51 protein-coding genes are annotated in these 57,671 nt (G+C 48.4%); 33 read left to right on the top strand and 18 right to left on the bottom strand.

What is annotated here, in order from left to right:
- Positions 1 to 431 precede the first annotated feature (431 nt).
- The 8 genes from agaR (at position 432) to nagA (ending at position 7,484) form a co-directional block, all read left to right on the top strand.
- Complete coding sequence (gene agaR, locus Q0R17_RS19370) at positions 432 to 1,220, top strand: transcriptional repressor AgaR (protein WP_293938081.1); 789 nt, start codon at positions 432 to 434, stop codon at positions 1,218 to 1,220.
- A 24-nt stretch (positions 1,221 to 1,244) separates the two neighbouring features.
- Positions 1,245 to 2,534, top strand: coding sequence for a D-tagatose-bisphosphate aldolase, class II, non-catalytic subunit (locus Q0R17_RS19365; protein ID WP_293938079.1), 1,290 nt, complete (start codon positions 1,245 to 1,247; stop codon positions 2,532 to 2,534).
- Complete coding sequence (locus tag Q0R17_RS19360) at positions 2,531 to 3,691, top strand: SIS domain-containing protein (RefSeq protein ID WP_293938077.1); 1,161 nt, start codon at positions 2,531 to 2,533, stop codon at positions 3,689 to 3,691. Before Q0R17_RS19365 ends, Q0R17_RS19360 begins: the two co-directional genes overlap by 4 nt.
- A gap of 17 nt (positions 3,692 to 3,708) precedes the next feature.
- Positions 3,709 to 4,188, top strand: a complete 480-nt coding sequence (gene agaV / locus Q0R17_RS19355; protein ID WP_293938075.1) for a PTS N-acetylgalactosamine transporter subunit IIB — start codon at positions 3,709 to 3,711, stop codon at positions 4,186 to 4,188.
- A 19-nt stretch (positions 4,189 to 4,207) separates the two neighbouring features.
- Positions 4,208 to 4,975, top strand: coding sequence for a PTS N-acetylgalactosamine transporter subunit IIC (agaW, locus tag Q0R17_RS19350; protein ID WP_293938073.1), 768 nt, complete (start codon positions 4,208 to 4,210; stop codon positions 4,973 to 4,975).
- Positions 4,962 to 5,858 (top strand): PTS system mannose/fructose/sorbose family transporter subunit IID, encoded by an 897-nt coding sequence (locus Q0R17_RS19345; RefSeq protein WP_293938071.1) that lies wholly within the window; start codon positions 4,962 to 4,964, stop codon positions 5,856 to 5,858. The genes agaW and Q0R17_RS19345 overlap by 14 nt, the downstream gene beginning before the upstream one ends.
- 62 nt (positions 5,859 to 5,920) lie before the next feature.
- Complete coding sequence (agaF, locus tag Q0R17_RS19340; RefSeq protein WP_293938069.1) at positions 5,921 to 6,352, top strand: PTS galactosamine/N-acetylgalactosamine transporter subunit IIA; 432 nt, start codon at positions 5,921 to 5,923, stop codon at positions 6,350 to 6,352.
- The gene (gene nagA / locus Q0R17_RS19335) at positions 6,342 to 7,484 is read left to right on the top strand and encodes an N-acetylglucosamine-6-phosphate deacetylase (protein ID WP_293938067.1); all 1,143 of its coding nucleotides are present in this window, start codon (positions 6,342 to 6,344) and stop codon (positions 7,482 to 7,484) included. Before agaF ends, nagA begins: the two co-directional genes overlap by 11 nt.
- 70 nt (positions 7,485 to 7,554) lie before the next feature.
- Here the strand turns inward: nagA and Q0R17_RS19330 are convergent, their stop codons facing one another.
- The 4 genes from Q0R17_RS19330 to dapA all read right to left on the bottom strand — a co-directional run bounded on the left by Q0R17_RS19330 (position 7,555) and on the right by dapA (position 11,002).
- Positions 7,555 to 8,535, bottom strand: coding sequence for a serine/threonine protein kinase (locus Q0R17_RS19330; protein WP_293938065.1), 981 nt, complete (start codon positions 8,533 to 8,535; stop codon positions 7,555 to 7,557).
- A gap of 44 nt (positions 8,536 to 8,579) precedes the next feature.
- A complete protein-coding gene (locus Q0R17_RS19325) occupies positions 8,580 to 8,798 on the bottom strand; it encodes a Lar family restriction alleviation protein (protein WP_293938063.1) in 219 nt (72 codons plus the stop codon).
- Between the two features lie 163 nt (positions 8,799 to 8,961).
- Positions 8,962 to 10,113, bottom strand: coding sequence for an outer membrane protein assembly factor BamC (gene bamC / locus Q0R17_RS19320; RefSeq protein WP_293938061.1), 1,152 nt, complete (start codon positions 10,111 to 10,113; stop codon positions 8,962 to 8,964).
- A 10-nt stretch (positions 10,114 to 10,123) separates the two neighbouring features.
- Positions 10,124 to 11,002, bottom strand: a complete 879-nt coding sequence (gene dapA / locus Q0R17_RS19315; RefSeq protein ID WP_293938059.1) for a 4-hydroxy-tetrahydrodipicolinate synthase — start codon at positions 11,000 to 11,002, stop codon at positions 10,124 to 10,126.
- 658 nt (positions 11,003 to 11,660) lie between these two features.
- Between dapA and Q0R17_RS19310 the strand changes: the two genes are divergently transcribed.
- The gene (locus tag Q0R17_RS19310) at positions 11,661 to 14,282 is read left to right on the top strand and encodes a diguanylate cyclase domain-containing protein (protein ID WP_293938057.1); all 2,622 of its coding nucleotides are present in this window, start codon (positions 11,661 to 11,663) and stop codon (positions 14,280 to 14,282) included.
- A 140-nt stretch (positions 14,283 to 14,422) separates the two neighbouring features.
- Here Q0R17_RS19310 and Q0R17_RS19305 read toward each other — a convergent pair whose 3' ends face one another.
- A complete protein-coding gene (locus Q0R17_RS19305) occupies positions 14,423 to 15,046 on the bottom strand; it encodes a LysE/ArgO family amino acid transporter (RefSeq protein ID WP_293938055.1) in 624 nt (207 codons plus the stop codon).
- Positions 15,047 to 15,312: 266 nt separating this feature from the next.
- Here Q0R17_RS19305 and Q0R17_RS19300 point away from each other — a divergent pair, with 266 nt between their 5' ends.
- From Q0R17_RS19300 to Q0R17_RS19290, 3 genes are read left to right on the top strand one after another with little or no spacing between them, the layout of a single operon-like run.
- Positions 15,313 to 15,990: an energy transducer TonB gene (locus Q0R17_RS19300; protein ID WP_293938053.1), complete on the top strand. Its 678-nt coding sequence runs from the start codon at positions 15,313 to 15,315 to the stop codon at positions 15,988 to 15,990.
- A 30-nt stretch (positions 15,991 to 16,020) separates the two neighbouring features.
- Complete coding sequence (locus Q0R17_RS19295; RefSeq protein WP_293938051.1) at positions 16,021 to 16,698, top strand: MotA/TolQ/ExbB proton channel family protein; 678 nt, start codon at positions 16,021 to 16,023, stop codon at positions 16,696 to 16,698.
- A gap of 2 nt (positions 16,699 to 16,700) precedes the next feature.
- Positions 16,701 to 17,111: a biopolymer transporter ExbD gene (locus Q0R17_RS19290; RefSeq protein WP_293938049.1), complete on the top strand. Its 411-nt coding sequence runs from the start codon at positions 16,701 to 16,703 to the stop codon at positions 17,109 to 17,111.
- Between the two features lie 61 nt (positions 17,112 to 17,172).
- Here the strand turns inward: Q0R17_RS19290 and Q0R17_RS19285 are convergent, their stop codons facing one another.
- Together Q0R17_RS19285 and Q0R17_RS19280 are read right to left on the bottom strand one after the other, a co-directional pair.
- Positions 17,173 to 18,135 (bottom strand): imelysin family protein, encoded by a 963-nt coding sequence (locus Q0R17_RS19285; RefSeq protein ID WP_293938047.1) that lies wholly within the window; start codon positions 18,133 to 18,135, stop codon positions 17,173 to 17,175.
- Between the two features lie 18 nt (positions 18,136 to 18,153).
- Positions 18,154 to 18,483 carry a cupredoxin domain-containing protein gene (locus tag Q0R17_RS19280; protein ID WP_293938045.1) on the bottom strand — a complete coding sequence of 110 codons (330 nt, stop codon included), beginning with the start codon at positions 18,481 to 18,483 and terminating at the stop codon, positions 18,154 to 18,156.
- Positions 18,484 to 18,653: 170 nt separating this feature from the next.
- On the opposite strand from Q0R17_RS19280, the gene Q0R17_RS19275 reads away from it, so the two are divergent.
- The 4 genes from Q0R17_RS19275 (at position 18,654) to Q0R17_RS19260 (ending at position 21,937) form a co-directional block, all read left to right on the top strand.
- Positions 18,654 to 18,866, top strand: a complete 213-nt coding sequence (locus tag Q0R17_RS19275) for an FmdB family zinc ribbon protein (protein ID WP_130108310.1) — start codon at positions 18,654 to 18,656, stop codon at positions 18,864 to 18,866.
- A gap of 13 nt (positions 18,867 to 18,879) precedes the next feature.
- Complete coding sequence (locus Q0R17_RS19270; protein WP_293938042.1) at positions 18,880 to 19,530, top strand: DUF502 domain-containing protein; 651 nt, start codon at positions 18,880 to 18,882, stop codon at positions 19,528 to 19,530.
- Between the two features lie 20 nt (positions 19,531 to 19,550).
- A complete protein-coding gene (aspS, locus tag Q0R17_RS19265) occupies positions 19,551 to 21,356 on the top strand; it encodes an aspartate--tRNA ligase (RefSeq protein ID WP_293938040.1) in 1,806 nt (601 codons plus the stop codon).
- A 98-nt stretch (positions 21,357 to 21,454) separates the two neighbouring features.
- The gene (locus Q0R17_RS19260; protein WP_293938038.1) at positions 21,455 to 21,937 is read left to right on the top strand and encodes a hypothetical protein; all 483 of its coding nucleotides are present in this window, start codon (positions 21,455 to 21,457) and stop codon (positions 21,935 to 21,937) included.
- A gap of 107 nt (positions 21,938 to 22,044) precedes the next feature.
- Here the strand turns inward: Q0R17_RS19260 and glnE are convergent, their stop codons facing one another.
- Positions 22,045 to 24,768, bottom strand: coding sequence for a bifunctional [glutamate--ammonia ligase]-adenylyl-L-tyrosine phosphorylase/[glutamate--ammonia-ligase] adenylyltransferase (gene glnE / locus Q0R17_RS19255; RefSeq protein ID WP_293938036.1), 2,724 nt, complete (start codon positions 24,766 to 24,768; stop codon positions 22,045 to 22,047).
- A 95-nt stretch (positions 24,769 to 24,863) separates the two neighbouring features.
- Here glnE and Q0R17_RS19250 point away from each other — a divergent pair, with 95 nt between their 5' ends.
- The 12 genes from Q0R17_RS19250 (at position 24,864) to Q0R17_RS19195 (ending at position 41,197) form a co-directional block, all read left to right on the top strand.
- Entirely contained in the window at positions 24,864 to 28,718 is a 3,855-nt protein-coding gene (locus tag Q0R17_RS19250; protein WP_293938034.1) for a YhdP family protein, read from the top strand.
- Between the two features lie 6 nt (positions 28,719 to 28,724).
- Positions 28,725 to 29,531, top strand: a complete 807-nt coding sequence (locus tag Q0R17_RS19245; RefSeq protein ID WP_374759889.1) for a carbon-nitrogen hydrolase family protein — start codon at positions 28,725 to 28,727, stop codon at positions 29,529 to 29,531.
- A 195-nt stretch (positions 29,532 to 29,726) separates the two neighbouring features.
- Positions 29,727 to 31,166 carry a metalloprotease TldD gene (tldD, locus tag Q0R17_RS19240; RefSeq protein ID WP_293938032.1) on the top strand — a complete coding sequence of 480 codons (1,440 nt, stop codon included), beginning with the start codon at positions 29,727 to 29,729 and terminating at the stop codon, positions 31,164 to 31,166.
- A 52-nt stretch (positions 31,167 to 31,218) separates the two neighbouring features.
- The gene (locus Q0R17_RS19235) at positions 31,219 to 32,286 is read left to right on the top strand and encodes an enoyl-CoA hydratase/isomerase family protein (RefSeq protein WP_293938030.1); all 1,068 of its coding nucleotides are present in this window, start codon (positions 31,219 to 31,221) and stop codon (positions 32,284 to 32,286) included.
- A 68-nt stretch (positions 32,287 to 32,354) separates the two neighbouring features.
- Positions 32,355 to 33,035, top strand: a complete 681-nt coding sequence (locus Q0R17_RS19230) for a Bax inhibitor-1/YccA family protein (protein ID WP_293938028.1) — start codon at positions 32,355 to 32,357, stop codon at positions 33,033 to 33,035.
- 151 nt (positions 33,036 to 33,186) lie between these two features.
- A complete protein-coding gene (locus Q0R17_RS19225) occupies positions 33,187 to 35,454 on the top strand; it encodes a PAS domain-containing sensor histidine kinase (protein WP_293938026.1) in 2,268 nt (755 codons plus the stop codon).
- Positions 35,455 to 35,557: 103 nt separating this feature from the next.
- On the top strand, positions 35,558 to 36,166 hold the full coding sequence (locus Q0R17_RS19220) for a response regulator transcription factor (RefSeq protein ID WP_293938024.1): 609 nt from the start codon (positions 35,558 to 35,560) through the stop codon (positions 36,164 to 36,166).
- Positions 36,167 to 36,467: 301 nt separating this feature from the next.
- On the top strand, positions 36,468 to 37,715 hold the full coding sequence (locus tag Q0R17_RS19215; RefSeq protein WP_293938022.1) for an ABC transporter substrate-binding protein: 1,248 nt from the start codon (positions 36,468 to 36,470) through the stop codon (positions 37,713 to 37,715).
- 67 nt (positions 37,716 to 37,782) lie between these two features.
- Entirely contained in the window at positions 37,783 to 38,682 is a 900-nt protein-coding gene (locus Q0R17_RS19210) for a carbohydrate ABC transporter permease (RefSeq protein WP_293938020.1), read from the top strand.
- A complete protein-coding gene (locus Q0R17_RS19205) occupies positions 38,675 to 39,526 on the top strand; it encodes a carbohydrate ABC transporter permease (RefSeq protein ID WP_293938018.1) in 852 nt (283 codons plus the stop codon). The genes Q0R17_RS19210 and Q0R17_RS19205 overlap by 8 nt, the downstream gene beginning before the upstream one ends.
- A 76-nt stretch (positions 39,527 to 39,602) precedes the next feature.
- The gene (locus Q0R17_RS19200) at positions 39,603 to 40,694 is read left to right on the top strand and encodes an ABC transporter ATP-binding protein (protein ID WP_293938017.1); all 1,092 of its coding nucleotides are present in this window, start codon (positions 39,603 to 39,605) and stop codon (positions 40,692 to 40,694) included.
- A gap of 170 nt (positions 40,695 to 40,864) precedes the next feature.
- Positions 40,865 to 41,197, top strand: a complete 333-nt coding sequence (locus tag Q0R17_RS19195; protein WP_293938016.1) for a multidrug efflux SMR transporter — start codon at positions 40,865 to 40,867, stop codon at positions 41,195 to 41,197.
- A 1-nt stretch (position 41,198) separates the two neighbouring features.
- Here Q0R17_RS19195 and recR read toward each other — a convergent pair whose 3' ends face one another.
- The 3 genes from recR to dnaX form a co-directional block, all read right to left on the bottom strand.
- The gene (recR, locus tag Q0R17_RS19190) at positions 41,199 to 41,795 is read right to left on the bottom strand and encodes a recombination mediator RecR (protein WP_293938015.1); all 597 of its coding nucleotides are present in this window, start codon (positions 41,793 to 41,795) and stop codon (positions 41,199 to 41,201) included.
- Positions 41,796 to 41,996: 201 nt separating this feature from the next.
- Positions 41,997 to 42,326 (bottom strand): YbaB/EbfC family nucleoid-associated protein, encoded by a 330-nt coding sequence (locus Q0R17_RS19185; protein ID WP_293938014.1) that lies wholly within the window; start codon positions 42,324 to 42,326, stop codon positions 41,997 to 41,999.
- A 102-nt stretch (positions 42,327 to 42,428) separates the two neighbouring features.
- Positions 42,429 to 44,183 carry a DNA polymerase III subunit gamma/tau gene (dnaX, locus tag Q0R17_RS19180; RefSeq protein ID WP_293938012.1) on the bottom strand — a complete coding sequence of 585 codons (1,755 nt, stop codon included), beginning with the start codon at positions 44,181 to 44,183 and terminating at the stop codon, positions 42,429 to 42,431.
- Positions 44,184 to 44,197: 14 nt separating this feature from the next.
- Between dnaX and Q0R17_RS19175 the strand changes: the two genes are divergently transcribed.
- The 5 genes from Q0R17_RS19175 (at position 44,198) to Q0R17_RS19155 (ending at position 50,955) form a co-directional block, all read left to right on the top strand.
- Positions 44,198 to 44,398, top strand: a complete 201-nt coding sequence (locus tag Q0R17_RS19175; protein ID WP_293938010.1) for an oxidoreductase-like domain-containing protein — start codon at positions 44,198 to 44,200, stop codon at positions 44,396 to 44,398.
- 50 nt (positions 44,399 to 44,448) lie between these two features.
- Positions 44,449 to 45,828: a D-alanyl-D-alanine carboxypeptidase/D-alanyl-D-alanine-endopeptidase gene (gene dacB, locus Q0R17_RS19170; protein ID WP_293938008.1), complete on the top strand. Its 1,380-nt coding sequence runs from the start codon at positions 44,449 to 44,451 to the stop codon at positions 45,826 to 45,828.
- A 505-nt stretch (positions 45,829 to 46,333) separates the two neighbouring features.
- Entirely contained in the window at positions 46,334 to 48,322 is a 1,989-nt protein-coding gene (locus Q0R17_RS19165; RefSeq protein WP_293938006.1) for an ATP-dependent DNA helicase, read from the top strand.
- Between the two features lie 254 nt (positions 48,323 to 48,576).
- A complete protein-coding gene (mltG, locus tag Q0R17_RS19160; protein ID WP_293938004.1) occupies positions 48,577 to 49,596 on the top strand; it encodes an endolytic transglycosylase MltG in 1,020 nt (339 codons plus the stop codon).
- Positions 49,597 to 49,719: 123 nt separating this feature from the next.
- On the top strand, positions 49,720 to 50,955 hold the full coding sequence (locus tag Q0R17_RS19155) for a hypothetical protein (protein WP_293938002.1): 1,236 nt from the start codon (positions 49,720 to 49,722) through the stop codon (positions 50,953 to 50,955).
- A gap of 156 nt (positions 50,956 to 51,111) precedes the next feature.
- On the opposite strand, the gene Q0R17_RS19150 is transcribed toward Q0R17_RS19155, so the two are convergent.
- The 7 genes from Q0R17_RS19150 to Q0R17_RS19120 form a co-directional block, all read right to left on the bottom strand.
- Positions 51,112 to 52,353, bottom strand: coding sequence for a porin (locus tag Q0R17_RS19150; protein WP_293938000.1), 1,242 nt, complete (start codon positions 52,351 to 52,353; stop codon positions 51,112 to 51,114).
- A gap of 298 nt (positions 52,354 to 52,651) precedes the next feature.
- A complete protein-coding gene (gene trpC, locus Q0R17_RS19145) occupies positions 52,652 to 53,467 on the bottom strand; it encodes an indole-3-glycerol phosphate synthase TrpC (RefSeq protein WP_293937998.1) in 816 nt (271 codons plus the stop codon).
- A 98-nt stretch (positions 53,468 to 53,565) separates the two neighbouring features.
- Positions 53,566 to 54,588, bottom strand: coding sequence for an anthranilate phosphoribosyltransferase (gene trpD, locus Q0R17_RS19140; protein ID WP_293937996.1), 1,023 nt, complete (start codon positions 54,586 to 54,588; stop codon positions 53,566 to 53,568).
- 30 nt (positions 54,589 to 54,618) lie between these two features.
- Positions 54,619 to 55,014: a lysozyme inhibitor LprI family protein gene (locus Q0R17_RS19135; RefSeq protein ID WP_293937994.1), complete on the bottom strand. Its 396-nt coding sequence runs from the start codon at positions 55,012 to 55,014 to the stop codon at positions 54,619 to 54,621.
- A 203-nt stretch (positions 55,015 to 55,217) separates the two neighbouring features.
- Positions 55,218 to 55,787 (bottom strand): aminodeoxychorismate/anthranilate synthase component II, encoded by a 570-nt coding sequence (locus Q0R17_RS19130; protein ID WP_293937992.1) that lies wholly within the window; start codon positions 55,785 to 55,787, stop codon positions 55,218 to 55,220.
- Positions 55,788 to 56,083: 296 nt separating this feature from the next.
- Complete coding sequence (locus tag Q0R17_RS19125) at positions 56,084 to 57,055, bottom strand: sel1 repeat family protein (protein ID WP_293937990.1); 972 nt, start codon at positions 57,053 to 57,055, stop codon at positions 56,084 to 56,086.
- Between the two features lie 109 nt (positions 57,056 to 57,164).
- A partial coding sequence (locus Q0R17_RS19120) for a DUF6396 domain-containing protein (RefSeq protein ID WP_293937988.1) occupies positions 57,165 to 57,671 on the bottom strand: 507 nt, incomplete at its 5' end.

Below are 57,671 nucleotides of genomic sequence, written 5' to 3'. Positions count from 1 at the left end.
CATCTTAATAAGAAAAAAGCGCGGCGCAAGTCGCGCTTTTTTTTGTAAAAAATACACGTATTTTATGGATTGAAACGAAAGTTTTTAATGTGTAGTGCTTTCGTTTTGGTTTCATTGTAATTGGCTTTTATATTTGCAGCTTAGCTGACAATTTATGTAGTTTTACTTCTTTTTGATATAAGTGCTGCTGATAATTCTTGGTTTTTTCATAAATACTCTGTTTTTAGCCTATTTTTTTGCTGTATTTTTTACGTATTAATCCTACATTTGTCGTGATTTATTCACTATCTACCTTATGCTAACTAGAAAATATCCACCTTTTAAGTCGAAAATTAATTCGTTGACACGCTTTGTAGTGAAGGAATAGATTGTATTTACTTTCTGCCTGACTTTACTTTTAGCGGCTCAGCAAATGAGCAACAGAGATTGCAATGTCGGATAAAAAATTACCCATAAAACGTATGCAAACGCGGCATGAAAAAATTGTGGATTTATTGCGTCAGCATGCCAGTTGCAATGTTAGCGTGCTGGCCAATGAATTGGGCGTGTCTGCCGTTACTATTCGGCATGATTTAGATGAATTAGAAAAAAGTGGTTGTATTAGCCGCTCATATGGTAGGGCAACGCTTTCTCAAAATTTTTCTTTTGAGCTTGAATTCAGAGAAAAAGAAAATATTCGCTCAGAATCAAAACAATTAATTGCCCAGAGAGCGGCAGAGCTGGTAGACGATGGCGATTCCATTATCGTGGATTCAGGTTCTACCGTAGCTTTATTGGCCCGCCATATTGCCAGCAATAAAAAAATTACTTTAATGACCAATGCTTTGAATCTGGCCAGCGAATTAGTTGCGGATACGCGCTTTACCGTCATGATGACAGGTGGCACGTTGCGGGCAGATTCTTATTCTTTATGTGGGCCAGAGGCTGAACAGGCCGTTAGATTACATCACTTTAATAAATTATTTATTGGTGCAGATGGTATTGATTTGCTCGCTGGCGTAAGCACCACCAACGCTCAGGATGCGCAATTAAACCGTGCCATGTTGGCGGCTTGTGATCAAATTATTTTATTGGCTGATTCCAGTAAATTTGGCAAACGTAGTTTTTGCGTCATTTGCAAAATGCCACGAGTGGATATTTTGGTTACAGACAGTGGGATTAGCGATGAATACCGGCAGGCACTGATAAAGATGGGTGTAACCGTGATTGTGGCGGAATAAAGTTTTTTAAAGGAGTAAGCCTTTATGTCTTATTTAACAAAATTAATTAGCCAGCATAAACAAGGGCAGTCAAATGGGATTTATTCTATTTGCTCGGCCCACCCGCTGGTTTTAGAAGCGGCACTGCGCCAAGGTTTGCAAGACGATAGTTATGTCTTAATTGAAGCCACCTCAAATCAGGTGAATCAATTTGGTGGCTATACCGGAATGAAACCGACTAATTTTAAAGATTATATATTTGCAATTGCCGATAAAGTGGGCTTTGCAAAAGCACGCATTATTTTAGGCGGTGATCATTTAGGCCCTAATGCATGGCAGAAAGAGCCTGCCGCGCAGGCCATGGCAAAAGCCGCCGAAATGGTCAGTGCCTATGTGCTGGCAGGCTTTCGCAAAATCCATTTAGATTGCTCAATGTCTTGCGCTGGCGATCCGGTGCCACTAAGCGATGCCACGGTGGCAAAACGTGCCGCAGTGTTATGTCAGGTCGCCGAAGGTGCATGGCAAACCGCGGGTGGGGAAGCGCCTGTTTATGTGATTGGCACCGAAGTGCCCGTTCCGGGCGGCGCGCAAGAATCATTAGAGGGAGTGGAGGTGACTTCGCCCGCTGCGGCCGCACAAACACTAAAGGTGCATCAGCAGGTGTTTACCGATGCAGGCTGTGCAGCGGCTTGGTCTAGGGTGATTGCCATGGTGGTGCAGCCAGGGGTGGAATTTGATAATCATAAAGTGGTGCGTTATCAGCATGATAAGGCCGCTGCGTTGAGCCATTTTATCACTACCCAGCCTATGGTCTATGAAGCGCACTCTACAGATTATCAAAGTGAGGCGTCTTTACAGCAGCTGGTGCAAGATCACTTTGCCATTCTAAAAGTAGGCCCAGGTTTAACGTTTGCACTGCGCGAAGCCATGTTTGCATTAGATGCGATCGAGCGCGAGGCCATTGGCGAGTTTGCGGCGTCGCACCTAAAAGACACGCTAAGCCAAGTCATGAAAGAAGAGCCAGATTACTGGCTGGCTTATTACGAGCAAGCGGGGCATCAGCAATATCTAGATCGCAATTACAGCTTATCAGACCGGATTCGCTATTACTGGCCGCACCCAGAAGTAAGCGCTGCGGTGGCTAAGCTGTTTGATAATCTGCGCCGCCAGCCGCCTTTGCCTACCCTCATCAGCCAGTATTTGCCCGAGCAGGCTAAAAAAATCAGTGCAGGATTACTATCGGCAAGCCCCGAGGCTTGGGTGGTGGACAAAATTATGGAAGTCACCGGCCTCTATGCCCGTGCCTGCGGTATGGCACAGGAGGTGAAAGCATGAAGTACCTTGCTTATGAGCAAAGTAGCCTTGCAGATCTTGGCGCTTTACATACCGCCCGTGAAATTAGCCAGCAAGCTAGGCTCTGGCGTGAGCTAACAAATGGGTTGATCCAAAGCAAGCTGGAGTGGAAAAGCTGGATGCTGGATGTGCTTTCTACCCCCAGCCTGCGGATTATCTTATGCGGGGCAGGCACTTCTGCCTTTGCTGGCCGTGCTCTGGAGCCGTGGTTACGCGCGAGTTTTGGTTTATCTGTTGAGGCGGTGTCGACCACCGATATTGTAAGTAAACCGCTGGCGTTTTTAGACCCCGCACGGCCCACGCTGATGGTGTCTTTTGCCCGATCCGGTAATAGCCCAGAAAGCGTAGCCGCCGTAAAGCTTGCCGATCAGTTGCTGCCGTATTGCCGCCATCTGGTGCTGACGTGTAATCCAGAAGGCGAGCTGGCGCGCTATAGCGTGGCTAATCCTCATGCTTATTGTGTGCTGATGCCAGAGGGCTCAAATGATCAGAGCTTTGCCATGACCTCCAGCTTTAGCTGCATGTTTGTGGCTGCGGCCATGATGCTTTCGCCAGGGATATTGCTAAGCCGAGCGAAAGAGCAAATTGAAAGCGTGGCGGCTTTTTGCGAAGCGCAGCTGGAAGGCTGGGCCGTGCAAGCGAAAGCGCTAGCGGGTCAAGGCTTTAAGCGGGTGATTTATCTGGGTAGCGCCGAGATGGCAGGGTTGGCAGAAGAATCCGCGCTCAAAATGTTGGAGCTCACCGCTGGCCGTATTGCTACCCGCTTTGATTCCACGCTTGGTGTGCGTCACGGCCCTAAATTTATGATCGATGCCCAAAGCTGCGTGGTGATCTTTATGGCCCCAGCCAAATCGGAAACCCGCCGCTACGACGATGATTTGCAAACAGAGCTCATCACCAATGGCATTGCGCAGCAGGTGCTGGCTTTAGGGGCAAAAAGCAGCGCAAATCTGCCGCTACTGGAAGTCGATATTGCTGGGCTAGATGATATTTATTACGCCTTGCCTTACTTACTATTTGCTCAACTCTTTGCCTTTGAAAGTGCGCTGGCGCTGGGTTTGGCCCCAGATAATCCTTGCCCAACAGGTGAAGTCAATCGCGTGGTGCAGGGGGTAAAAATCTACCCTCATGCGGTCTAAAAAATCAGGAGAAAAACATGGCTGGGCCAAATATTTTACTGACCCGTATTGATAACCGTCTTGTACACGGTCAGGTGGGGGTGACTTGGGTTGGTAGCCTTGGAGCCAATTTGCTACTGGTGGCAAATGACGCTGCGGCGGCCGATCCTATCCAGCAAAATTTAATGGATATGGTGGTGGCAGAGGGGGTGCAAACCCGTTATTTCACGCTGCAAAAAACCATCGATGTGATTCATAAAGCGGCGAGCCACCAAAAGATTTTGCTGGTGTGTAAAACCCCGCAAGACGTACTGACCCTGATTAAAGGCGGGGTGCCAGTTAGCGCGGTAAATGTGGGCAATATGCATTTTGCTGAAGGAAAACGGCAGATTCACAAAACAGTGTCGGTGGATGCTGCTGATGTGGAAGCATTTCGCGAGCTCGCTGCGCGGCATGTGATTTGTGAGATTCGCCGCGTACCGGATGAATCAGGCGAACTTATTTCTAAGCTGCTGTAACCATCAGGGGATTGAAATCATGTTATTCGAAGCCTTATTGATTGCGCTGTTGGCAGGGGTGGCGGGGGTCGATTTATTCGATGGCCTGACGCATATGCACCGGCCGGTGGTGATTGGCCCCTTAGTGGGGCTGATTTTGGGTGATGTGCAAACGGGGTTGCTGGTCGGGGGGACTTTAGAGTTGGTTTGGATGGGTATGGTGCCGCTTGCGGGGGCGCAGCCGCCTAATGTGGTGATCGGCGGCATTATTGGCACGGCTTTTGCCATTTTAACCAAGGCAGAGCCAACGGTGGCCATTGGCGTAGCAGTGCCGTTTTCGATTGCGGTGCAAGGCTGCATTACCGTGCTGTTTACCGCCTTTTCACCAATGATGCACAAGTGCGACAAGATGGTAAAAGAGGCTAATTGGCGGGGCATTGAATGGGTGAATTACCTAGGCATGCTCACCCTGTTTGTCTTTTATTTTGTGATGGCTTTTTTACCGATTTACTTTGGCGCAGAAGCGGCCGGTGCCGTGGTGCAAAAAGCACCTAAATGGGTGCTTGATGGCCTAAGTGTGGCTGGCGGCATGATGCCTGCGATTGGTTTTGCTCTGCTGATGAAAATCATGCTGAAAGTCAATTACATCGCCTATTTCATCATGGGTTTTGTGGCGGTGACTTACCTAAAAATGCCAATTTTGGCCGTGGCATTAGGCGCTTTGGCCATCGCAATGGCAGATTACTTTAATACTAATCGCGCACAGCCTCAGGCTGCTCGCAGTGTGGAGGTAGATGATGGGATTTAATGATACCGAAGCCGCCAGCGCGGCCAAAGCCGAGCTACGCATGCAGCAAGCCTTGGCCAGTAGCCAAGTAGAGCGCGATGATTATATCGACACTACCCCAGCCGAGCCCTTAAGTAAGCGAGATATCAATCGCATGGCGTGGCGCTCACTTGCCCTGCAAGCCTCTTTTAATTATGAGCGGATGCAGGCGGGAGGCTGGTTGTTCACTATTTTGCCCGCTTTACGCAAAATTCATAAAAACCCTGACGATTTGCGCAACTCGGCGCAAATGCATATGGAGTTTTTAAATGTGCATCCCTTTGATGTGACTTTTTTATCTGGCCTTGTGCTGGCTATGGAGCAAAATAAGGAAAAAATCTCCACCATTCGCGCGGTTAAGGTGGCGCTGATGGGCCCCTTGGGTGGGATTGGCGATGCGATGTTCTGGCTGACTTGGTTGCCCATCTGTGCGGGGATTGGCGCGGCGCTGGCATTAGAGGGCAGCTTGTTTGGCCCTGTGGTGTTTTTATTGCTATTTAATGCTCTGCACTTTGGTTTGCGATTTGGGCTGGCGCATTACGGCTACCGCGCTGGCTTGGGGGCGATCAGCGCCTTAAAAAACAGTACCAAAAAAATATCCCATGCCGCATCCATTGTGGGTATGACGGTGATTGGCGCGCTGGTGGCTTCATATGTACGGCTTGCTACCCCTTTAGAGATCCATGCGGGTAAGGCCAAGATTTTGCTGCAGACCGATGTGCTGGATAAGCTGATGCCTAATCTGCTGCCACTGCTGTTTACTTTATTGATGTATGGCTTGATGAAAAAAGGCTATTCACCCGTGAAGCTGATTGGCGTGACGGTATTGTTTGGTTTGGCCGGTAAATTGCTTGGCTTTTTGTAATCGATGTTTGATCTAGGCGTTGGCCCTGTATGGGTGAACGCCTGCTTTAAAAGGAAGAGAAAATGATTGCCTTAATTTTAACGGGCCATGGCCGTATCGCCAGCGGTATGAAAGAAGCCATTGTTCAGGTATTTGGCGAGCAGGCTGCCTTATGTGCGGTTGATTTTCCTGAAGGCAACAGCACGGCGGTGCTGGATGCAACGTTAAGGCAAGCCATCTCCAGTGTGGATCAGGGGGAGGGCGTGGTATTTGTGGCTGATCTGCTGGGCGGCTCGCCGTTTCGTATCGCGGCAACCATTGCGCAGGAACGCAGTGATATTGAGGTGGTGACCGGGCTTAATTTACAAATGTTTGCTGAAATGCTGTTTGAGCGTGATGAGATTCACGATGTGGCCGAGTTTCGCCAGCGGCTGGTGGCTGCAGGTAAAAGCGGCGTAACCAGCCTTGCCGAGCGCTTAGCTCGCAAGCGGGAGGGGGCGGCTAATGCCTTGTAAAACGCAGCGTTTACGGGCGGCAAGGATATTAAGCGAGCACGGCTGGCTGGAAAACGCCGTGCTTGAGATCGCGGCCGATGGCAAGATCGCGGCCTTATTAGTGGGTGGCGATTTTGATCTTGATCTGGGTGACAACTGGCTGATGCCCGCGCTGATTGATAGCCATGTGCACGGTGCTGCGGGGTTTGACACCATGGACGCCAGCAGCAATGCACTGGATGAAATCTCTATGCATTTTGCCCGCTTTGGTGTGGGGGCCTTTTTGGCCACCACGGTAACTGCGCCTGTGCCAGCCATTACCGCGGCTTTAACTGAAATTCGCCGCAGCCGTGAGCGGGGCTTGCCTGGGGCAGAATTACTGGGTAGTTACCTGGAAGGCCCGTATTTTACTGCCAAATGCTGTGGTGCACATCCGGTGCAATGGATGCGGCCCTTGGATATGAGCGAGTTGCAATCTTGGCTGGATATTGCCGGTGATTCCCTGCATACGGTTGCGCTGGCACCAGAATTGGCAGGCTCAGATGAAGCCATTGCATGGCTGCGCCGCAAAGGCGTGCGAGTACTGATTGGCCATAGCGACGCCAGCTACGATCAAACCTTGCACGCTTTACAGATGGGCGCACAGGGCATTGTGCATTGCTACAATGGCATGCGTGGCTTACATCACCGTGATCCTGGTGTGGTTGGCGCGGGGCTTACCACCGATGGCTGCGATGTAGAGATGATTGCCGATGGCCATCATGTGCATCCTGCTGCAGTTAAAATTGCGCTGTCTTGCTGTGGAGAAGAGCGCCTACTGCTGATTACCGATGCCATGCGCGCCACCGGCATGAGCGATGGCGCGTATCAACTGGGTGAAATGCAGGTGACTATGCAAAATGGCGTGGTGCGTACTGAAGCGGGCGGACTGGCAGGCAGTACCCTGCATCTGATCGACGCCGTGCGCCACGCCCAAAAATGGTTGGGTTTGCCGCTAGAGCGTGCATGGGCACTGGCCAGCCGTAACCCCGCCAGATCACTGGGGCTGGCCGATTTGGGCAGTATCGCCATAGGTAAAAAAGCCAGCTTAACGCTGATTAGCCCAGACTTAGCCGTGGTTGGTACATGGGTGCAGGGGCGGCGGGTGGTGTAGGGTGCATGGACTGGTGCTTTGTTATTTAGATCCCATCCCCTTTGTTAAAAGGCTGATGGGATCTGTTGGCTTAAACCACTAACGCAGGCTCATCCATCAGCGCAATCTGCTCACGTAATTCTAAGATGCGATCTTGCCAGTAGTGCTCGGTATTAAACCAAGGAAAGGCGGCGGGGAAGGCGGGGTCGTGCCAGCGGCGGGCTAACCAGCCGGAGTAATGAATCAGTCGTAGCGTGCGCAGCGCTTCAATTAAATGCAGCTCACGCGGGTCAAAATCGCAAAAGTCTTCGTAGCCGATTAAGATATCAATCAGTTGTCGCGTCATTTCGCTGCGATCGCCCGATAGCAGCATCCATAAATCCTGAATAGCAGGGGCGCTGCGGCTGTCGTCAAAGTCTACAAAATGCGGGCCAGCATCGGTCCAGAGCACATTGCCAATATGGCAATCACCATGCAGACGGATTTGCGCCACATCGCCAGCGCGATCAAAGCTGCGGCGAACACCTTCTAATGCCAAGGCAATAGCGCTTTCCCATGCGGGTTTGAGCGAGGCAGGGATAAAGTCGTGGCTAAGCAGAAAATCTCGTGGGCCAATACCAAAGGTGTCGATATTCAGAGCAGGGCGATGGGCAAAGGGCTTTAGCGCGCCAACGGCATGAATGCGGCCAATAAAACGCCCCATCCATTCTAAGGTGGAGGCCGATTCCAGCTCGGGTGCACGGCCGCCGTGCTTATTGAAAATGGCAAATTGAAAGCCTGCAAATTGATGCAGAGTTTGGCCCTGATGAATAATTGGCGGCACCACCGGCAGCTCTCGCCCAGCCAGATCCAGTGTAAAGGCGTGCTCTTCTAAAATAGCTTCGCTGCTCCAGCGCTCAGGGCGGTAAAACTTGGCGACCAAGGGTGGGCCATCATCTTGGCCCACTTGATACACGCGGTTTTCATAGCTATTAAGCGCAAGCAGCCTGCCGTCGCAAGGCAGGCCAAGGCTATCTATTGCGTTCATGACGCAATCGGGGGTTAAATTTGCGAATGGAGGTATCGTATTCATCCCCTGATTGTACGGCTAAAGCGAACATAGCGGGGAGGAGTGGCTTATTTCAGCTTGTTCCACAGCACAATGGCTTCTTTTTTAGTGCTGCCTTGCTGAGAGATGGCGCTGCAATTACCGTTTTTGCCAAACTTAGAGCATTGCACCCAGCAGCGGTTAGATCCCGCTTTAGTGACTTCGGGTTTAGAGCCGCATTTTGGGCAAGGCTGTGGTTCGCTATCGTTGGTGGATGGCTTGCTTTGATATGGCCTTGAATTGAGCATGGAGGTCGCGCCTTAAGGTAAAAAGAAAAATGCCCGCAGCGGCGGGCATGGGTTTAGCGAGATACCGCTTTAAATAATACTAGTTCAGCCAAGCGCACAAATAGCAATCAAAGCGCATCCAGTCTGGATGTTCGTTGTCGTGCTATTTGCGCGCTGGCGGCGCTTATTTTAACTCGCTGAGCAGTGCAGAAATGATCTTGCCATTGTCGTCGCCTTTGATTTTTGAAGTCACGGTCAACTTGGTCTGGTTTAGGCCTTCGGTGAGGTGTACTTCATACTCATGCGCTTGTTTTTGCTCTGGCGCGGCGTCTTTTTTCCAGAAAGCCAGCTTGCTAAAGATGCTGCTATTGTCTTCCCCACCGATATCCGTATCCGCACGGCGAATCATGTAAACGCCTTTGCTGCGATCACGGTCATATACCACATAGCCAGAGCGATCTAACGCCAAGCCAACACGGCGCCAAGCGCGATCAAAGTTGTCGGCGATGGTCAGTGCTTTTCCATTGTCGATTAAGCTAGCACTAGCAGGGGCTTGGTAAGGTTTAGCAACCACGGCTTGCGCAGTGGTTTGGTCTAGGCCAAAGCGTTGTAGCAGCAAGGAAAGCATTTCAACTTCCATTTCTGGCTCAGGTTTTCTTGGGGTCCAGATGGTTTTAGCATCATCACTATTTTTAGTGATTTTGGCGTCGCTGCTGCCGTCCTTGCTATAAACCTCGAGCATGCCGCGGTGCGAGATGTAGATCTCGGTGGTGCCAGGCTCACTGCCACGCTCGACGCGGGTGCGATAACGGTCTAGTTCACCGGTAGACAAGATGCGGTCTGATATTTTAGACAGCATACGGGTCACCAAGTCTTTAGGCAGCTTGGCACGGTTTTCTAGCCAATCTGTTTCCATAATCCCAATGGCTGGGTTATCTAAAGTTAGCAAAAAGCCGTTATCTAGCCAAAATTCATGGATTTCTGGCCAAAGTTTTTCTGGGTCACCTTTTACAACTAACCAACGTTGATTACCCGCCTGCACAATCTTGGCACGGCTGCTATCCCCTAGTACGGCGGCTGGGGCTGCACTGTTGGTCGTGCTCGGTGCGGCGGTGGTGCTGCCTAAAACCGTATTGGCTTGCACATTAAAATGACTATTGCTTGCTGGCGCGGTGAGTTCTGGCGGGAGCTCTAGGGTGTTTTTGCCAATATTGTCACTGCCACTGCGGTAATCCACTTTCTTTTGCATCATCAGTTGATCTGAGCTGCAACCTGCCAAAGCAATGCACAGGCCTAATCCAATAAGACGTGAGGATGTTTTTAATTGATGCATCATTGGCTTCTTATCAGTGGGTTAGTCCGGCGGCAGTCATGGCATCAGATACCAAGGCTTGCGCACTGTGTGAAAGGGGAGTGAGGGGCAAACGAATACCGGCTTGAATGAAGCCCATTTGCTCTACTGCCCATTTCACTGGAATAGGGTTGGCTTCAATAAATAAGTGCTTATGCAAATCTTGCAGTGGATCATTCAGTGCGCGTGCACCTGCTGCATCGCCTTCAATGGCTTTTTTACAGAGTAAATGCATTTGTTTGGGGGCGATATTACCTGTAACGGTAATCACGCCATGCCCACCGATCAGCATAAAAGCCATGGCAGAAGCATCGTCGCCAGTGTAAAGCGCAAAGTCTGCTGGAGCACGTTTTACTAAATCGGCAGCGCGTTCTAAATTGCCCGTGGCGTCTTTAATCCCAACGACAAACGGCAATTGAGCTAAGCGAAGCGCGGTATCGTTGGATAAATCGGCAACGGTACGCCCTGGCACGTTATAAAGAATGGTGGGCAGCTCACTGGCTTCAGTGATTGCTTTAAAGTGCTGGAACATGCCTTCTTGAGTTGGGCGGTTGTAATAAGGCACAACCGATAGACCATAATTTGCGCCTGCAGCTTTGGCGCGTAGCGATAGGTTAATCGCTTCGCGGGTGGAGTTAGCGCCTGTGCCTGCAATCACAGGGACACGGCCAGCAGCTTGCTCAACCACAACCCGTACAATTTCAATATGCTCGTCTACATCAACCGTCGGCGATTCTCCCGTAGTCCCTACGGCAACAATGCCGTCGGTACCTTGCTCGATATGCCAGTCGACGAGTTTTCTAAGACTCGCGAAATCGAGGCTTCCATCCTCGAACATGGGGGTGACAATCGCCACCAGACTACCTGTCAACATGAGCCTGTAATCCAGTCAATTAATACAAAGGCCTATTCTAACGTAACGAGGAAGCTGCAGGAAACCTGTCAGTGAAGGCTTTCTGTAGGATTTATGTATCCTTTGTGAGCGCTTAGTACTCATTTTTGGCTTCCCCCCTATAAAATCCAAGGCTTAGCAGGGGCATGAGTTTATCTCTGCCTAGGGCCATTCCAAAATTTTTCATAAAAATTGCCACGATTAGCCCGCATTTTTCTGATTTTTTACGCAAATATTGAACGGTGTCTTACACGTTTCCTTTAAAAAAAAGCGAAAAAGTGAGGGGAAGCGATTTGTTTTTATTTATCTATACTGACACTAGGGTCTATTGACGTTTCATTTACGGCTGCGTTGGCTGTAGTTTTGGGACTGAACAAGGTCATTAACGCGGTGTGGCACCAAACTACAGCTAACAGGCTGGCTTTACAGTCACTATTTAATGGGGTATCTGCTTGGCTTAGCGTAGCTGAATCAAACGTCAACAGAGCGCCTAGGCTTTGTGAAACAGGGCGGGATTGTGGTGTGGGTCATTAAAGCTTTGCGATATTTAGGGTGGCGGGAGGCGTTGGGCTTATGCGCTCTACTGCTTCTTTATGCTTTGCATATACGTTCTTGGCCTGTATATGGCTTGTTTTGTGCGATGTATTTTGTGTTGCGCTGGCAGGTGCGCCCCGCTTTTCCCACTACGGCTTATAACACGCTGGCCTTGGCGGTGTTATTACTGGATCAAAAAGCAAACTGCTGTTACGCCAATCCACAATTTTGCACCTTGGCAGCGCTTTCTCAATCAGACGCTTTAGGGGATGGTTGGTTAGCCGCCATCCATCCAGAGGATCAAGTAAGCGTGTTGGCTGCGCAGATTAGTCTGCAGCAAGAGCTTCCTTCTGTGATTGAATTTCGCCTGCTCGATCAGAGTGGCCGTATCCGTTGGGTTTCCTCCTTTATGCACGCTGTGGCAGGCTGTACGGATGTGGCTTATCAGATGATTTTATTTGATTTCACCGAGTTTAAACAGACGCTCATTGAGGCAAGGGTGTTATTAGAAGAGCAAAGGCACAGAAGCTTAGATCTAGAAAGCATCTTGAATAGCTCAAAAGATCCTATTGCAGTTTTGGATTTACAGTTTAATTTTTCATTTTTTAATCAGGCCTATGCAGATCTTTTTTTTGCTTTGTATGGAATTATTTTAGCAAAAAATGATTGCTTTTTATTATGTGAATTTAGCTCTGCAGATGATCGATCTAATCTAATTACTTTTTGGGGTAGGGCATTGCAGGGTGAATGTTTTTCGACGCGTAGCGAGCTATATGGTGAATCTTTTGTATCTGCAACTAATGTGCAAGGGAAACGTGCGGCTTTATTGGTGTTTGATATGTCTTTTAACCCACAGTTTAATGATGCAGGTGAACAGGTTGGGGCGGTTAGTGTTTTACATGATGTTACGCTCTCCTCTAAAACTGAGTTAGCCCTGCTTCGTAGTAAAGAGTTATTTAAAGCTGCGACTCAATCTAGTTTGAATGCGATTTATGTTTTAGAAGTAATAAAAGATGAAAGTTGGAATGTGAAAGATTTTCAAATAACTGATGTAAACCCAAATGGGTTTGATTTTTTTTGCTTTAAAAAACAAAAAACACCAGACTGTTTGTTGCTAGAAGCATTAAAAAACATCAATGCCGCTCACTTATACCCAATATGTTGTGAAGTTTTTTTAACTAAAAAAATGGTAATGAGCGAAGAGTTTAGTCTGAATCCTTTTTTCTATGGGGCATGGTTTAATTATCAAATAGTTGCTGTTTCTAATGGAGTGGTCTTAACCATTGCCGATGTAAGTCAGCGCAAAAAATCAGACTTGGCGATGGCGGCGTATAGCGATTTGCAAAAAGCAATTCTAGATTCAGCAGGCTCGGCCATTATTGTGACTGATCTTAATAATACTATCCGTTTATTTAATCGTGCTGCCGAAAAAATGTTGGGTTATCAATCCCATGAATTAATTGCTAAAGAAAAACCAGCGCTTTTTCACCAATCCACTGCAGCGGCAGAGTTGCTGGCTGATTTTTGCAAGGAAATAGGGGAGGAGCCGAGCGAGTACTTTGATGCGTTTGCTCAGCAAGCAAAGCGATATATCCAAAGGGATTGGATTTATCAGCATCGTGATGGGCATTGCTTCCCAGTTGAGCTAACTATGAATGTGGTGCGTGATTTGCGTGGAGAAATCACTGGCTATATGGGAATCGCTAATGATATTAGCATACGAAAATTGGCAGAAAGAAAGCTACAGCAAAGTGAGTCACGCACTTCCGCCATCTTAGATAGCCTGCATGATTGTGTATTGATGATGGGTTTTGATGGCGTCATTAGGGATGCAAATCCTGCTGCGTTAAAGTTGTTTGCTTTTGATCAGCTAAAGGGCTGTTCTTTAAGCGCTTTGTTTCCTACTTTGGGTGAAATCAATAGTAAGCGCGGCGTGGCCAAAGAATTATTTGTACGCTTGGGGGTAGATACGCGGCGGGTGAGTGAGGTGGTTGCCGTGAATAAAGATGGCTTAGAAATGGTGATGGATATGGCGCTGGCTGTAGTAGAGGTGGATGGTGAGCGTGTGTATATCGCCACCTTGCATGACCTTACTCAGCACAAGCTTGATGAGCAAAAAATGCAAGATACCATCGAAGAACTGGAAGCTTTGCAGGTGAGTTTAAGTGCCAGTCATGAGCAATTATCATCTGCTAATGCCGAGTTATCTAGATTGGCGCATATGGATGGTTTAACGGGCTTGGCTAATCGGCGTTTATTTGATCAAACTTTGGCTCAAGAATGGGCGAGGGCAGCTAGGAGTGGGGCACGTCTTGCCTTGGTGATGCTCGATGTGGATTACTTTAAACGATATAACGATCATTTTGGCCATCAGGCAGGCGATGAATGCTTAAAACAAGTCAGTGCGGCTTTAACTGCCGCATTGCATCGCCCAGGTGATTTTGTCGCGCGCTATGGGGGGGAGGAATTTGTGCTGGTGCTGCCAAACACCGATCAAGACGGCGCAATTCAGGTGGTTGAGATGGTGTTAAACCAAATTCGTAATTTACAAATTGCGCATCAGACCTCTGATGCGGCAAAAGTGGTAACTATGAGCGCGGGTATTGCGGTGATGTTGCCATTGCAGGGAGTTGATTTTTATTGTCTTGTGGAGGCGGCAGATCAAGCCCTTTATCAAGCCAAGCATTTGGGGCGTAATCGTTATTTTGTGGCTGGCAATAAAGCTTGAGTGGATTTGCTGAATCCCTCACAAGATAAGGGGATAGTGCGGTGTGTGACTTGTGGATAAGTCCTGTAAGGTATTGATCTTGAAGGGCTTGAGTGTGGCGGATTAATTTTTAATCAGCCACGCTTTTTTTATGGCCTATTTTAGAGTAAACCTGTCATTTTTATCAGTGAATAGGCGATTGCTAACATCATAAACCCAATGGCGATATCCAGAATACGCCAAGCTTTGGGGCTGCTAAACAAATGGCTTAGCTTGCTAGAGCCATAAGCTAATGAAAAAAACCAAATCGCAGAAAAGCCGACGGCGCCCATAACAAAAAATGGCCGTTCACTGGCGAGCTGTTGCGCCCCAATCGAGCCAACGAGTACCACCGTATCAAGTAGGGAGTGGGGGTTGAGAAATGAAAATGCCAGCCCTGCCAAAATAACCTTGCTTGGCGTACCAAAGGCGCGCTCACGGTGATCGTCAGCCAGCGTGCTAGGGTGCAGTGCATTTTTAAAGGCATTAAAGCCATACCAAAGTACAAAAACCGTACCAAAAATGGCCATCCAGCGTTGTAAATTGGGCATGGCGGCTAATAGGTGCCCCATTCCTGCAACGCCGAGCGACATTAAAAATAAGTCGCATAGCGTGCACATTAATGCAGTTAAGAAAATATGCTGTCGAGTGAGACCTTGGCGCAGTACAAATGTGTTTTGCGCGCCAATGGCCATAATCAGGCTGGCTGATAATGCCGCACCGTTTAGGATGGTGGCGATGGTCATGTTGGTGCCTGCTGATAGGTTGGATAATGCTCTGGGTGGTGTTGATGGCGTTTTGTATTGCTTTCAAACAAGCTTACTTAAAGTATTGTTTATCCGTCAATGTGAGGGATTCTATATAGGCGCAAGAATGAGGGCTGTGGATGTGCTTGAAAGCGGTTGTAACTGGCCAAATTTGGCGTGTTCTAGTGTGAATTTTTTTGTGCTGTTTTGATTTATTCATGCAAGTAATTCTTGTATGAAGGATCGTTCTCTATTAATATATGAGAATGATTATCAATAAAACACTCACTGTTGCGGTGGCGCTACTCGGTCACGCTGCTCTGCTTTATGGCCTGACAACAATGTCGAGTAGTCCAAAAAAGCCTGAGCAGGTGGTGATGTTGCTCGCCCCTGCGCCAATCCCTATGGGGGAGGACGTACCGCCATCACCCGCTGCAAAGCCTCGGGTGCTTACACCGGCTGCTAAGCCGATGCCGCCTCGGCCTGCTGCGCCAGCCGTGATTAAAAAAATCAGCCCTGCCGAAGCGCCGATTCAGCAAGCAACAGGACAAATGGACGCTGCAGTTGCGGTGGCAGCAGCGGCCCCTGCGCCTGCCGCCCCAGCTGAAAGTGCCGCCGTAGCTGCGGGTAGCAAATCAAGTAAGCAGCTTAGTGATGAAGCACCTGTGACTTCTCCTCTGTTTAACGCGGCTTACTTAGCCAATCCACGCCCTGCCTATCCATCTCAATCGATGGCCTTGGGAGAAAAGGGGCGAGTGCTGCTGCGGGTAAAAGTAAGCGAAGCAGGCCTGCCTTTAGAGATTGAATTGGCGCATAGCAGTGGCTATCGCCGCTTGGATGATGCTGCAAAAAAAGCCGTTGAGCGTTGGAAGTTTGTACCTGGCCGCCGTGGTGATACCGCCATTGTGATGAGTGCCATGGTGCCTGTTGATTTTGTTATTTAATTATTTGTATTTTTATAAAGAGAAATGGCAATGAATTTGGCTTTAATTTGGCAGTCTGGCGATCCAGTATTAGTTTCTGTATTTGGCTTATTGTTGCTGATGTCGGTTGTTAGCTGGTGCTTGATTTTATTGCGCAGTAGCTTGCTTATTCGTATTAAACACGGGCAAAAACTGTTTTTAGCTGCGTTTTGGAAAGCCTCTGATTGGAGCGAGGCAACTGGCCTTGCTGCCCATGCGATTGCACCAGAGGCGAAGCTAGCCCGTGCAGGTTGGGAGGGCTTAAGCCATTACCGTAGTAATGCAGGTAAAGGCCTTGGCCTAGCTGTGTCACTGGATGACTTTTTGGTGCGCACGCTACGTACCCGTTTAAGCAAAGAAAACGCACGTCTTGAGCTGGGTTTGTCATGGCTGGCAACGGTGGGTTCTGTTTCTCCTTTTGTGGGCTTGTTTGGCACGGTCTGGGGTATTTATCACGCGCTGGTGGCCATTGCAACCAAGGGCGATGCGTCTCTTGCAACGGTGGCAGGCCCAATTGGTGAGGCGCTGGTTGCCACTGCTGCTGGCTTGGCTGTGGCGATCCCTGCAGTGGTAGCCTACAACGCGTTTGTACGAGCTAACCGTGTGATTGCGCAGGGCCTAGATGGCTTTGCCCACGACCTACATGCTCAGCTACTCAGCGCTGCTGCTGTTGAAAAAGAAGGTAAATAAGCATGGCTTTTGGTGGTTTTGATCAAAACGATAATGCCCCGATGTCAGAAATCAATACCACGCCTTTAGTGGATGTGATGCTGGTGCTGCTGGTGGTGTTTATTGTAACTGCGCCAGTCATGACGCATTCGATTCGGGTGGATTTGCCCAAGGCAAAAGCTGAAGTGACACAAGTCCCGCCTGCGGTGCTGCGCGTGACGCTAACGGCAGAGGGGCAAATTGAATGGGAGAAAACCCCGATTAAAGCGGAAGAATTGCCGATTCGATTTGCCACCGCAATGGCTAAAGACTCCCAAACCGAGTTACATTTACTGGCAGATAAAAGTGTGCGCTATGAGTTGATTGCACAAACCATGTCGGCTGCAAGGCTGGCGGGATTGAGTAAAATTGGTCTGCTGACCGATGGCAACTGATAAATAGTAAAAAAGGGTGGCCGTGAGGCCACCCTTTTTTTGCCAAGTAAGGTCGGTAAGCTTAATCTCCGTCAGATTCACCTAGGCTTAGGTTTAACTCTAGTGATTGAGCAACTTCATTCTGCAGGCGTTGGCTGATTTGTGTAATGGCTTTACTGCAAGGGATGCGTTGCCGGGGCTGGCTGAATTCAAGCTTGCTTGGTAGGGCATGGCACTGTTGCTGGGCTTGGTGTAAATCTGTAGCAAAGCGCTGTGCCAGTGCTGTGTCTCCTCTATCCTTTATTCGTTTAATTATGGCGTTTTGGGCAAGGGTAAAGCCATCTAGCTGGGCCAGTAATTGGGTCTTGCTGCTGCCTGAACGCCACTCTGCATATTGCTGGGCTACCGCGCTACTAGGTAGGCGTTTTAGCATGCTGGCTAGGCTTGTCAGCATCAAGTTGTTGTTCTCTAGTAGCAGGTTTTGGCGAAAGAAAGGATTCTCAGCGGCCAGCTGTTCACGGTAGAGTTGCCAGCCCGCATCCAGTGTATGGGTATTGCTGGCCACTTGTTCAGCCAGTTTAACTAGATATGCGCAGCGCTCTGTTTGTTTAAGCCTAGTTAACTGCTGCTTGGGCTGAGCATTGCCCCATAGTAGATATTCGATGGCAGGCAAGCCGCGGGTGGCGGCGTTGCTGCTGTCTCCCCCCTTAATTGCCGATTCAATATCATCTGGGCGGGTGGGGCGAAAATCTATTTTTCTGCCTAAGCGCTCAAGTAGCATCGGCCCACCAGGCGCGCCGTCCATGCTGCGCCAAGCGTGGCTACTGGCCAGCCAGCTAAGCCTTACCTTGCTTAGTGTCTTGTTATCCTGTTGCTGGCAGAATGCTGCTGTGTTTTCTGCAAGTTGATCGGCAGCCTGGCTTAGGGCTTGATGACGGGGAAGATAGGCCTGATCCAGCCAACTTTGCGCCCAATCTGCATCAGGGGTGGTCTCAGCACTAGCCCATGTACTCATTAATAATGCGGCAAGGAAAATGCGTCGCACAGCAAGCTCCAGTGGGGGTTATTTAATGAGCAGCGTGCCTTGAGCGGATGGCTGTGTTTCATGGAACTCATCCACAAATTTATAACTGCCTGCCGCCAGCGCTTGAATTTTTATTTCTTTGGTTTTACCCGCTGCCACTACTTTCTCAATTTTCAATGGTTTGCTTTCAAACTCCATCGCCGATTTGCCTGCATTAATAATCACTAACGTAATGGCTTTACCTGCGGGGGCTTCCAGTGTTAGCGGTTCAAGCACGCCATCGGTAGAGGTCAGTTTGAGTATTACCGCATCGTCGGCCAAAGCAAGGCCCGCCTGTAGCAGCATCAGTGCGATCAGGTATTTTTTCATTAGCAGTGCCCTGTAATATGCGAAATGAGAACTGGAATTATAGTCAAGTAGCTTGAATGCGCCAGTAGTAAGGCATAAGAGCAATATAATTTGCATTCTGATGCCCAGTCACTTCGACCAGAGGTGCTGGACGCGGTATAATCGGCGTTTTTTGTGTGAGCTAACACGTAATGCCTATTTATGCTTATCGCTGTGCAGCTTGCGGTCATTCTGACGAGCATATTCAGAAGATGTCGGATGATGCGCTGATTGTATGCCCGACTTGCCACGCGCCTTCCTATGAAAAACAGCTGACGGCAGCCGGTTTTCAATTAAAAGGCAATGGCTGGTATGTGACAGACTTTAAAGGCGGATCGCCCGCTAAATCGCCTTCAGATGGCTGATAAATCCATGCTAATGACGCATTTTAAAAAATACTTGCTGACAGGATTACTGGTGTGGGTGCCGTTGGCTATCACACTCTGGGTTTTGCAGCTGATTATTGGCACGATGGATCAGATCAGCGCCTTGCTGCCCGCTTCGATGCGGCCTGATTCATGGCTATTACATGCTTTACAGGGGCCATTGCCATTTTTAGAGGGCTCGCACCATATTCCTGGTTTTGGCGTTATTTTAACGGTATTGGTGCTGTTGCTAACCGGTGTTTTTGCGACCAATGTATTGGGTTTGCGTTTATTGCTGGTGGGCGAAAAGCTGCTGAATCGCATTCCCATTGTCAGATCTATTTATAGCAGCGTGAAGCAGGTATCAGACACGCTTTTTTCTGATTCTGGTCAAGCATTTCGTCAGGCGCTTTTGGTGCGGTTTCCGCATGCAGATGCTTGGACTATTGCTTTTATGACGGGGGTGCCAGGTGGCGAAGTGGCCACGGTATTGGAAGGCGAGTATGTCAGTGTGTATGTGCCGACTACGCCCAATCCAACCTCGGGCTATTTTATAATGGTAAAAAAAGCCGACGTGATTGAGCTGGATATGAGTGTCGATGAAGCTTTAAAGTATGTTATTTCTATGGGTGTGGTCACGCCTAGTATGAAAAACACTGATTAAAATTAACACGAGAAAACTAAATGCGTACTGATTACTGTGGTCTTATTGATAGCCGTTACCTTGGGCAAACTGTCACCATTAAAGGTTGGGCGCATCGTCGTCGTGACCATGGTGGCGTGATCTTTATCGACTTGCGTGACCGTGAAGGCTTGGTGCAAGTGGTGATTAACCCAGACACCGCAGAAGCCTTTGCTATTGCTGACTCTTCACGTAATGAATACGTATTGGAAATCACTGGTCTGGTTCGCACTCGCCCTGAAGGCGCGGCTAATAAGAACCTGATTTCTGGCGAAATTGAAATTGTTGCCACAGATATCAAAATCCTGAATACAGCTGTAACGCCTCCTTTCCAGATCGATGATGAAAATCTCTCTGAAAATGTGCGTCTGCAAAACCGTGTGATCGATTTACGCCGTCCAGTCATGCAAAAAAACCTGCGCCTGCGCTATCGCATCGCCATGCTGATCCGTAATTACTTGGATGGCCTTGGTTTTATTGATATCGAAACCCCAATGCTCACCCGCTCCACTCCAGAAGGCGCGCGTGATTATCTGGTGCCTAGCCGTGTGCACGATGGTCAGTTTTTTGCTTTGCCACAATCGCCGCAGCTGTTTAAACAGCTATTGATGGTGGCGGGTTTTGATCGTTACTACCAGATCGTTAAGTGTTTCCGTGATGAAGACCTGCGTGCTGATCGTCAGCCAGAATTCACCCAAATCGATATCGAAACATCGTTCCTAAATGAACACGAAATCATGGACATCACTGAATCGATGGCCAAGCACGTGTTTAAAGAAGGGATTGATGTTGAGCTAACAGACTTCCCACGTATGACTTACGCAGATGCCATGCGTTTATACGGTTCAGATAAGCCAGATCTGCGAGTCACTTTGCAGTTCGTTGAGCTGACCGATATGATGAAAAACGAAGAATTCAAAGTCTTCCGTGGTGCTGCCGACATGCCAAATGGCCGTGTGGTTGCGCTGCGTGTGCCAGGTGGTGCTGCGATTAGCCGTAAGGAAATCGACGAGTACACCAAGTTTGTGGCGATTTATGGCGCTAAGGGCTTAGCTTACATCAAAGTAAACGATGTAACTAAATTGACTAACACTGAAGACTCTGGCTTGCAGTCGCCGATTGTGAAGTTCTTGTCTGAAGCGGGCCTAAAAGAAATTATCGCGCGCACTGGCGCAGAAAACGGCGATTTGATTTTCTTTGGTGCAGATAAAGCCAAGGTGGTGAATGAAGCCATTGGTGCACTGCGTATTAAAGTAGGCCATGAGAAGGGCGAGGCGGGTGGTTACTTTGCCCAAGGCTGGAAGCCAATGTGGGTGATTGATTTCCCAATGTTTGAGCACGATGAAGAAGCCGATCGCTGGACTGCATGTCACCATCCGTTTACCGCGCCGCAAGACGGCCACGAAGATATGCTGGATACCGATCCAGGTGCATGTATCGCCAAAGCCTACGATATGGTGCTGAATGGTTCTGAAATCGGTGGTGGCTCAATCCGTATCTACCGTGAAGAAATGCAGTCTAAAGTGTTCCGTGCTTTGAAGATTGATGCAGAAGAAGCACAAAACAAGTTTGGTTTCTTGCTAGAAAACCTGCAATTTGGTGCACCTCCGCATGGTGGTTTAGCTTTTGGTCTGGATCGTTTGGTGACTTTAATGGTGGGTGCAGAATCTATCCGTGACGTCATCGCCTTCCCTAAAACGCAACGTGCTCAGTGTCTGCTGACCGATGCGCCAAATAGCGTGGACGAAAAGCAATTGCGTGAGTTGCATATTCGCTTACGTCAGAAAGCAGAAGTTGCTGCGAGCTAAGTCATTGATTGTTGTAAGAAAAGCATCCATATTCAGTGGGTGCTTTTTTTTGGATTAAACTATAGTATATTAATCTTTGCTTTCACATTCGGTGCAAAATGGAAAGATTTGGGGCAGATTCGTTCCATAGTTGTGGGCATCCAATCTTACCTTTGGCTGATGTTGCTGGGGATGAGAGTGAGTATGCACCGCGCTCTGGTTTTTTTTGCAGCCGCTGTATGCAAGCGGCGCAAGTGCCATTTGACACCCATATTTATGTGAATTTGCAGCAAGTTGCACCTGGAATGGCCGCTTTTGTTTTGGAAGTGACGCATAGTGGGCCAGAATTTGCGGAGTTTTTGGCCGCCTTAGGTTTTGCGTTTCGCCAAGCCTCAATAAACGAGTTGGAGCCTGGTGGAGAGGTCGGTTTGCAGCCAGTTTGGCGCAAAGAGTTTTGGTTTGAAGTTAATCTTCAAGCCCATTATGTGATTGCCCTGATGGCACGCATTAAGGAGGAGGCCTACTTGCTGGCTGATTACCTACCTAACGGCACTGCTGCCGTGCATTTTTCGGATTTCCCCGCCGTATATGAAGACGTTTAAAGTTTGTTTTATCGCTGTCAATGTATTGTTTTTTTTAGGGCGGGAGCAAGCCGCCATCTTTTTTGCAAATGCCAGTTCTGGCAGCAAGCCCCCGCGCTAAAACAGTATTAGCTCTGCTCGATAAGCTCTCCAAATAATGTTTGCCAAAGTAGCCTTACCGCCGCCAGCTGTGGCTGGATGGGGAGCAGCATCTTGGGGGTGAGCTCGGTGCCATTAAGGCGGCTGCTGTGTTGCAAGCGGCGTAATTCTCGATAGCCATCGGCGGCTAAATGCGCCGCGTCTAAGGGGATAAGTCCTTGCTGTGCGGCGGTGGCTAATAGCGCGATATTGCCGCTGTTGAGGCAAAATTCCTGATGCTCTTTGGCGTGTGCAAGGATCAGGTATTGCATGATAAATTCGATATCTACAATGCCGCCACGCACATGTTTTACATCCTCTGGGTGGGCGGGGTGCGTTTCTAGCATGCGGTCTCGCATGGTGCGCACATCAAAGCGTAGTTTTTCTAGATCTCGTGGCGCGCATAAAATATCTTTTCTAATCGCTTCAAAAGCATTGCCTACCACTTTATCGCCAGCGCAGTAGCGGGCGCGGGTGAGAGCCTGGTGCTCCCACACCCAAGCCGATTTTCTTTGATATTGTGAGAATGTGCCAATGCTAGAAACCAAAAGCCCCGAAGCGCCATTAGGGCGTAGCCTTAGGTCGATATCATAAAGATGGCCTGCAGGTGTAAGCGCGGTGAGCCAGTTGACCACCCGTTTGGCAAATTTTGCGTAGATCTCGGTGGCGTTAGGATGATCGTCTTCATAGAGATAAACGATGTCTAAATCCGAGGCAAAGCCCAGCTCTTTACCTCCCAACTTGCCATAGCCAATTACGGCAAATTGGGGCTTAGGGCGGTGCTTATTGGGTAATTCTTGCCAAACTTGCTCTAAAGTGACGGTCAGCATTAAATCAGCTAAGTCAGATAAATGATCAGATAAGGTTTCTAAAACCAGTAAGCCACCTAAGTCTTGATTCACTAATCTAAATATTTGCGCGTGCTGAAAATGGCGTAAGCAATCCATTTTGGCTTCGGTGTCATCGCTTAAGCCGTTAAGCTCTTGCCGCAGAATTTTGCCAAGCTTAGGCCAATCGGGTAGTTCTTCTAGTAGGCGGAAATCGAGTAACTCATCCAATAAAATAGGGTGACGTGTCAAATATTGGGATACCCAAGGGCTGGCACTGTAAAGGCTGGCCAAGCGTTTTAGGGTTTGTGGATGCTCAGCTAAAAGGGCTAAATAAGACTCGCGGCGGCTGATGGCTTCGAGTAAATCTAAAATGCGGGTAAAGGTGGCGTCTGGGTTATGAAAACCAGCCGACACTTTAATTAAGGGAGGCAAGATGCTGTCAACGCGTTTGCGGCAGCGATCTGGCATTTGTAAATAGCGGCTGCTGCTTTGCAAAGCGGCTAAACGGCGGTTAATTTCAGTGGGGTTTTCAAAGCCTAATGCGGCTAAATCGCTGCTATCACCGTCTTGGGCGGATTGCCAAATAGCCGCTTGGGGGTGGGCATCTCCTTCGTCAGGCGGCAGCACAAATACTTGCTCAAAATGCTGTGAAACTCGGTTGCGATAGAGCGCTAGCTGCTCGCTAAATTGTGCCCAATTAGTAAACTGCATACTGTGCGCGATACGGGCTTGGTCTTCTTCATTTAAGGGCAACATCTGGGTTTGTGCATCGTCCAGATACATTAAGCGATGTTCTAAATTGCGTAAAAAACAATAAGCTTCTTGTAGCTCTGCCACGGCGGCATGGCTAAGCGTGCCTTGCTGAGCGAGCTCATCTAAAATGGCTTGCGTGGGGCGAAGCTGCAGGTTTTTATTGCGCCCACCACGGATCAGCTGAAAAACTTGGCCAATAAATTCTATTTCACGAATACCACCTGGCCCCAGCTTGATATTGTCGATTTTGTCTTTGCGTGCTACTTCGCGGCGGATCTGGCTGTGCAGTTCACGCATCGAATGGTAGGCGCCGTAATCTAGGTATTTGCGATAGATAAAGGGGATGACTAGCTGCATCAAGCCCGCTTCATCTCCCGATAGTGCCCGCGCTTTAATCCATGCATATCGCTCCCATTCGCGCCCTTGGGTGAGTAGATAGTTCTCTAGAGAATCAAAGCTGCAAGCCAGTGGGCCAACGCTACCAAAGGGGCGCAGCCGCATATCTACTCTAAATACAAAGCCATCGTCGCTGATATCGCCAATCAGGCTGATGAGACGTTTGCCAATGAGGGCAAAGTATTCTGAATTACTGATCTTGCGTGGACCGGTGGTTTGGCCGTCTTCAGGGAAAATAAAAATCAGATCAATATCAGAAGAAACATTGAGCTCGCGCCCGCCCAGCTTACCCATGCCAACGATAATCAATTCTTGAACTTGGCCTGATGCTTCACCTATTGGTTGGCCATAGCGTGCGTCTGCTTGCGATACCCAAGCTAGGGCGGCGCTGAGGCTAACTTCGGCCAAATCACTGATGGTGTGCATCACTTCTTGCAGCGTGGCTAGCTTGGCTAGCTCACGGCTGATGAGCCTTGCCATCACGGCTTGCCGTAAGCGGCGTAAATGCTGCTTAAGGGCGTTGTCATCTAAATCTTGCAAGTGGCTTAGCGCTTGTTCCATCGCTTGCTTTGTGAAGGGCTGGGCAATATTTGCCAGCGTGGCCTCGGCTAAACCTGGATGCCGTAGGAATAGTTGTTGCAGGTATCGACTATGGGCCAAGGCAGGGGCAAGTAAGGAATTCGCATTTTGCGTGAGATCATTCATCGGTAGCGGCTCAAAAACGGTTAAAATCATAATTCCCTAACTGATGGGCTCTGTTGACTCTTGGCTTACTGCTTAAATCTTAACAAAGCCTGACTAAGCCTAACATAGCACTGCCATATTTTGGCATGCCCGAGTCGCTCGAAATGCCTGTTTTCTCTCCTTATTTGCAACGCTTCATATCTTTTATGCACTGGCATTACCGCCTTTTGCTGCGCCTGCTTGCTGCAGCGGGTTTGTTACTGCTTGCGGTTATTTTGGCTTGGCAGTTTTATGTTTTGCCTCGCCTCGATGAGTATCGGCCATGGCTGGTGCAAAAGCTGGAAAACACGACGGCAAGCCAAATCAGCATGGGACGATTGTCTGGTGGCTGGCACGGTATTCATCCTTTTGTGCGGATTGACGAGTTTAAAGTACATAAAGGCAGCCTGCCTGGCTTGCAGCTCACCTCGGTCGATGCTGATTTATCTTGGTGGTCTTTGCTGCGTGGAGAGTTACTATTTAGCCGCTTAGCCACCGTTGCACCTCAGCTTACTTTACGCCGAGATCAAGCGGACACGTGGTTTGTTGCGGGTTTTCAGGTGCAAGCGGGGGCCGCTAAAGACGACAATCGCTTTATTAATTGGTTACTAGCACAGGGCGAGTTAACCATCACGGGCGGCCAGCTTAGTTGGCTGGACGAGAAAACCAGTGCTAGCGAGCAAGTGTTCACCGCTCTAGATTTAGATATCAAACAACGATTTGGTCGGCACCAATTTGAGGTTTCCGTAAAACCACCCGTAGCCCTTGCAGATACTCTGGCTTTGTCGGGTAATTGGCATGGTAATGATGTGGGCGAATGGCGGGATTGGTCGGGCCAGCTCAAGCTCGATTTCCCGCGTGTGGATTTAAAACAACTCTTTGAGCAATTGCCCACGCCGTGGCTGAGCCGTTTGACGGGGGAGGGGGGCGTGCGAGCCACGCTGCATTTTGCGCAAGCGCGCATTGAAAAAATTGATACGCAATTAAAGCTTAATCAACTCGCTGTGGCTTGGCCCGATGCTCCACAGGCTTTGTATTTGCCTATTTTTGAGGGCGGTTTTATTTGGCAGGATGATCAGCGCGAGCAGTCCTTACGTGTAAAGGCCGCGCATATCGCAACCTCCAGCGGTGATCTTTGCCAAACGTGTAGCGTGAACTATCGGCGCGATAAGGCGGGTACGCAGTATTTAGATGGCCAATCCATCCGCCTCAATGGATTGGCAGCGCTATCGGCATGGCTGCCTGCTGATTTTCAAGACGCCAGCCTAAAGGGAAAAGTGGATCAGTTTAGTGCCCGCTGGCAAGGCCCATGGCAGAGCGCCAAGCTATTTAGCGCAGAAATCGATGCCAAATATTTAGAGCTAGCTTTGCCACAGCTGGGGCTACCTCAGCTGGGCCGCTTTGATTTAAACGCAAAGTTTGATCAAGCAGGTGGTAAGGGCAGCCTAACGAGTAATGATCTATCGCTGACGATTCCAGCGCAATTTCTGGAGCCCTTACACTTTGATAAGGCGGGGTTCGCTGCTTCTTGGCAGCGAGCAGGTAAGGGCTGGAAGCTGGATGTGGCTAAGGCAGCCTTTGCTAATGGCGACACGGATATTCGTGCCAATGCCCAATATCTATGGTCAGGCTCTGGCTTAGGTTACTTAGATTTAAAAGGTGATATTCGTGAGCTGCCAGCTAAACGTGCCTATCTCTATTTGCCTAGAGCCGCAGGAGATGAAACCTTAGCGTGGCTAAAAACATCGCTATTGAGCGGCAAGGCGGTGAATGGCCGTGCCCAATTGCGCGGTAATTTGCAAGATTTTCCTTTCCGTAATCCAAAAGATGGTGTGTTTAGAATTACTGCCGATGCAAGGGATGTGGGGCTTTCTTATGCAGATGATTGGCCAAGCATTGAGCATATTGATGCTGCGCTCGATTTTCATGGGGCGGCGATGGACATCCACGCTAAAAAAGGCAAGATTTTTGGTGCAGAGCTGCGTGATGTGGCGGTATCGATTGCGGATATGAATAGCGATTCGCCGCTATTAAAAGTGAAAGGTAAGGCGCAGGGGCCAACGAGCGAGTTTCTACAGTTTGTGCATCAAAGCCCCGTTAAAGAAAGTACCTCTGGCTTTACTGATGATTTAAAGGCGAGTGGTAATGGCGAGCTGGTTTTGGAGTTGTCCTTACCCTTAGAAAGCACCGATGCAAGCAAGATTACTGGCGAATATCACTTTGTAGATAATCAGCTCGATTTTGGCGGAGCCGTGCCTTTGCTGGCTAAAGCGGCGGGGCGGATTGCATTTACTGAACACACGCTCACGATTAAAGACGCAAAAGCGCAGGCTTTAGGCGGAGGATTAAAGCTCTCTGGTGCTAGCAACGCCCAAGGTAATTTACTACTGAATATGAATGGACAGGCCGAGATCCAAGACGTGGCTGATCGCTATGGCCTGCCATTTAAACAGCGCTTACACGGTAAAGTGCCCTATCAGGCAAGCCTGAGTGCAGGGCAATCGCAGTTTGCCTTAAGTGTTCAGTCGCCCTTGCAAGGCTTAGCTGTTGATTTACCTGCACCTATGGCAAAAATGAGTGGGGAGAGCAGGCCAATGCGTTTGCGTATTAAAGGGGGGACACAAGAGGCAACTCAACTTGAATGGGCTTACGATAAAAGCCTGCAATTACAACTATTACTGGGTAATCCGCCAGCACAAGCTGCGTTGGGAAACCAGCCGCCGATAGAGGCTGTTAGTAAGCTGAAAGGGCAATTGGTGTTGGGCGCGGGGGCTTTGCCCGCCATGCCTAAGGCAGGGATCAGTGTGTCTGGGAACTTGCCTGAGCTGAATGTGCAAGCTTGGCTCGATTTAGCTGACGAGATTAAAACAGAGCCAGCAGGTGCGCGCCCCTCACCTTTTGCTGTGGATCTACGCATTAATCGTCTGATGGGCTGGGGAAGACAGCTCAATGAATTTAAGCTCAAAGCGCAGGAGCAGAACGATGCAAGCTGGAAAGGCTTGGTAGATAGTAAAGAGTTGGCGGGCGCTTTTGACTGGAGTGCAAAAGATAAGGGCAAGTTAAGTAGCCGATTAGGCAAGCTGTGGTTGCCTTTCCCTGTTTATGGCACGGTGTCCCTTGCTACGCCTTTACAGCAGTTGCCTGCCCTTGATTTGGCCGTGAACGATTTCCGGTATAAAAATTTTATTCTGGGTAAGCTGGATGTGAATGCAGTTCAGCAAGGAGAAAACTGGCGTTTGAATGGGGTGAGTATCAGTAATCCAGACGGTAAGCTAAACATGAGCGGCGTCTGGGCAAAAAGCCTGAGCCGCACCAGCGGTAATTTTTCGATTGAAACTGAAAATTTTGGCAAACTACTCACCCGCCTAGGCGTGCCAGACACCATGCGCCGTGCTCCCGCTAAATTAAGTGGCGACGTGGCATGGGATGGCGAGCTGTTTCCACCAGATTTGTCCACCTTGCAAGGTAAGCTGCGGGTGGATGTAGAGGCGGGTCAGTTCGCTAAGATTGATCCTGGTGTGGGGCGCTTATTATCGATCTTAAGCCTGCAATCCTTGGCGCGCCGCGTGCAGCTCGATTTTAGAGACGTGTTTTCGGAGGGGTTTGAATTCGATTCCATTCGGGGCGATAGCGTGATCGACCGAGGCGTGGCGCACACCGATAATTTGGTGATTGCAGGCCCAGCAGCACAAGTATTATTTAGAGGGGATGCTAACTTTATGGCCGCCACACAAAATTTACGCGTGCGGATTGTGCCGGTGATTGGGGATAGCGTGGCGGTGGCGACAACGATTATTAACCCTGTAATAGGGGTGGCAACTTTCTTACTGCAAAGGGTGTTTAAAGATCCGCTCGGCCAGTTGGTGGCTTACGAGTACGACATTACCGGCAGTATGCTAGACCCACAAATTAAAGGGGTGAGTAGCCCATTAAGCCGCCTGCCCTTTGCCAGAAATAAATAGGAGCCAATGATGAATACACTGATTGCAGCAGCGATTCAAATGGTCTCTGGGCCTGAAGTAAAGGTCAATTTAGCCACTGCCGCACGCTTAATTGGCGAGGCCGCTCAGAGTGGGGCGCAGTTGGTGGTGCTGCCTGAGTATTTTGCCATTATGGGCAAACAAGACAGTGATAAATTAGCGCTTAAAGAGCCGTTTGGTGATGGGCCTATCCAATCTTTTTTGGCCCAAGTGGCCATAGAGCATGGGCTTTGGTTGGTTGGTGGCACCGTGCCATTGACGTGTGATGATGCAACTCGCGTAAATAATAGCTGCCTTGTGTATTCGCCCGCAGGGGAATGCGTGGCGCGCTATGACAAGATGCATTTATTTGGTTTTGATAATGGCACTGAGCGTTTTTGTGAGGCCGATACCATTGCCGCAGGCCATCAGCCAATGGCTTTTGATACGCCATTTGGTCGCATTGGTTTATCGGTTTGTTATGACTTACGTTTTCCTGAGTTTTTTCGCGCTATGTTGCCGCTCGATTTTATTATCCTGCCTGCGGCTTTTACCCAAACGACCGGTGAAGCGCATTGGGAAGTGCTGCTGCGCGCCCGTGCTATCGAAAATCAATGCTATGTGATTGCCTCAGGGCAAGGCGGCGAGCACATTACCGGCCGCCATACCTTTGGTCATAGCATGCTGATCGATCCATGGGGCAAGGTGCTTGCCTGCCAAGCCAAGGGCGAGGGCGTAGTGCTGGCTGAATTAAAATCTAGCCAAATGGATAGAGTAAGACGCATCCTGCCGGCGTTGACGCATCGCTTGCTTTGAATTGAATAGCAAAAGGGGTTTGGATGCAGAGCATACAAAGATCACAGGGAAAAAACTTAAGCCTTCCCTGTGTGCCTATTATCACTGTGCCTACAGATCTTTTTTGCCTTAGGGGGATTTCTCGCCTTCCCTGCCTCTTGAAGATAGTGTGTAATACCTTTCAATAATCTGATTCACCCTTTGCGATGACACTCAATGACTCATTTAGAAACCGCCCGCCAGACGCTGCTCACCCCTTTTAACCTTGATGATGCCAAGCTAGATCAAGTATTTGGGCAGATGCTAACGCACGATATTGATTACGCTGATTTGTATTTCCAATACAGCCGCAGCGAGGCATGGAGTCTGGACGAAGGCATTGTGAAGTCAGGTAGCTTTAATATTGATACCGGCGTGGGGATTCGCGCCGTTTCGGGTGAAAAAACCGCCTTTGCCTATTCTGACGACATTAGCATGGCTGCCTTAAGCCAAGCTGCCACGGCAACACGAGCGATTGGCCGCCAAGGCGGGCAAAACACCGTGGCGTTGACGCGTGATGTGCTGGGCCATGCCTTGTATCAGCCCGTTGACCCGCTGGCCAGCCTTGATGAGCTGGCTAAAGTGGCCTTGTTAGAAAAACTAGAGCGTACCGCCCGTAGCTTAGATAAACGCGTGGTGCAAGTGATGGCCAGCCTAGCTTCTGAGTTTGAAGTGGTTTACGTAGCGCGCCACGATGGGCATCGCGCGGCTGATGTGCGCCCAATGTGCCGTCTTTCTATTCAAGTCATTGTGGAAGAAAACGGCCTGCGTGAGCAGGGTAGCGCAGGCGGTGGTGGCCGTTTTGCTTATGGCTACTTTGATGATGCCGTGGTGCTGGATTACGCTAAAAAAGCCGTGGATCAAGCGGTGCTCAATTTACACGCTCGCCCAGCACCAGCGGGTGAAATGACCGTGGTGTTAGGTTCGGGCTGGCCGGGTATTTTATTACACGAAGCCATCGGTCATGGTTTAGAAGGCGATTTTAACCGTAAGGGCTCATCGGCTTTTAGTGGCAAGATTGGTCAGCAAGTTGCGGCAAAAGGCGTCACCGTGGTGGACGATGGCACAATTACTGATCGCCGTGGCTCGCTCAATATCGACGACGAAGGCAATCCAACCCAGCGCACCGTATTGATTGAAGACGGCATCTTAAAAGGCTATTTGCAAGACAGCCTGAATGCTCGTCTGATGGATATGCCGCTAACAGGTAATGGCCGCCGTGAAAGCTTTGCTCATCTGCCTATGCCACGCATGACCAATACCCTAATGGAAGGCGGCAGCGTGCCACCCGAAGAAATCATCGCTTCGATCAAGCGTGGTCTGTATGCCGCTAATTTTGGTGGTGGGCAGGTGGACATCACCAGCGGCAAGTTTGTATTCTCTGCCGCCGAAGCTTGGTGGGTAGAAGACGGCAAGCTGATGTATCCAGTGAAAGGCGCAACGCTGATTGGTAATGGCCCCGATGTACTCACCCGCGTATCGATGATTGGTAACGATATGGCGCTAGATCCTGGCGTGGGCACTTGTGGCAAAGAAGGCCAAAGCGTGCCCGTTGGCGTTGGCCAACCGACCTTGCGTATTGATGGTGGGCTTACAGTGGGCGGTACAGGCAGCTAATCATTTATAGGGCGGCGGTATGCCGTGCCCTGCTATTTTGTAAGGAAAGAAGATGGTGCATTTTCAGCAGATCGCGCTGAGCAATGGTTTGTTCTTAGGTGAAATTTTATTGGCATCGGCGAGGTTGAATGCGCAAAGCCTCGCCATGGTGTTAAAGATTCGTGAGCAAATAGAAAGCTGGCGTCATGATGAAAAAGTTGTGGCGGTGTTGGTGCGTGGTGAAGGCGAGCGGGCTTTTTGTGCGGGAGGCGATATTCGTGCACTTTACCATGCCATGAGCGACGCGGCTTTTGTGTATGAGGGGGATGATTTTTTTCGCCATGAATACGATCTTTGCCGTGAGTTACACCGCTTTCCAAAGCCAGTGCTCGCTTGGGGAAATGGCATTGTGATGGGCGGGGGCTGGGGTATTTTTGCGGCAGCCAGCCATCGTATCGTCACCGAATCTAGCATTTTGGCGATGCCAGAGATCAGCATTGGCCTGTTCCCTGACGTGGGTGCCAGTTTTTGGCTACAGCAATTAGAAGGCAAGATTGGGTGCTTACTTGCGCTAACCGGTAGCCGCTTAAATGCGGCTGATGCGCTGGCGTTTGGCGCGGCGGAGTTTGCTCTGCCAGCAGCTACGTTTGATTCACTAATAGGCGTGCTGCAAGATTTACCGTGGAGCGGGCAAGGCAAGCAAGATGCAGAGCTGGCCAGTGGGGCTTTGTCGGCGCTTTCTGCCGCATGGCCTTGCTCCTTGCCTACATCGGTGTGGCTGCCGCTGGCCGATGAAGTGGAACGCATCTGTGCGGGGGATGATTTGCTCGCTATTTGTGAGCGTATTCAAGCTTATCAAGGCGATGCTCCTGCCTTACGCCTTGCCGCTGAGCTGCAAGCGGCAGGCTCGCCGACTTCTATTTTTCTGACTTGGGAAATGGCGCGGCGAGCACAGACACTTTCTTACGATGAAGTGGTGGAAATGGAATGGCTAGGTGCAAGAAATTGTTTGCGCCACGGTGATTTTCATGAAGGTGTGCGTGCTAAACTGATCGACAGAGATGATCAGCCAAATTGGTCACCTAAAAAATTATCCCAAGTTAAATTGGCCGATATCGAAAGTTTCTTTAACGCAGCTTGAAACTTTTTTCAATCATACCAATCTACCTGACATACGCGGCCAGTCCGTGAGAATGGAGACACACGATAATGGAATTAAATAGCGTAGGCTATGGCAGCTCAGTACTGTCAACCGAGCGTAATCGCGTATTACGTAACACTTATTTTATGTTGGCGCTGACCATGGTGCCAACCGCAATTGGCGCTTACTTAGGTGTTGCCATGCAATTCCGCATGTCGCCAATGATGGGCTTTATTGTTTTTATGGCTGTTAGCTTTGGTTCTTTTTATGCCATTGAAAAAACCAAAGAAAGTGCAGCAGGGGTATTTATTCTGCTGGGCTATACCGGTTTTATGGGCTTGTGGTTATCGCAAATGCTGCAAAGGGCATTAAGCTTTAGCAATGGAGCAGAAATGATAGGTTTAGCTGCAATTGGCACGGGTGCTATTTTCTTTACCTTGGCCACAATTGCAACCGTTACCAAGAAAGATTTTTCCTTTATGGGAAAATTCTTGATGATTGGTTTGGTCGTGATCATCTTGGCGGCTTTGGCTAATATCTTTTTCCAAATCCCTGCGCTGTCGCTGACTATTTCAGCTGTAGCGGTGATGATTTTCTCTGGCTTTATTTTGTATGACGTTAGCCGCATCGTAAATGGTGGCGAAACCAATTATGTTAGTGCCACACTGAGCCTTTATCTGAATGTCTACAATCTATTTACTAGCCTGTTGCATTTAATTATGGCTTTTACTGGTAATAGCCGCGATTAATTTGCATGGCTTTGTTTTTACTGAAATCTAAGTTTTAAAAAATGCCGGAGCAGTGTTTGCTCCGGCATTTTTTTGTTATAAATCAGTGGGCTTTTACGCTCAGGGTTTTACCCTATGGGGGAATAAGCACAATGCACCCTATCCTCCACGCATGATTTCTTCCTTAATTCGCCGAATTGGCCAACATTGGCTCTGGTGGCTCGCTTATATATCGATCATTTTGGTCTTGTTGGCGTTGGCTAGCTTTGTTTGGTTAGATTATCGACAAGCGCGTAATGCTCAAGATACCGTCTTGTCGCAGGATTTACTTTGGCAGGAACAAGGTTTGCGTTTGCATTTACAAACCAATCAAAATGCGATTGAAAACCTAGCCTATGGCATTGCCGCCAATGCATTACGTGAAGAAGATTTTAGGGCAAGGGCGGATAGCTTATTGCGCGCATCACCAGAAATGCTTTCGGTTGATTATGTTAGTTCATCCGGTAATCGGGTTTGGGGGTTGCCTGCATATAGCTCGCGTCCTCAAAGCTTGGTGCCGCTGGATGATCCAATATTGCTTGAAGTGCTCGATGGCGCTGCAACCTTAGGCTATGTGTTGTATTCAAATGTGATTATGGCGGGTGAGCCTAAAGTCGCTCAGATTGTGTTGGTGGTTCCGGCATTTCGTGGCACGGTTTATTTAGGCTCGGTTTTAGCCTCCTATGCCTTACCCGCTATTTTGCAGCAGCGCGTGCCATGGTGGATGGTGCAGCGCTACGATTTATCCTTGTTAGATAGTAGTGGCAATGTGCTTGCTCCCCGTGATGCTCGCCTCAGTATGTCGGGTGTTAGCCGCTCAGTAGGCTTTGAGCCATTGGGGCATGGGCTTAAATTACGCGCCAGTGTGCGGCATGAAAAAACCTCGGTAACGCAGCTTTGGCTGCTCGGTGTGGTGTTTGCTTTACTGGTGGCATTGATCTTTGCGCTGCGTTTACTTAGAAAACGCATGCAGCAACGCCAACAAGCGGAAGACGCACTGCGTGATGAGATGCGTTTTCGTGCGGCAATGGAAGACTCCTTAACCACCGGCTTATTGGCGATTAATCCGGCTGGGCATTTAATTTATGCCAATTTGGCTTTTTGTAGCATGGTGGGACGCAGCCAAGTTGAATTGCTAGGCAAGGCCTCGCCTATGCCGTATTGGGCCCCTGAAGAGCTCAGTGTCTGTGCTAGTGCATGGCAATCTTTATTGTCGGGAGAATGCCCAAGTAATGGTTTTGCCTTGCGCTTTATGCGTCGAGATGGCGAGCGTTTTGATGTGCGGCTTTATTCATCACGCTTGGTAGATGGCCGAGGCGAGCATCGTGGTTGGATGGCCTCTTTATATGATGTAACAGAAATCAAGCGTGAGCGTGAGGCGCTGGCAGAATCACGTAAACAGCTGCTTACGGTGCTGGAAGGCTTAGATGCTGCGGTGTCCGTCTTTGATGTGAGTAGTGGCGTGGTGCGCTATCGTAATCGTCACCATAGCGATACCTTCCCGCTGTTTGCCGATGGCGAGTGCTGTATGTGGCCACTGCTGCCGCAGGGCGTATCAGAAGCGGAACGGCTTGATCCCGTAAGTGGGCGCTGGTTTTTAGTGCAGCGTCGCCGAATTCAATGGGTAGATGGTCATGTAGTGTGGCTAGAGATTGCGGCAGATATTACTGAAAGGCGGCTAGCAGCAGAAGAGGACCGAAGCCGTGAAGAAAAATTACAGCATACCGCCAGATTAGTCAGCATGGGCGAGCTTGCTTCTAGCCTTGCACATGAGCTGAATCAACCTCTGGCTGCGATTGCGGGCTATGCTGCAGCAGGCGAAGAGATATTATCACGGGATGAAAAAAATTCGGTACGGCATATCTTGGTCAAAATGGGCGAGCAAGCACGTAGGGCGGGGCAAATTATTAGCGGGATTCGTAATTTCTCATCAAGACGTGCATCTAAAAGTGAGGTGTGTGATTTCACTGAATTATTAGCCGTGCCAATACAGCTATTAGAGCCCATGGCCAGAAAATACCATAGTCGGATACTGATTGATTTAGATGATGATTTGCCCAAAGTAATGGGTGATGGCGTGATGTTGGAGCAAGTGCTGTTTAATTTATTAAAAAATGGCATGGAAGCGATGCTTGATACCCCAGTAGCGCTGAGGGAGATCAGAGTCAGTGCCGAGGTCGGTAAAGATTGGCTAGAGGTGTGTGTGGCTGATCGTGGTTCAGGGATTTCAGATCCTAGTAAATTGTTTCAATCTTTTTACACCAGTAAACCCGAGGGGATGGGGATTGGCTTGAATATTTGCCGCTCTGTGATTGAGCAGCATCAAGGGCATTTAAAGATTCAAGCGAATCCTGGTGGCGGCAGTTGCTTTATTTTTCGCCTCCCTATTGTTTTGTCTTAATCACTGATTGAGCTTTTACATATAGATTGAATAATTATGTGAGAAGTGATTACGTTTATTTCCTTGAGCTTTCGAATTATTACTATCTATTAAAGGTAATTGTATGCGACCTATTGCTGTAATTGATGATGACTCTGCTGTACGTGATGCACTACAAATTTTATTTGAAGCGCATCAATGGCCGGTGTTTGGTTTTGAGTCTGCAGAGCACTTTCTAAATGACGCCGATGCGGCAGATTATAGTTGCTTAATTATTGATGTTCGTATGACTGGTATGAGTGGTCTGGAGCTGTATAGCGAGCTAAAAACGTCCTTTTATTTGCCGCCAGTTATTTTCTTAACGGGCCACGCCGATGTACCCATGGCCGTTGCTGCAGTAAAAGATGGGGTAATGGATTTCTTGGAAAAGCCATGTGACTATGGCTTGTTGGTTTCTAGAATTGAAGCATGCTTGGCAAGGGATGAAGAGGCGCGTAGTGCTTGGAATGCCCGCCAATCCTTGGATGAGCGCTTAGAAAGTCTTACTCCGCGTGAGCGTGAGGTATTGCGCGAGCTATTAACTGGGCGGCTCAATAAGCAAATAGCCGATGAATTAGAAATCAGTATTAAAACGGTTGAAGTGCATCGTGCCCGTATCTATACCAAGCTAAAAGTGCGCTCAGCAGGAGGCTTAGCCGCCTCTTTAAAAGGAGTGCAAATTTCTGAGATTTAAGCCTAGGCCTACGGTTCGTGTTGTTGCTTATTAGTGAAGCGCAATAACGCGAACTGCTTTAAATATGCCGACTTAATAGGTGTAGCTTGGTGTTGTTAAACGAAGCCCAACAATATGTAAAGTCCCAAGCTAGTCATTTATATTCACATTCAAAATAAACTTTACTCCAATTTTAATAGGGTGTTCGCCCTAGGTTTATTGCCCAATCGTATTTTGCCTCATTTGAATTACTCTTGCCGTTGGCATAAGGTAAGTCCAGCGTACAGATTCACTTAAGTGCGTATTCAACAAGAGGAAATCGATGATGAAAAAACTGAAGGTGAGTTTACTGGCTGCTAGTTTTTCAATTGCATTTTCTGTGCACGCTGCCGATGTAGAGGTCTTGCATTGGTGGACTTCTGGCGGAGAAGCTAAAGCCGCCGTAGAACTTAAAAAAATGCTTGAGGCCAAAGGCCACAAGTGGAAAGATTTTGCAGTAGCAGGTGGGGCAGGGGATAACGCCATGACGGCGCTTAAAACCCGTGTGGTATCTGGGCAGCCACCGGCTGCAGCACAAATTAAAGGCCCATCGATTCAAGAATGGGGCGACGAAGGCGTATTAGCATCTCTTGATGATGTCGCAAAAAAAGAAGGCTGGGATAAGCTTCTTCCTCCTGTTGTGGCAAATGTGATGAAATATAAAGGCAGCTATGTTGCTGCCCCCGTTAATGTGCATCGGGTCAATTGGCTGTGGGTGAATCCTGATTTACTCAAAAAAGCCAATGCGAAAGTGCCAACAACGTGGGATGAGTTTTTTAAAACCGCTGATGCCTTGCAAAAAGCGGGTATTCAGCCCTTGGCCTATGGTGGCCAGCCTTGGCAGGATGCTACCGTGTTTGAAGCCGTTGCACTGGGTGTTGGTGGCAGTGATTTCTACAAAAAAGCTTTTATTCAGCTTGACCCCGCCACGCTACAAAGCGCCAATATGATTAAGGCACTTACAACCTACAAAAAACTAAAACCTTATACCGATAAAAATGCGCCTGGCCGTGAATGGAATCTAGCCACGTCTATGGTGATTAATGGCAAGGCCGCGATGCAAATTATGGGTGACTGGGCTAAAGGTGAGTTTTTAGCCGCAGGCAAAGTACCTGGTAAAGATTTCCTCTGTGTTCCAGCGCCTGGTACAGCGGCGGTATATACCTTCAATATCGATAGCTTTGCGATGTTTAAATTGCCGAATAAAGAGGCTGAAAAAGGGCAAAAAGATTTGGCGGTCACCTTGATGAGCCCAGAATTTCAAGAAATATTTAACTTAAATAAAGGCTCGATTCCGGTGCGCCAAGGCATGAATATGAGTAAGTTTGATGATTGCGGCAAAAAATCTGCCGAAGATTTTAAAGCAAGCTCTGCTAAAGGATCTTTGCTGCCATCTTGGGCACACGGTATGGCAATGCATTCTGCTACGCAGGGTGCGGTGGCTGATGTGATTTCGCAATTTTGGAATAATGATGCGATGACTGCTCAGCAAGCAAGCGTTAAATTAGCTGCGGCAGCAAAAATAAAGTAAACATGTAGACCCAAGGGGCGGCAATGCTGCCCCTTGCTGATTGCATTATTCGCTGCTGGAGAACCCCATGTCTATATCGGCTCAAGAGGCGCATTACGGCTTCACAGAGCGCTGGCTGCCGCGCCTCGTTTTAGCGCCATCCTTTTTATTAACGCTAATCTTTCTATATGGCTTTATTGTTTGGAATGGTTATTTATCTTTTACCACTTCGCGCTTAATGCCCAATTTAACTTGGGCAGGATTAGCGCAATATCAAATACTGTTTGAAAATGAGCGTTGGTGGGTTGCAGTTAAAAATCTATTTATTTTTGCGAGCTTGTTTATTGGTAGTGGCATGGCGATTGGTATTGGTTTGGCTATTTTTCTAGATCAAAAAATACGCGGTGAAGGCGCATTGCGTACTATTTATTTGTATCCAATGGCTTTATCTTTTGTGGTAACGGGCACAGCTTGGAAATGGATGTTAAATCCTGGCTTGGGTTTAGAAAAACTCATGCACGATTGGGGATTCACCAATTTTACTTTTGATTGGTTAGTCAATTCAGATATGTCGATTTACACCGTGGTGATTGCAGGGGTATGGCAATCGTCTGGATTTGTCATGGCCTTGTTTTTGGCAGGTTTGCGTGGGGTTGATGATTCAATTTTAAAAGCAGCGCAAATTGATGGGGCATCTTTGCCCAGAATCTATTGGAAAATAATTCTCCCCGCTTTAAGGCCCGTATTTTTTTCTACCTTAATGATTTTATCGCATATCGCAATTAAAAGTTTTGATTTGGTCATGGCCCTGACGGGGGGGGGGCCAGGGTTTTCGTCCGATGTGCCCGCCACCTTTATGTATGCCATGGCATTTACCCGCGGGCAAATGGGAGTGGGCGCGGCCAGCTCAATGATGATGCTGGCTACGGTAGCAGCCTTAGTAGTGCCTTACCTTTATTCCGAATTGCGAGGTAAAAGAAATGGCTAATACACTGGGCCGAACCCTGCTTTATAGCGTGCTGTGTCTTGCTGCTTTTTATTATCTATTGCCACTCTATGTGATGTTTATTACTTCAGTTAAAGGGCTGGAAGAAATAAGAAGCGGTAATTTACTTTCTTTTCCTACGGCCATTTCTTTTGCGGCTTGGGGTAAGGCATGGTCATCCGCTTGTACAGGGGTAGAATGCCGCGGTTTATCTTCTTATTTTTTTAATTCAGTACGAATGGTGATTCCTGGCGTATTAATCTCTACCACTCTTGGAGCGATTAATGGTTATGTATTGGCTAAGTGGCGCTTTAAAGGTTCTGAAATTATATTTGCCATGATTTTATTTGGCGTATTTATGCCGTTTCAAGTATTACTGCTGCCTATGGCACAGACCTTAGGCTGGATGGGGATTGCCAGCTCTACAACGGGGCTGGTGTTTGTGCATGTGGTCTGTGGATTAGCCTCAACTACTTTATTTTTTAGAAATTACTACGTGGGTATTCCAGATGAGCTGATTAAAGCTGCACGGCTAGATGGTGCTGGATTTTGGCGAATATTCTTTAAGATTGTTTTACCCATGTCGACCCCTATTATTATGGTGACGCTGATTTGGCAGTTTACTAATATTTGGAATGATTTTTTATTTGGGGTGGTTTTTTCGGCTGGGGATAGCCAGCCGATTACGGTGGGTTTAAATAATCTGGCGAATACTTCAACTTCGGTTAAAGAATACAACGTAGATATGGCCGCTGCCATTATTGCCGCCTTGCCCACCATTTTGGTGTATGTCTTTGCTGGTAAATATTTTGTGCGTGGTTTAACCGCCGGTGCAGTAAAAGGGTGATGTTTTTAATCATAGAGGGTGGGCCAGGTTTATTTGCCCACGCGGCACGGTAATTTAATACCGGAAGGATTTAATAATGGGCGCACTGGCAATTAAAAATATCATCAAAAGTTTTGGTGATGTTGATATTTTAAAAGGCATTGATATTGCCATTGAAGCAGGCGAATTTCTAATCTTAGTGGGGCCTTCTGGCTGTGGAAAATCCACGCTAATGAATATTATTGCTGGCTTAGAAGCGCCAACCAGTGGCGAAATTTATATTGCGGGGCGAAAAGTAAACAATGTGCCGCCAAAAGATCGGGATATTGCGATGGTGTTTCAAAGCTACGCGCTTTATCCCACCATGAGTGTAAGACAGAATATTGCATTTGGTTTAGAAACACGGGGCGTGCCTAAAGCAGAGCAGGATGAAATTATTGAGCGCGTATCTAAAATGCTGCAAATCACCCCGCTTTTACATAGAAAACCAGCTGAGTTATCAGGCGGGCAGCGGCAGCGGGTGGCAATGGGCCGTGCTTTGGCTAGAAACCCAATTCTATTTTTATTTGATGAACCATTATCCAATTTAGACGCTAAATTACGCGTGGAAATGCGCACAGAAATTAAGCAATTACATCAACGCTTAAAAACCACCATTGTTTATGTAACGCATGATCAAATAGAGGCGATGACGTTAGGTGATAAAATTGCAGTAATGAAAGATGGGGTGATTCAGCAGTTTGGTAGCCCACAAGAGATTTATGAAAAGCCAGCCAATTTATTTGTGGCGGGCTTTATTGGCTCACCTTCAATGAATTTTATTCCCTGCCATTTGGCCGAGCAAGATGGTGTAATTGGGGTGAGTTTGCAGTCAGAAAGTGATATTCAATTTTTAGCCGTTAAACAGAGTGCAGAATTACAAAATAGAGTAGGGCAAAAGATATTATTAGGTATTCGGCCTGAGCAATTGGATGTAGCAGAAAGGGAAGCCAACGGCTTGGGCTGCCTGGTGCAATTAACCGAGCCAACAGGGCCGGATACCATGATCTTTACTGAAATAAACCACAGCCCCGTTGTGGCTCGTGTGCATCCAAGAGCCGTTAAACGGCCAGGCGAGACGCTGCGTTTATCTTTGGATATGAGTAAGGCGGTGATTTTTGATTCGGAAAGCGGATTAAGAATTGAGTAGCATGGTAGCTTGTTGGACTTAACCGCCGCTACTGAAGCGGCGGATTAGGCTAGACATGTGCCCTGTCTTCGTTATAGAAGCTTCAGTTAAGCAGCCGACTAGTAATTATTCGCCCATTACAACAAGCCCACTTATCGTAAGATGGTGGGCTTGTTTTTGGGTGTTTATCTATGAATGCATATTTATTATTAGCGCTGGCAATTGTGGCGGAGGTGGTGGCCACTTCGGCGTTAAAGGCGACTGAAGGCTTTAGCCGCTTGATGCCTAGTTTGGTAGTGGTGATTGGCTATGGTGTGGCGTTTTGGCTGCTGTCTATAGTGCTAAAAAGTGTGCCAGTGGGGATGGCTTATGCCATATGGTCGGGGATGGGTATTATGCTGGTGACTGTGGTGGCCATGTTGCTCTATGGGCAAAAGCCAGATTGGCCCGCGATTATTGGTTTAAGTTTGATTGTGAGCGGCGTGGTGGTGCTACAGCTGTTTTCTAAAATGTCGACGCATTAGTTTAAACGCTGCGCCGCTCTAACATGGCTTGGGCTAGCGTACCTGCATCGACGTGCTCTAGTTCGCCGCCAACTGGCATGCCACGGGCGATACGGCTGACTTTTAGCCCACGTGCGCGCAACATTTCGGCTAAATAGTGGGCGGTGGCTTCGCCTTCGGTGGTGAAATTGGTGGCTAAAATCACTTCTTCTACAATGCCATCGCTGGCGCGCTCTAGCAGCCTTTGCAAGGCAATATCGCCAGGGCCAATACCATCCAGCGGGCTAAGTCGGCCCATCAAGACAAAGTAGCGGCCATGAAAAGCCAGTGTTTGCTCCAGCATCATCAGATCCGTTGGCATTTCAACCACGCAGAGCAGATTGTGCTGGCGTTTATCATCGCTACAGATGTCGCACAGATCCACTTCGGCAAAGGTATTACACAGGCTGCAGTGTTTGAGTTTGCCCAGTGCATTATTCAGCGCCGTGGCTAAATCCGCCGCGCCTTTTTGATCGCGCTGCATCAAATAAAAAGCCATCCTTTGCGCGGATTTTGGGCCAATGCCAGGCAGGGTTTTTAAAGCACTGATCAGTGCATGCAGCGATGGAGGCGTGGACATAGTGCTCTTTACGTGCAAAAAAATATGAATGAGTAAAGTCTAAATACAAAACCCAAATCTTGAACCACAGAGGGCACGGAGAGCATGGAGTTTCACGGAGAAACAACCGTTTATTTTGGGTTGCTCCGTGGGCCTCTGTGTTCTCCTTTTTCTCCGTGGTTCAAGACTTGGGTTTTAATTCTTTCGGCTGCTTAATAAGGATTAAAACGGCATTTTAAAGCCAGGTGGCAGTTGCATGCCGGCGGTAAAGCCCGCCATTTTTGCTGCAGATGTGGTTTCTGCCTTACGCACTGCATCGTTAAAGGCTGCGGCGATCAGGTCTTCTAGCATATCTTTATCATCGCTAAGCAGGCTGTCATCCAAGCTGACGCGTTTGACCACATTGGCGCAAGTTATCACCACTTTAACCATGCCTGCTCCGGCTTGGCCTTCTACTTCGACTGTTGCCAACTCGTTCTTGGCTTTTTCCATGTTTTCTTGCATTTGTTGGGCTTGTTTCATCAGATTGCCCATGCCGGCTTTACCAAACATTGTTGTTACTCCTTGGTTAAACTGCTTACAGAAATTAAATAAATTGCTGCGTGGGCAAGAGCCCACCCTACAAAATCTTTACAGCATATGTTGCTAATTGCTTTATAAGGGCTTGATTGAATCAGGGATCACCGTTGCGCCAAAATCCCGAACTACTGATTGTACAAAGGGATCGTTTTGAATCGATTGTGTTGCGCTGGCAAGGCGTGCCATTTTCTCCCTTAAGGCGATGGCTGCAGGGGTGTCGCCACTGGCTGAGCCAAGGGTGATGGTCAGTAAAATATCTTTGCCAAAGTGATTGCTGAGCGCTTCACGTAGCTTTTCTTGATAAGCACGGCTTGCTACTGCGATGTGCTCTTCACCTACTAATAGTTCGATCGAGCTATCGGTATAACCCAGCAATTCGGCGTTTTGCGCGAGCATTCCTGCGGCACCCAGCTTAAGCTGCAAGATCAGCGCACGCCAGTCTCCTTTAAAAGGGGCGGCTTGAGCGGCGGGTGCTGGCGCGGCGTGTTCTTCCTCGTGCCAAGGCGGTGCATCGTAATGCGGCTCATCGCTGATCGGTGGGCGTGGCGCTGCTTGCTGCGGGGCAGGCGTAGCTGGGCTTGGGCGTGGTGCAGGGGCTGGTGCTGTTTGCTCTGGCTGCTCTACATTTGCCGGAGATGTTTGATTAGGTGTTGAAGCAGCTGTTTGGCTTGATGTCACAGAAGATGCTTGATTAGCCGCCGCTGGCGATATCAAATTAGGTGCTACTGGTGATATAAAACTAGCCGCCGCAGGCGCGAAGGCCAGCATGCGCAGTAGCGTCATGCTAAAGCCCGCGTATTCATCGGGGGCAAGTGGCAAATCACGGCGGCCATGCAGGGCAATCTGGTAATAGAGCTGCGTGTCTTCGGGGCTCATGGCGAGGGCAAGTGCGGCAATTTGCTCACGCTGGGGCAAATCGTCTGCCAATGCTTTAGGCACGGCTTGGGCCACGGCAATTTGATGCAGCAAATGGGCTAGCTCATGCAGCGCAGATTCGTAGGATAAACCTCGGCCAGCAATGGCATCGGCGCTGGCTAAAACCGCTGCGCCATCACCTGCGATAAGTGCTTCTAAAATTTCAAATAAATAACTTTGGTCTACCGCGCCCAGCATGGCGCGCACGGCTAATTCGCCAACATCGCCGCCACCATAGGCAATGGCTTGATCTAATAGGCTGAGCGCATCGCGCATCGAGCCATTGGCCGCATGGCCTAGAATATTCAGCGCACCCTGCTCAAAAGGGATGTTTTCTGCACCTAATACCTGTTGCAAATGGCCGGAAACTTGCTGTGGCGTCATTTGGCGCAGGGAGAATTGTAAACAGCGGCTCAATACCGTGATGGGGACTTTTTGCGGATCGGTAGTGGCTAAAATAAATTTAACGTGGGCAGGTGGCTCTTCCAGCGTTTTAAGCATGGCGTTAAAGGCATTTTTTGACAGCATGTGTACTTCGTCGATGATGTACACTTTGAACCGCCCGGCGGTCGGTGAATACTGCGCGTTGTCGAGCACTTCGCGAATATTGTCGATACCGGTGTTCGATGCTGCGTCGATCTCTAAAAGATCAACAAAGCGCCCCGCGTCAATCTGCGTACACGCCGAGCACACACCGCAGGGTGTGGCGGTGACGCCGGTTTCACAGTTCAGCGCTTTTGCCATAATCCGCGCGATGGTGGTTTTACCCACGCCGCGTGTGCCGGTTAAGAGATAGGCGTGATGTAATCGATCATTTTCGAAGGCATTTGCCAACGCTTTGATCACGTGTTCTTGCCCAACCAGTTGGGAGAATGATTTGGGCCGCCATTTGCGTGCCAGTACTTGATAAGCCATAGATGAATTCTACCATGATGCAGCCACTAGATAATCAGTTCGAAAACGATCCACCACCCGAAGCGCCGATAGAGCCAGAGTTTGAATCCTGCTGTGGAAGCGGCTGTGGGGATAGCTGTGTCTTTGATATTTATTATGTTTTACGCGCTCAATACCTTGTTGATTATGCCGCTTGGCAAGCGCGTCAGGCCGCTCACAAAAAGGGATCTTCTTGAAAAATACCCAAATAAGCTTAAAAAAGTTATTTCTCTTTTGCGCGCTAAGCATGGGTCAAGCCCACGCTGCCGAGCTACCTGCTGAAATTTTAAGCGCTCTTAAGGCGGCTAAATTGCCCGCTGAGGCTTTAAGTTTGGCGATTGTACCGCTGCAATCGTCTTTACCAGCACTCTATTATCAGGGTGATAAGCCCGCCAGCCCAGCATCTACCATGAAACTGGTGACAAGCTACGCTGGATTGTCGCTTTTAGGCCCAGCTTATCAGTGGAACACGGAAGTCTACTCAAGCGCCAAGCCTGTAAATGGCATTTTAAACGGCGATCTTTACATAAAGGGATACGGTGATCCAAAACTGAATTTAGAGCGGTTTTGGCTAATGCTGCGCGATTTAAAGATCGCAGGTGTCAGAGAGATCAGGGGCGATTTAGTTCTTGATCGCAGCTATTTTAGCCAAGGCGCAGATACAAGCGCCTATGACGATGATGGTGAAGAGCCGTATCGGCCTTTTTTAGTCACGCCTGATAGCTTACTTAGTAATTTAAAAAGTGTGCGCCTGTCCTTACGTAGCGAGGCCAGTGGGGTTGTTGCATCGCTAGAGCCTAATTTGGCCACCGTGCAATTAGATAACCGCCTCAGTAGCGGCCCTGCGGGTAATTGTGCCGCATTAAAAAACAAACTCCAGCTCAACATCGATAACCAAGGCAGTAGCGCCAAAATTAGCTTAAGCGGCAGCATGCCTATGGGCTGCAGCACTGAGCGCTATTTGGCGCTGCTCGATCACCCTAGCTATACCGCCAGCTTATTTCGCAGCCTATGGGCGGAGCAGGGTGGAGTAATTACGGGGGTGAATCGGGCTGGCGTAGTACCAAGCGATGCGCAACTCTTATTAACGAATCGCTCGCCAGATTTGGCCAGCGTGATTCGCGATATTAATAAATTTAGCAATAACACCATGGCGCGGCAGCTTTACCTGAGTTTGGGCGCTGGCGAGGTTGGGAAAGATTCTTCCGCCAAATCTTTTGCGGCGGTTAGCCGCTGGCTAAGCAGCCGTGGCAAAATATTTGATGAGCTAAAGATGGAAAACGGCTCGGGTTTATCTAGGCAAGAGCAAATCAGTGCACGGCATATGGCGGATTTACTCATTGATGCTTGGCAAGGCCCATACGCCGCAGAGTTTATTTCCTCCATGCCGCTGGTAGCGCTAGATGGCACGATGAAAAAACGCCTCGCTAGTATGGCCGGTGAAGCGCATATCAAAACCGGCACTTTGCGCGATGTTCGCGCTGCAGCGGGTTTTGTAAGAGACAGCAAAGGCCAAACTTTGGTGGTGGTGGTGTTTATTAATCATCCACAAGCGGCAGCGGGGCTGCCGGTGATCGATGCGGTGCTGCGCTTTGCGCATCTTAGGGCAGATGAAAATAAGCATTAAATTAGTAGCGATAAACATGTAGCGACCCGTGCAAGCGCCGTTGGCGTGGCTTAGCGCAAGCTATTCACATTCATGTGTTTTTTTTATTGAGTCACTGATGTTACGCAACAAGATCAAAAAATAAGTAGTCCACTAAAAACACAAAAAGCACAAACAGATGCCGCATGGCCATTATTTTTGAATTAATTTGGATCATTATATTTAATATCAAATAGTGATTAAGCAACTCATCTACGCATCATGCTAAAAAAACAGAAGGAAATTATCCTTGTTTGACCCATTTTTTCGTGAATATAGTGTTTTCGTGGACAAGTAGTCTTTATGCGTAACATCCGTTAGCCATTAAAATGAAGTGCTTATTAGTGTCTGTTGACGCTTGAAGAGCATGCGTGGTTATTTTTTTCATGGACTAAATGTCCTTGTGCGTAACATCAGTTAGTAATCAATTTACAGGCAAGTGCCGTCATCTTGTTACAATCCTGTCTTTGCTTTTTGGTTTTCATTTATGTCCCTTGATGCGGTTTTTGCCGACGACGGCCCCTTTGCCGATGCTTTTCCCGGCTATAAATTGCGCACGCAGCAATTAGAAATGGCGCAGGCTGTGGAAACTGCCATCAAGAACCAAGGCCAGTTGATTGCTGAGGCGGGTACTGGCACCGGCAAAACCTTTGCTTATTTGGTGCCCGCACTGCTGTCTGGGGGCAAGGTGATTGTGTCTACGGGGACTAAAACACTGCAAGATCAGTTGTTTGCCCGTGATATTCCAACGGTGCGTAAAGTGTTGCAGGTGCCGGTGACGATTGCCTTATTAAAGGGTCGTTCGAATTATGTTTGCCATTATCATTTGGCGCGCACCGAGCAAGAAGGACGCTTTATGCGCAAAGAAGATATTGCCGATTTAGTGAAAGTGCAGCGCTATACCAAGACGGCTATTTCCGGCGACAAGGCTGCCTGCCCAGGGGTTGCAGAAAACGCGCCGATTTGGGGCCATGTTACTTCTACGCGGGATAATTGCTTAGGCCAAGAGTGTCCAAGCCACAAAGATTGCTTTGTGCTAAAAGCGCGTAAAGATGCGCAAGAGGCCGATGTGGTGGTGGTAAACCACCATCTATTCTTTGCCGATGTGTGGTTAAAGGATGAAGGCGCGGGAGAGCTGCTCCCCGCCTGTAATACCGTTATTTTTGATGAGGCGCATCAGCTGCCTGAAGTCGCCAGCCTATTTTTTGGTGAAACACTGACTTCGGGGCAACTGGTTGATTTAGCCAGGGATTCGCGGGCTGAGGCGCTGGTGGCGGCCAAAGATTTTATTCTGCTCCCCGCTGCGGCAGAGGCTTTAGAAAAAGCGGTTAAAGATTTGCGCTTGGTGTTTAAGTCCGATGCAACGCGCTCGCCACTGCATCAGTTGCAGCAGCAAAATCCAGAATTTATGCCTGCTTTAGAGCTTGTTGCTGAAAAGCTGGCCATGCTCTGCGATTTGCTTGGTAAGCAATCTGAGCGGGCAGAAGGGCTAGAAAATTGCCAGATTCGGGCGCTAGAAAGCGTGGCGATTCTCAAGCGCTGGATGGCTGGGGATGATGAAGAAAACGTGCATTGGGTGGATGTGTTGCAGCATGGCTTGATCTTGCATGCCACGCCGCTGAATATCGCCCAGTTGTTTCAAAAGCAACTTAAGTCTCACCCGCGCGCTTGGGTGTTTGCCTCGGCCACTTTGGCGGTAAATGGGCATTTCAACCATTTTAAGCACGAGCTGGGGCTTTGGGATGCGGTTGAAGCCACTTGGGAAAGTCCTTTTGATTACAAGCAACAAGCCGTGCTGTATGTGCCGCAAGATATGCCGGAGCCCAATGCGCCAGATTTTACTAAACAGGTGATGGAAAAAGCTTGGCCGCTGCTGTTGACTACCCAAGGCCATGCCTTCTTGCTGTTTACCAGCTTACGCGCGATGCGTGAGGCGCATGAAATTGTGCAAGAAAAGCTAAAGGCTGCAGGGCTAGATTGGCCGGTGTTTCTGCAAGGCCAAGGCTCGCGTACCGAGCTTCTGGATAAGTTTCGCCTAGCACCCAATGCTATCTTAGTAGCGAGCCAAACGTTTTGGGAAGGTATCGATGTAAAAGGCGAGCAGCTTTCTTTAGTCGTGATTGATAAGCTGCCTTTTAGCCCGCCGGATGATCCGGTGCTGTCGGCGCGGATTGAGCAGATTAATAAATCGGGCCGCAGTGCCTTTATGGATTATCAAGTGCCGCATGCGGCGATTACCCTAAAACAGGGCGCGGGGCGGTTGATTCGGGATGAAACCGATATTGGTATTTTGATGATTGCGGATAAGCGCTTAGTTGAAAAACAATACGGAAAAATGATTTGGAAAAGCTTGCCGCCGATGTTTAGATCTAGGGAATTGGCAACGGTACAACGATTTTTTGAAGTGAAACGTCAGCAAGGCTTAGAAGGAACAGAAGTAAAGGGCCCGACGCCTGCCACAGACAGCTCGGAATAAAAAATGCCCTAAAGCTGATTCATGGCGGGTTTATGCAGCATCCTATCAATTTATCTGAGTTATGCCTCTTGCTCATTGTTGTGGTTTACCTGAGATGATCGATATGAAGGGATATATGCAATATATGGCTTTGTTTGAGCAAGAGACATCATCAGGTCAATTTAAGCTGGATATAACACCCCTCGCCCTTTGTGGGAGAGGATTGGGTTTAAGCAGGTCACTCTAAATAACAATATTTAAGGTAAATTGCCAGAATGGCTGTAAAGAAAAAACCACAGGGCGGATTTTCTCGTTTACTTGGGCGCTTAATGCTGCTGTTAATTGGCTTGGCCTGCGCTATTGGCGTTTGGATATATCAATACGCCAGCACGCCGCTTGTATATAAAACGCCGCAAGACTTTGTTATTGAATCGGGCGGGGTAAAAAAGGTAGCCGATCAATTGGTCAGGCAAGGGGTGATTGATCAGCCCATCCCCTTTTTGCTGCTAGCCCGCATAAGCGGTAAAGATAAGCAGCTTAAAGCGGGGAGTTATAATTTAAGCACCGTGCTGAGCCCGTGGCAGCTATTAGAAAAGCTGAGCAATGGCGACACCACCACGCTGACGTTTACTTTGATTGAAGGGGCAAACTGGCGTGATCTGCGCAAGTCACTAAATAATAATCCGCATCTACGCCATGATACGGCCCTATTAAGTGATACAGAATTGTTGGCAGAGCTGGGTGTGAGCGCAATTAGCCCAGAAGGCTTGTTTTTTCCTGACACCTATCATGTGGATAAGGGCAGCTCAGATTTGAAACTGCTGGCCAGATCCCACCAGCGCATGCAAGCCAAATTAGATAAAGCGTGGGCAGAGCGCTCCGCCAATGTACAGCTTAAAACGCCTTATGAAGCCTTGATTTTGGCTTCTTTAGTCGAAAAAGAAACTGGCCGCGCCAGTGATCGGCCCTTGGTGGCGGGTGTATTTGTGAACCGTTTGCGTATTGGCATGCGCTTGCAAACCGACCCTGCCGTGATCTATGGCGTGGGGGAGTCACTGGATGGACGTTTACGCAAAGTAGATTTACTCACGGATACGCCGTACAACACGTACACCCGTAGTGGTTTGCCACCCACTCCGATTGCTATGGTAGGGGATGCTGCACTTAAAGCTGCACTCAATCCTGCCCCCACAACGGCCCTTTATTTTGTAGCAAAAGGCGATGGTAGCTCGGTGTTTTCTAATACTTTAGACGAGCACAATAGTGCAGTGCGTAAGTATATTTTAAGCAAGTAGGGGCACGGCATGCCGTGCCTGCACGTCGTGCCTTCCCAGCCTCTCTCTTTTCTTGCCCCAGCAATGGCTTGATTTTTGCACTGCAGCATCTAAAACAGATACATATTGTTTTGGAGCACAGCCATGCAAGCCACCCCTCGTATTTTGTCTCTGATTCTTTGCTCTGCTTGGACGCTAAATAGCCAAGCAGGCGTATTTGATTTTACTGCCACGATGAATGGCCAAGTTGGGCAGGGTAGCTTTGCCACTGCCGAAGAAGCTGCCAATGTTTATTATGAAGACAAGCTAAAAACCATTTTCCCTAGCTATCAGGGCAATGAGGCGATTAATAGCGTGCTTAATTTTCGTGGTATGCCCATTCAATTGGCGTTCCCTCAGCAGGGTAAAACCACGTTGACTTTCCAAATCCCCGCATTGGAAATCAATGAATCATTTACTGGCAATACACGTAACGAAAGCCGAGATTTATTAAAAGAATATCTAAAAAATCATACTGATTTATTAGAGAAAATGGTGCGCCATTTAGTCTCTGTATCCCCCGTTGATCCTATTGCAGGCAATCCAAATAGTTTAATGTCGCGTGCTGTGGCAAATGATGCCAAGCTAATGTGGTTTGGTGCCAGAAATACGACTGCGGTGGTGGCGCAAGGCGCTGAAGGAAGCCACCGCTTTGGTATTGGCGCTAATTTCAAACATATGCGAAGTGATGCCGTTGGCAACGCCAAAGAGATGGAGAGCGATAGCTACAACCTGCCTATTACTTACGCTTATCAATTCCCTGAAGCAAATCATGAGTTAATTGTTGATTTGCCGCTTGGCTATACCGCAACGGATGGAGCAACGGGCTACGATGGCAGCCTAGGTATTTTTTATCGTCGGCCGATCTTTGAAAACTGGGTAGTAAGTATTACTGGCTCGGGGCGAGGCACGTTCTCTAGGGAATTAGCTGGTGCTGCTGTAATGGGCTCTGGGGCAATTGGCTCTAGCTATGTATGGCGTGGGGATGATTATGCAATTACCTTGGGTAATATGCTTGGCTATTATAAAGCCCTAAGATTAACTATTGACGGTAAATCATTTGATCCTGGAATTGCCAATACGGTATTTAATAATGGCCTGCTTTATTCTCGGGATAGCCCTTGGCGCTTTGGCGCTGACCCACTGACTTGGGAGGCTTATATCGTGGATAGCCGATATAGCGGCACAGCGTTATTTAGTAATTATCAAACTGAGGTTGGTTTTACTTTTGGCACCATGCGCCCAGCGCATTCTAAAGATGCGGATTTAAGAATTGGTTTGAGTTTTACTAAGGGTGAAAATGTGCAAGCTTGGCAGGCTAATTTTGGGGCGTGGTTTTAAGGGATAGCGATCTAAATAGTTAAAAATCTTAAATCAGCACACGAAAGGGCAAAGAAGCGACAAGCTTAAATTTGATTTTGATTGATTTATAACAAAAAAGACCTCCAAGCGAATTGGAGGTCTTTTGATTGATAACTTTCAATTGAATCTTAGTTCTTAGAATTTACCAACCAGACCCAGTGCGAACTGATTCATACCGTTGCTTTTAGCTAAAGCAAAGCCAGATGCTGAAGTGAAGCTAGCATTAGTTTGGTTGTGTACTTTAGTGAAAGAAGCGACTGCTTGTACATATTTGTGAACTTGATAACCTACAGCAACACTCGCTTGTTGGCCGCCAGTTGCTGTTGTTGTTGTACCATCTACATCATTGGCTTTAGCGTACTGAACTTGAACTTCCAAAGCATCTTTTTTGTAGCCAGCGATCAAACCAAATACATTTTGTGTTTGATCAAAGTTCTTAGCCGCAGTTTGGCCGCTTACGCTGGACGATGTGCGTTCGAATACTGCACCCGCGCTAAAGTCCATATAGTTAACTTGACCACCAAGTTGGTAAGCTTCAAGTTTTTGCGTGCCACCTAGGCTGGACGAAGCCAGATTTTGTGCTTTAGCGCCGCTTGAACCATCCAACTTCCACGCTGCATTGCTCAGCGATGTGTAACCAAAGCCAACATTGAACATGCTGTGCTTGTAAGCAATACCTAAAGCAACTTGGCCCATTAGGTCTGTTGCAGGTGTATTGCTTGGAACAACCACTTTAGAAATGGTAGCTGGCGTTGTGGTGGTGGATAAAGCAAACTCAGTTGAACCAGAAGAGATCGAGTTAGTTGAGTCTTTACCAAAGTTGTAGCTTAAGTTACCGCTGAAACCAGACCAATCTGGTGTTTCGTAAGCAACCATATCACCTTGACGAGCACCTAAGCGATTCAGAATTTGCTTAGAGCCGTAAGTTGATGATGCATCATTCAGATTGCCGTATAGGGTAGGAACAATTTGTTTTAAAGACAATTTGTAAGCATTGTCATAACGACCCAGACGCAAAGTACCTACTTGCTTGCCGCCGATCCCTACAAATGTATTACGGCTACCGATTTCTGCCTTGTCATCGGTGTTGTCACCGTTATTGCCAAGGTAAAAACGGCTTTCTACTTGTGCAAGAGCAAAAAAATCATTGCCTAAGTCGTATTTAGCTTTAAAACCCAACTTTGATGTTTGATCCATCAGGCGGGTTTGGCTGTCTGCAGTGGGTGCTAGATTCTTGCCCGTGTTGTTTTCTACTGAGATTACTTCAACTGCAGTAGCTGCAGTGCCGTAAATGCTGAATGGGCCGAGTTCGACATCAGCAAATGCTACAGGTGCGGTAAATGCTGCAGCAACGGCAAGGGCGATAATCTTTTTCATAATCTGTACTACTCCCAAAAAAACAAGTGATAGAAATGGCGTGACCATTTCTGCATTTACAAAGATCACGGCACTTTTGTTATAAAAAGCCATTTTTTATTCTTTGGCGGCATTGCGACGTCAGTTTATCTGTCTTACGGGCTAAGCCTTTTTAAGGGCAAAGTATAAAAAAGAAAATATTCATGAACGACTAATGCACGCATTTAGAAAGCAGCTGTCCGTTTGGAGCAACAAACTGCTTTCGAACAATGCCAAGTTTAGGGGAGATTTATTAAAAATATATGACAAAAATATAAGTTTAAGCCCTTACGAAGCCTTTGTAAGTAGGGCCAAACGTAGTATCTATGCAGCTTCCAGGGTGTTCGGCACGCATAAAGGTTTCACCGACCAAAAAGTTGTTTACGTGATTTTGTTGCATAAGAGCAACATCACTAGGGGTAACAATCCCGCTTTCAGTAATCACAACTCGGTGGCTATCTATTAAGGGAAGTAGCTTTAGGGTGTTTTGTAAGGACACTTCAAAGCTACGCAGATCACGATTATTAATGCCTAAAAGAGGCGTTTTGAGTTGCTGTGCCAGCTCCAGCTCAGCTTCGTTATGCACCTCTACCAGTACAGCCATGCCTAGAGCTTGTGCGATGGCTTCAAAATCTTGCAACTGCACTAAGCTTAGCTCGGCGGCGATTAGCAAAATACAATCAGCGCTCCATGCCCGTGCTTCAAAGAGTTGGTATTCATCAACCATAAAATCTTTGCGTAGCACCGGTAGGCTGCAGGCGGCGCGGGCGGCTTGCAGGTAATCCAAATGGCCTTGAAAGTAAGGCTCATCGGTAAGTACGGAAAGGCAGGCTGCACCGTGTGCAGCGTAATCTTGCGCATGCTCCGCCGGTTGAAAATGAGCCCGAATCACGCCTTTAGATGGGCTGGCTTTTTTGATTTCCGCAATAATACCCGGATGGCCAAGTGCGTTTTTGCTGCGTAAGGCGGCGGTAAAATCACGTAGATCAGTATTGGCTTCTGCTTGCTTACGGATTTCATTTAGCGGCAGTATTTTGCTGGCGGCCGCGACTTCTTGGTATTTGGTGGCCCAGATTTTTTTTAAGATGTCGGACATGAGTGGCTCTTTTTTAGGCATGTAAGGGGCGTGAATGGTGATATGAGAGCTGGTCTTTTGTGTGCATAGGGCGCGCAGCAAGGGGCGCCCCTAAGTATTTAAAAAGTGTGGCTAAATTGCACTAAGGCATCGAGTTTGTCGCGGGCGCTGCCATTGGCAAGCATTTGCCCAGCCAATTTAATGCCGTTTGCTAACGTATCGGCTTTGCCTGCGGCGTAAATAGCGGCCCCCGCATTCAGCTGAACAATGTCGCGGCAAGGGCTGGTGGTGTTGGCGAGCACTTGTTCGATGATTTGTTTAGATTGCTGTGCATCGTTCGCGTGCAGCGTTTTAATGTCGGCAAGTTCAAAACCAAAATCGCGCGGATCAATTTCAAACTCGTTAATTTGGCCATTTTTTAGCTCGGCCACTAGAGTTGGCCCAGAGATAGAGATCTCATCCATACCATCTTTGCCGTGCACAATCAGCACATGCTTACTGCCTAATTGTTGTAAAACACGCGCCTGAATACCGACCAAATCCGGGTGAAAAACACCCATCAACTGGTTTTCTGCACCGGCTGGATTGGTCAGTGGGCCAAGGATGTTAAAAATGGTCCGCACCCCTAGCTCGCGACGAATCGGTGCGACGTATTTCATGGCGCTATGGTGATTGGGGGCAAACATAAAGCCTACGCCAACCTCATCAATAGCGCGGCCAACTTGCTCGGCATTTAGATTTAAATTAACACCAAAAGCCTCTAGCACATCGGCAGAGCCGGAGCTGGATGAGACAGATCTTCCGCCGTGTTTTGCCACTTTTGCCCCCGCTGCGGCCACCACAAAAGCGGCGCAGGTTGAGATATTAAAGGTGTGGGCACCATCGCCACCCGTGCCGCAGGTATCAATTAAATGGCTGCGATCTTGCACGGCAACATGGGTGGATAGCTCACGCATTACGGTGGCTGAAGCCGCGATTTCGGAAACGCTTTCTACTTTTGTGCGTAGACCAATCAGTAGGGCGGCGGTTTGTACGGGCGTCATTTCCCCCGTCATGATTTGCCGCATCAAATACAGCATTTCGTCATAAAACAATTCATTGTTATCGATCAGGCGATTCAGTGCGGCTTGAATGGTAATCATCAAAGTATCCTTGGCTAGCCATAAGGCGGCTTATTGCACATAAAAGCGCGACAACTCGTCTGCGCGGGCTCGGTCTAGATCAATTCGGCAAGACTGCTCTGCCACCCCCGCACCGCTGCCGCCAGCAAAACTTTTGCCTATCCATGCGCAATGGGCGTGTTGGTAGCTGCGATAAGCTTTGCTGGCTTGATTAAATGCGGGCAAAGCTTCAGGGCGGCCAGTCACGCGGTCTAGGTTTTTCATCATTGCGCAGGCGGCGGTTTCTGCATTTTTACGGTCTTGCTCGGCCTGTGGCGCAAGTTTAGCCAAGCATTCTTTCAGCGTAATTTGATTGCTAGCCTGACATTCAACTTGCGCAGGGGCAGAGGTCTCCGCTTGCACACTTAGCGCTGCAAGGGAAAAAGTAAGGGCAAAAATAATGCGCATGCTCATCCTTTATCTTGTTGGATGCGGTAGGGAGAGTGAAAAACGTCGCCCACAAAAATTACAACAAACGTGAACAACCCTCGCAAACGCGATCCAGTTTAATTGCTTATAAAGCCGAGGTTATTCAAGCCTGCAAAATAGCTTAAGCCTTGGTCGTGAATATTAAATTTTTATGCGGCTAGATGTTTTTTTGATGGCGCGGATTACGCCCACTCTTTGATAAAGTGATCGAGCATCGCATGGCCGTGTTCAGTCAGAATAGATTCAGGATGGAACTGCACGCCTTCGATCGGCAGGGTTTTATGCCGTACGCCCATAATCTCGCCATCGTCTGTCCAAGCGGTGATGTCTAAGCAATCAGGCAAGCTGGCGCGCTCAATGGCGAGCGAGTGATAGCGGGTTACGGTAAATGGGGAGGGCAGGCCCGTGAAAACGCCAGTGTTGTTATGTTGCAGTGCAGAAACTTTACCGTGCATCAGGGTCTGCGCATGCACAACCTTGCCACCAAAAGCTTGGCCAATGGCCTGATGGCCGAGGCAAACGCCCAAGATGGGCAATTTACCCGCAAAATGATGGATCGCCGCGAGCGAAATGCCCGCTTCGGAGGGCGAACAAGGGCCAGGGGAAACCACAAGATATTTAGGTTTTAGCGCTGTAATTTCTTCAATAGTGATTTCATCGTTGCGATGCACCACCACCTCTTGGCCTAGCTCGCCAAAGTATTGCACCAGGTTGTAGGTAAACGAGTCGTAGTTATCGAGCATAAGCAGCATGGTAGGGTTAAGTCCTTGATTTTATTGGTCTGAGTTTAAATGCTGCTTATTTGTTATCCGGTATGTTATCCGGTTATTTTTATCTTAAGCTTCTGGACGGCGGTGCACGCCCCTGTCTTGTAAATTATCGCAGCACAGGGGCGGGTCGTCCAGCGCACAGGGAAATTGACTTATGGGGCTGCGGATAAATTCTTGGACCCGTTTTCAGTTTCAAAATAACCAACCCACAGGTCGGGTTGCGGGCAGAGCTGATCACTACGGCAAATAGTGCCGAGTGATCAGCGGTGGTTGAGCACTTATTTCGTGGGAGCAAGTGCAGATTTTGCCTTTGCAACAAAACCAGTTTCCGGATCTAAACCCTTGCCTTTCGCTAACTTGGCAATTAGCTCCTCACTTGGTTTAGCAGGTGCAATGTTCGCTTCATGGGCTTTTAGCCATTTTAAAGAGCCATCCCAAGGTGGCAATTTAGCTGGTGGCAAGGGCACAATATCGTCAATTTCTTCGACAGTTGGCTTGAGGTAGGAGTAACGCCCTAAAACTTTGCCAATGGCCTTATAGCGGCGTGAGCGTTCTTCGTCTTTTTCTAAGGCGAGGTAATTAAGTTCATCAGTAGGCGGGGGGGCAAGAAAGCCATTTTCCAAAGCAAAGGCTGCTATTTCATCTCCGGCTTTAGTGCTTAACTGGTAAGCAATTAATGCTTCTGCATACCGGCCTAAACCACTCAGATTTACACCGAGAGATAAGCCTGCTTTTGCATGTCCCTGTTTAGCCGCACAGTGGCGTAACTGCCTTGTCACATCGGGTGCCATATCGTCAGGTGCAAGTTTCTCTCCCACATAGTATTGGCCTGCTGGGCTGCCCATATCTGCAGATTTCCTGAAATATTTTAAAGCTAATTCATTATTTTTATCATAGCCATAAGTATGCTCGATGTAATAGGCCATATTGTAAAAGCCAGTTGGGATATTCTCTTTAATCAGTTGATCGTTTAAATCTAATACTTCAATGATAGAGCCATCTAAGCTGCCATCAGTAATGCCATTTTGTAAATTGATATTGGCCTTGTAATGCCCATTCGCTGCAGCAATGCGGTATAGGCGGGCAATCTCTGGATAAACTTTAATATCCTGTTTTAATAGATTATTTTTTTGCAACCAACGGCCATACATAAATAGCACGTCGGCTTCTTGCGGCAGTGCGGGTAAATGATCTTTTTCATACACGCAAGTAAAGGCCAGCTTGGCTTTGATATTATCCAGTTGATCCAATTTTCTTTCCTTAAAATCATTGCCGCATGCGGTAAGCGCAAGGATAGAAAACACTGCAAAGCAATAAATACGCACAGGCATTTTATGGTTTGCGATATTCCGAAATACCTCATGCATCGGTATATTTTTCCAATTGCCATTCCATTGCCAGCTCCATTTTTTCAGAGCCTTTTAGCCATTGGACCAGCCTATTGCTGCGGGGAATCGATGCGGGAATGGTGGGCATGGGCTGGCCTTTTCTTAATTGATGGCTAAATTTCTGCCCTTCAAAATAACCAAGCCATAGACCGGCTTCTGGGCAAGGCAGGCCGTTGTGGCAAAGCGTGCCAAGGGCAACATGGTCTGGCGTGATGGGGGTGGGTGAGGCAACTTCCGCTTTTTTAAGCAGGGCCAGTGGCATGCCCGATGCAGGGTCCAGCCCCTTTGCTTTAGCCAATTTGGTGATCAGTTCATCGCTGGGCTTTTCAGGAGCGACTTTAGCCTGGTATTCCTTCAGCCACTGAAATGTGCCGTCCCACTTGGGCAATTTGGCTGGTGGCAAAGGCACGATTTGATCGAGTTCGGGGACTTTAGGATTTGCAAAGTCATAAGCGGTTAGCATATCGCCAATGGCTTC

It is taken from the genome of Iodobacter sp. (assembly GCF_025352645.1).
Classification (GTDB): domain Bacteria; phylum Pseudomonadota; class Gammaproteobacteria; order Burkholderiales; family Chitinibacteraceae; genus Iodobacter.
The sequence above is the reverse complement of the archived record's forward strand: the minus strand, read 5'-3'. Positions and strand labels throughout refer to the sequence as shown.

Excerpts from the sequence above, each read along its gene's own strand:
- Q0R17_RS19200 (WP_293938017.1), top strand. The coding sequence starts at position 39,603 with ATGGGCGCACTGGCAATTAAAAATATCATCAAAAGTTTTGGTGATGTT.
- Q0R17_RS19150 (WP_293938000.1), bottom strand. The coding sequence starts at position 52,353 with ATGAAAAAGATTATCGCCCTTGCCGTTGCTGCAGCATTTACCGCACCT.
- dapA (WP_293938059.1), bottom strand. The coding sequence starts at position 11,002 with ATGTTGACAGGTAGTCTGGTGGCGATTGTCACCCCCATGTTCGAGGAT.
- agaR (WP_293938081.1), top strand. The coding sequence starts at position 432 with ATGTCGGATAAAAAATTACCCATAAAACGTATGCAAACGCGGCATGAA.
- Q0R17_RS19215 (WP_293938022.1), top strand. The coding sequence starts at position 36,468 with ATGATGAAAAAACTGAAGGTGAGTTTACTGGCTGCTAGTTTTTCAATT.
- trpD (WP_293937996.1), bottom strand. The coding sequence starts at position 54,588 with ATGATTACCATTCAAGCCGCACTGAATCGCCTGATCGATAACAATGAA.
- dacB (WP_293938008.1), top strand. The coding sequence starts at position 44,449 with ATGGGTCAAGCCCACGCTGCCGAGCTACCTGCTGAAATTTTAAGCGCT.
- agaF (WP_293938069.1), top strand. The coding sequence starts at position 5,921 with ATGATTGCCTTAATTTTAACGGGCCATGGCCGTATCGCCAGCGGTATG.
- Q0R17_RS19275 (WP_130108310.1), top strand. The coding sequence starts at position 18,654 with ATGCCTATTTATGCTTATCGCTGTGCAGCTTGCGGTCATTCTGACGAG.
- Q0R17_RS19230 (WP_293938028.1), top strand. The coding sequence starts at position 32,355 with ATGGAATTAAATAGCGTAGGCTATGGCAGCTCAGTACTGTCAACCGAG.
- Q0R17_RS19245 (WP_374759889.1), top strand. The coding sequence starts at position 28,725 with ATGATGAATACACTGATTGCAGCAGCGATTCAAATGGTCTCTGGGCCT.
- Q0R17_RS19250 (WP_293938034.1), top strand. The coding sequence starts at position 24,864 with ATGCCCGAGTCGCTCGAAATGCCTGTTTTCTCTCCTTATTTGCAACGC.
- Q0R17_RS19235 (WP_293938030.1), top strand. The coding sequence starts at position 31,219 with ATGGTGCATTTTCAGCAGATCGCGCTGAGCAATGGTTTGTTCTTAGGT.
- agaW (WP_293938073.1), top strand. The coding sequence starts at position 4,208 with ATGTTATTCGAAGCCTTATTGATTGCGCTGTTGGCAGGGGTGGCGGGG.
- tldD (WP_293938032.1), top strand. The coding sequence starts at position 29,727 with ATGACTCATTTAGAAACCGCCCGCCAGACGCTGCTCACCCCTTTTAAC.
- Q0R17_RS19295 (WP_293938051.1), top strand. The coding sequence starts at position 16,021 with ATGAATTTGGCTTTAATTTGGCAGTCTGGCGATCCAGTATTAGTTTCT.
- dnaX (WP_293938012.1), bottom strand. The coding sequence starts at position 44,183 with ATGGCTTATCAAGTACTGGCACGCAAATGGCGGCCCAAATCATTCTCC.
- Q0R17_RS19305 (WP_293938055.1), bottom strand. The coding sequence starts at position 15,046 with ATGACCATCGCCACCATCCTAAACGGTGCGGCATTATCAGCCAGCCTG.
- Q0R17_RS19195 (WP_293938016.1), top strand. The coding sequence starts at position 40,865 with ATGAATGCATATTTATTATTAGCGCTGGCAATTGTGGCGGAGGTGGTG.
- Q0R17_RS19280 (WP_293938045.1), bottom strand. The coding sequence starts at position 18,483 with ATGAAAAAATACCTGATCGCACTGATGCTGCTACAGGCGGGCCTTGCT.
- Q0R17_RS19175 (WP_293938010.1), top strand. The coding sequence starts at position 44,198 with ATGATGCAGCCACTAGATAATCAGTTCGAAAACGATCCACCACCCGAA.
- Q0R17_RS19220 (WP_293938024.1), top strand. The coding sequence starts at position 35,558 with ATGCGACCTATTGCTGTAATTGATGATGACTCTGCTGTACGTGATGCA.
- Q0R17_RS19325 (WP_293938063.1), bottom strand. The coding sequence starts at position 8,798 with ATGCTCAATTCAAGGCCATATCAAAGCAAGCCATCCACCAACGATAGC.
- trpC (WP_293937998.1), bottom strand. The coding sequence starts at position 53,467 with ATGTCCGACATCTTAAAAAAAATCTGGGCCACCAAATACCAAGAAGTC.
- Q0R17_RS19270 (WP_293938042.1), top strand. The coding sequence starts at position 18,880 with ATGACGCATTTTAAAAAATACTTGCTGACAGGATTACTGGTGTGGGTG.
- nagA (WP_293938067.1), top strand. The coding sequence starts at position 6,342 with ATGCCTTGTAAAACGCAGCGTTTACGGGCGGCAAGGATATTAAGCGAG.
- Q0R17_RS19135 (WP_293937994.1), bottom strand. The coding sequence starts at position 55,014 with ATGCGCATTATTTTTGCCCTTACTTTTTCCCTTGCAGCGCTAAGTGTG.
- Q0R17_RS19330 (WP_293938065.1), bottom strand. The coding sequence starts at position 8,535 with ATGAATACGATACCTCCATTCGCAAATTTAACCCCCGATTGCGTCATG.
- Q0R17_RS19155 (WP_293938002.1), top strand. The coding sequence starts at position 49,720 with ATGCAAGCCACCCCTCGTATTTTGTCTCTGATTCTTTGCTCTGCTTGG.
- Q0R17_RS19260 (WP_293938038.1), top strand. The coding sequence starts at position 21,455 with ATGGAAAGATTTGGGGCAGATTCGTTCCATAGTTGTGGGCATCCAATC.
- bamC (WP_293938061.1), bottom strand. The coding sequence starts at position 10,113 with ATGATGCATCAATTAAAAACATCCTCACGTCTTATTGGATTAGGCCTG.
- Q0R17_RS19360 (WP_293938077.1), top strand. The coding sequence starts at position 2,531 with ATGAAGTACCTTGCTTATGAGCAAAGTAGCCTTGCAGATCTTGGCGCT.
- aspS (WP_293938040.1), top strand. The coding sequence starts at position 19,551 with ATGCGTACTGATTACTGTGGTCTTATTGATAGCCGTTACCTTGGGCAA.
- Q0R17_RS19185 (WP_293938014.1), bottom strand. The coding sequence starts at position 42,326 with ATGTTTGGTAAAGCCGGCATGGGCAATCTGATGAAACAAGCCCAACAA.
- Q0R17_RS19290 (WP_293938049.1), top strand. The coding sequence starts at position 16,701 with ATGGCTTTTGGTGGTTTTGATCAAAACGATAATGCCCCGATGTCAGAA.
- glnE (WP_293938036.1), bottom strand. The coding sequence starts at position 24,768 with ATGATTTTAACCGTTTTTGAGCCGCTACCGATGAATGATCTCACGCAA.
- recR (WP_293938015.1), bottom strand. The coding sequence starts at position 41,795 with ATGTCCACGCCTCCATCGCTGCATGCACTGATCAGTGCTTTAAAAACC.
- Q0R17_RS19130 (WP_293937992.1), bottom strand. The coding sequence starts at position 55,787 with ATGCTGCTTATGCTCGATAACTACGACTCGTTTACCTACAACCTGGTG.
- mltG (WP_293938004.1), top strand. The coding sequence starts at position 48,577 with ATGGCTGTAAAGAAAAAACCACAGGGCGGATTTTCTCGTTTACTTGGG.
- Q0R17_RS19210 (WP_293938020.1), top strand. The coding sequence starts at position 37,783 with ATGTCTATATCGGCTCAAGAGGCGCATTACGGCTTCACAGAGCGCTGG.
- Q0R17_RS19225 (WP_293938026.1), top strand. The coding sequence starts at position 33,187 with ATGATTTCTTCCTTAATTCGCCGAATTGGCCAACATTGGCTCTGGTGG.
- Q0R17_RS19205 (WP_293938018.1), top strand. The coding sequence starts at position 38,675 with ATGGCTAATACACTGGGCCGAACCCTGCTTTATAGCGTGCTGTGTCTT.
- Q0R17_RS19345 (WP_293938071.1), top strand. The coding sequence starts at position 4,962 with ATGATGGGATTTAATGATACCGAAGCCGCCAGCGCGGCCAAAGCCGAG.
- agaV (WP_293938075.1), top strand. The coding sequence starts at position 3,709 with ATGGCTGGGCCAAATATTTTACTGACCCGTATTGATAACCGTCTTGTA.
- Q0R17_RS19310 (WP_293938057.1), top strand. The coding sequence starts at position 11,661 with ATGTATTTTGTGTTGCGCTGGCAGGTGCGCCCCGCTTTTCCCACTACG.
- Q0R17_RS19365 (WP_293938079.1), top strand. The coding sequence starts at position 1,245 with ATGTCTTATTTAACAAAATTAATTAGCCAGCATAAACAAGGGCAGTCA.
- Q0R17_RS19300 (WP_293938053.1), top strand. The coding sequence starts at position 15,313 with ATGATTATCAATAAAACACTCACTGTTGCGGTGGCGCTACTCGGTCAC.
- Q0R17_RS19165 (WP_293938006.1), top strand. The coding sequence starts at position 46,334 with ATGTCCCTTGATGCGGTTTTTGCCGACGACGGCCCCTTTGCCGATGCT.